A 57671-nucleotide genomic window follows, 5' to 3' on the forward strand; every position below is an offset into this window, starting at 1 on the left:
CACGCCGCGCTTCTCGTCCCCAGGCTTGTGGAAGCGTCGCATCAGCGGATGCCCATCGGCATTGAGGGTTGGCATAGTGAACGAGACGGCACCGTCCGGCCAGTTGCGCCACAGGCCGGCAATTGCAAACGGCTCGCCGCCGGGTAGTCCGATCTTCCACCGTACAGCTTTGCCCGCCTCCCAGTTCGGCTCATAGAAGCCCGTGGCTGGGATCAGGCAGAGTTGGCCGGCCTTCCAGTGCTTGGCGAACGAGCTGAGCTTCCCGATGGTCTCCATCCGCGCATTGGCGGTGGGGTAGTACCGGACGCCTGGCGCGATCTTCCCTTTGGGGACCATGCTGAACGTGCCTAGTACGGCCTCGCGGTCACCGTCGGCGTTCGCGCGGATGATAGGGGCTGCATAGTCCGGCCACGCTTCAGCCTTCCACTCACCTGGAGGTGGCTCGACTCCGAAAATGTCTCGCAGGACCTGGCGCTGGACGGGGGCGTAATTTACGCACATTGGGATGTCTCCTCTGCAATGTGCTCCATAGTAGTCCACGGGTTTGATGACATGGCTGGGTCCTGGCTTGTCTGTGATACTGTATGAATATACAGTATTGCTATGTCAACCGGATTCGAGCCGCCACCGCTTCCAGTGCCGCCATACGAGATCGGGGAGTCGATCTGTCGTTACTGCGCGCGGCTACGCTTTGGGGTGCGTTATGAGTACCCCCATCCGCGCATGTGGGCGGAGTGCGTGCACGCGGTGCCATACGCGCCAATGGTCTGGGCGAACTCCTGCGATCATTTCATGCGGGAGATGGGGGTGGACTGACATCGATTTGCCAGCTTTTTGCCAGCATTTGCCAGAAAGCCGCGTGGTTGAGCCAGATTGCTGGGGTTCGAGTCCCCTCCCTCGCACCAACCTACCTATAAGTTGCGTAATCGCAACTTATACACTCCAAGCCAGTCGGTGGCACTAGATGCCGCGAAGCCAAGCCCAGCAAGGGCTGACGGGTAATTCGTCCGTTTGACGCCGGGCGAAGTGTGCCCCTCCTCGGCACTATAAAATCACCGCTCCCCATTTTTCCTACGGATTTCCCGCGGAATCGGCTACGGCTCCATCCAAGGTGACCAAGGAAGGGTTGGCGAGCGATAGATCTCAGCCAAGGGCACGCGCGACACCGGACCATGGTGAAGTCGGAAGATTGAGGTTCAGTCCTTGGGGCTGAATGTCATCGTGAGTTTTTCCGGCGCCTTGCCATTTTCGCCACGCGGCAGCGGATCAGATCGCTCGATTGCACGCATCACGGCGCTATCCCAGGCCGCATCTCCACTTGACTTCGTTAGTCGCAGCAACAGCAGCTTGCCATCCTGTGCCAACAGCATCGTCACCTCTGCGGACGGACTGCCTTCGATAGCGGTGTCAAGCATGAGGTTGGCTGCAACCTTGCGACGCACGCGATCCGAGTATCCCAACGAGTCCGTGCCAGCAGTCCGATTCGGCGCACCGCGAACAGCAAGTGCCTGGAGGCGGGCAATTTCGGAGCGACGTTGCGCATCGGCGGTCGAGTTGCCATCAGGCCGTGGGCAAACCGCTTGCGCAATCTGGTCGCCGACGGTATCGGGATATATGGTCGCTTCGTTTTGAACATACCCCGGGATCTCCGCGCCATCGACCCACGTTCCCTTGTTGTCGAAATATGCGATTGACTTCAGGCGTATCGAAAATGACGTGCAACTTATCGTATGAGCGGTGACGATCCATGCGTAGCGCTTGCCCTTTGGCGATTTCCCGAACTTTGTCTCCCGTACGAAAACGGTGCGGCTGGTCCCCAGCGCTTGCACTCGCTCGGTGTTCCAGGAGCGGGTCTCATCAATGGCTTCCCAGCCGGCATGCGCAACGGAAGCAGAAGCCGCGCCGATACTTAGCGCGGCGAAAATCTTGGTGGCGAGCTTCATTTCCTTGCTCCAGCAAACTCACCTTTCAAGATAGGCGTTATGCAGACGGATGACTTTGCTCAGGCCGCCCCTGATTTTGCATCTCGCGCCATGTGAAGCAGGATGTCGCTCTCTGGGGGAGTCTGGTCCGGGCGGATAGTGTCGAAGGGCATTGAGATTTGCGGACGCAAGGGTAAACCCCTTTTTATGTTGCCCTGAGTGCGCGCGGGTGCGCTGGTAGAATTCGCGCCATATTTGCAGCTTTGATACGTTGATCAATGTTCTCCAAGCAAGAGTGGAAGTTATTTGGTTTTGCGGTTCTTTTGACGCTCATGTCAAGGGCTTCTGCGTTTGTCAGTCCAACCTTCAACGTCGATGACCTTTGGTTCTGGGCTGCCAACTTTGATTTCGTCACCTCCCAAACGGCTTTTCGGGAAGGGCGATTCACAGGTCCATTTTTATACGCCTTCCAGTTTGCCCTCGGCATCAACGGCCCCCGGGCGTTCGCGCTGTCGGCGACGCTAATGGCGATGAGCCTTGCGGTCAGCTCGATTCTCGTATGTCGTATCTGGAAAATCGACGGGAATCTGATTGCGTCGGGCTTGGTGGTAGCTGTCCTCAGTCAGCATCCATATCAGACCGATCTTTACACTTGGAAAATGGCCATGCTTACTGGCGGTTTTCCATTCGTCATGACGATGTCGGCTTTATTGATCGCGGCTGGCAGTGTGCGGAGGTTCCTCATTGCGGTTTTTATAATAGTATTGGCATTTGGTATTCATCAAATCCCGCTACAGTTGGCTGCCGCAACTTTGGTGCTTGCCGTTCCAATCCGACTTCTTCAGCGAAACTTTGTGCTTCGTGAGTGGCTGCTAATGGTGGCGGCATTGCTTGTCGGGACGATTTTGTATGTCGTCGTCGCAAAGCTTGCCATTCACTACGTGCCTCACTTTGAAAGTGTGGGGCGAGACAAGCTCATCATATTCTCGGATCCGCAGTTGGTCGTGGAGAGGATTTGCGAGCTGGCCGGTGTATTCACAATGAGCGATCCTCTGACTGGGTGGTTGTCTCGGCTGTTGCTCGCGTGCCTGCTGTTGGTCGGTTCGGTGGGGATTTTGCTGCAGGGTGGCGTCTCGATTGGCAAAAGAGCGGCTATCCTTGCGCTCCTGATGGCGGGCATTGCTATCGCTTTTGTATGTTCGGTCGCGCTGACCGTTGTCCCGGTGGCATGGATGCCAGCGTTTCGGAACCTGATGGCCATCAATCTGGTGTGGGCTGCCATCATTCTCGTTGCCTACCTTGTCGTGCACTGGCGCGGAAGAGGCGCGGTCGCGGGCGTCACGATTCTCATATTGCTGGGCTTCATGGGGGTGAGTGGCGAGATTCTCAGCGATCAACAGCGAGCAAATAGTCGAGATGTTTTGCTGATGAATCGAATCAGTGCGGACATAGAGAAGCTTCCAGACTTCAATCGGATAAAGCTGCTTGCTTTTGTGGGAACGACTACCGCGCCGTTGAGGAAGCTTAGAACCGCCTCGGATTTTTCTATCGGTTGGTATAACTACGGCACAACCCTGTCCGTATTCTCGGTCTGGTGGCCTGGATATCTCGTTGCGCTATACAACGAAGTCAATGGTGCGACCATGGCATGGGCCGATGAAGGCCCTGTGATGTTGCAGGCGCGCGATTACTGCAAGGGGAAGCCGAGTTGGCCCGCTCGTGAGGCAGTGAAGTCGATGGGGGATTGGGCAATCGTTTGCGTTGGCCCATATCAAAAACCCGCGCCCGGCCGACTGGAGAGATAATCGCGCTTCGGACAGAACGAGGTGCACCGCCTCATACAATCGCCCAGAATATTTCCCGAGATAGCAGACGTGAAACACGCCGCGCCCAAGCGCAACGACGAAATCCAGGCAGTCCGCGCCATTGCAATATTGATTGTCATCGTGGCGCACTCTCCAGTCTTGTTTCGCTGGGGAGGGCAGTGGTCCGCAATCGGCAAGGGGTTTTATGTCGGTGTTGACCTGTTTCTCTGCCTCTCGGGGTACGTCATCACCAAGAGCCTTTGCGGACGCTTGCTCGTCGCATCGGGAAACGACTTCTGGCGGGAGGTTGCGGCGTTCTGGGTGCGCCGGTTGTATCGCATCACCCCCTCGGCCTGCGTGTGGTTGGCCATTCCACTACTCGCTTATTCGTTGGCCAGTGGGCGAGTGGAAAGCGCAAATATTTCGGATGTCCTGTCGGCCGTATTTCATGTAGCCAACATTCGTAGCTGGCAATGCCAGTGGATTGTCCGGAGTGGATGTGGCGATTTTGGACACTACTGGAGCCTGTCGCTCGAGGAGCAGTTCTACCTCGTCCTGCCATTCTTGTTCCTGCTGTTCCGCAGGCGGATCCATCTTGTGCTGCTCGCGATCGTCCTGGCGCAGGTCTTTCTTCCGCGGCCCTTGGGTAGCGTCTTCGGTCCCATCAAAACGGATGCGCTGATGTTGGGTGTATTGCTGGCGCTTTGGTCAGAGCATTCCACCTACCGCATCTTCGATCCGCATCTTGCGTCGTCCCGCCTGAAGCTTGTTCTGCCTCCGCTGCTTGTCGCCGGCCTGGTCGGCTTTGCCCGTTATGAGCCGGTGCCGTTTTTCCTGGGGATGGTGGCCCTGGTATCAGGTCTGATTATCTGGCTTTGCTCGTACGACAAAGGTTATTTCATTGCTGACGGCCCCATTCGCCGTGGCTTGGCCTGGATTGGGGAGCGCTCCTTTGCCATTTACCTGATCCATCCCTTTGCATTCTGGATCACATGGCAAGTCATGCGCGCCGTCTATCCGGGTGTGGAGTTCAATGGCACCTTTACTGTCCGGTTCGCAATGGTCGCGGCAGTGATTGTCCTGGTGCTGTCGGAACTCAGCTATCGCCTGATAGAGCTGCCTTTTAGAAAGCGTGGAGTTGCTCGGTCCAACGCCATCGCCGCGCTGCGGGATGGTCGCGCCGGACCACAGGTCAACCTCTAAGGTAGCGGGCCTGCGAGTGGCCCGATAAAACAGCCCACGAAGCGGACAGGCATCGCGAGCGCGATGCCTGCCTAGCCTGCCAGCCCCGCTGCATTCCCCACCAGCAAGACCTTGTCATGCATGCTCGACAGCACGCGCTCGCGTGCCTCGTCGTTGCGGCGCAGGCCGGTGCCGGATTGATTCTGGGCGGCCTTGACCAGGGCCAGGACGTCGATCGTCCGGGATTTGGATGTCGGTGTGGTCGAATCTTCCTCGAGATGACCCATGACGTATTTCTGCGTATGGCGCGACTGGTCGACCGATTGCGTGATCGTGGCCTTCATCAGGTCGCCCTTGCGATAGGCGAATTCTGATTCGCTGCTGGCCTTGTCGTGGATCTGCTCGTAGTAGTAGTTTTGCGAATACGGGCTTTCGTTGAGGGATAGCGGCGTGTCAGCGGACAGGGCGCTGTGGTAGCTGGCATCCAGGCTCGACTGCTGTTGCTGCCTCGCGCCGCGGTCTGCCTGGCCGCGGCCCAGCAACTGCGTGGTCTGCGAGACCTGATAGTCGAAGGTGTCCGTCTCGTTCGAGCGCAGGGGATTGATGGACACGGGCGCTTGCGAGATCGAGGCCGAGAAGTCGGCAAGCCCGGTCAGCATGCCGTGGTCGCCGGCGCTGAAGGTGAAGCGCGACTGCTGGGTGCTGGCGGTGTTGTAGTGACTGTGCAGGGCGCTGAACGCGTCCTTGAACATGGCGATCAGCGCGGTGTCGCCCTGGCCGCGTACCTTGGCGTCGTCGAACTGCTTCAGGTACTGGCCGACGGCCTTGGCCTGTTGCGCCGGCGTGCCGAAAATCGTCGGGCCGGTGGTGTCGACGCTGAGCTTTACCGTGCCGGTCGGGCCGGTCGATGTTACCGAGCGCACCTTGTCATCGGCCTGGAAATCAAGGGTCTGAGTCTCATTGTTGCCCAGCGCAAGGTTTGCCTGCAGATGCACGGACGCAAGCTGGGTGGCGTCGTACTGCATCAGGCCGGCCAGGTCGAGGCGCGGAGGCACCTCGTTCAGGGCGTCGATCGATTTCTGGAACGAAGCTGAGAGTTTTCCCAGGGCCTCGCGCTCGCTGTCGGAGAGCTGGCCGTCGGTGACCGATGCCTGGACACGCAGCCGGTCGCCGTCGCTACCCAGCGTGAAGCCCACCGTGGCGCCGCCGCGCGTGGTGATGGTCAGCTGGATCTCGTTGCTCGAATGGGCTTGAAAGCTCGACGATGACACGGCATCGATCGGCTCGTCGGCCGACAACTGGATGACCGACTGCGAGAAGCTGGCGCCGCCGCCGGCGACCTGGTTCATCAACGCCTCGCCGAGGCCGCTGAAACGCGCGGATAGCTTGGACGCAGACACGTTGCCCGCCATGCGCATCGAGATCGGGTCACCGATTGCATGCTCCCAGACCGGGGTCGGGCCCATGCTCTTGGCGGAGTAGGTGGGCCAGTTGGCCGGCGCGGGCGCGGCTCGGCCCAGCGTGACGGTCGTTGCGGATGTTGCCTGGGCCTGCGACGGCGCGGCAGTGGCTGCCGGCGCGGAATTGGCACCGGCGGTGCCGACAAGACCTTGCGAGCCTACGGAAGAGATGGCGACCATATGATCCACGAAGCTTTACGCGATGTGGAGTATTAACGACATATTAAGCGTGGGCTTGAGGCCGATTTGCGTGGAGGGCGCGGTCGGTGCGATGCTCGGTTCGCCTTGTTCTGCTTGTTCTGCTTGTTCTGCTTGTTCTGCTTGTTCGGATCCAGGTCCAAATGAAAATCCAGCCCCGGGAGGCGCGATGTTTGACCATGTCAAATTCGGCGTTAGCGATTACGCGGCCAGCAAGGCGTTCTACCTGAAGGCGCTGGCGCCGCTTGGCGTCACGGCGATTTCCGAAGGCCCGCCGTCGTATGGCGTTGAACTGGCCGCTGGCGGCCCGGTGTCGTTGTGTCTGTTCCAGACCGACGAGACACCTGCGCATCTGCATCTGGCGTTCGCGGCGCAGACTCGCCAGCAGGTTGATGCGTTCTACCGCGCGGCGCTGGACGCCGGCGCCCGGGATAACGGTGCGCCCGGCCTGCGGCCGCTATATCATGCAAATTACTACGCCGCTTTCGTGATCGGCCCGGACGGGCACAACATCGAGGCGGTTTGCCAGGCAGCAGCCTGACGCCTGTATCGGACGCGGCTAGGGTTTGACCCGATCCCGCTGTCCGCACCTTGATTTCGTGACGGTTTTCGCGCGCAAGTCGATATATCACCACTTTTTGTCCGCGGTTCCATGCTTGCCATTCGCGTCGAACCGACCATAATGCAAACGTTTGCAAAACAAGGAGTGAACATGGAGACGCAACGTGTCCAGCCGGCGGCCAAGCCGGTCAGTACGCTGGCCCTGATCGAAGATGAAGCGTCGGTGACCGGGGTTGTCCTGCAGGCCATGGCAAAGACGGAAGACCCCCGCCTGCGCACCGTGATGGCGGCACTGGTATCGCATCTGCATGCGTTCCTGCGCGAGGTCCGGCCCTCCGACGAGGAGTTCGAGCGGGCGCTGGCGTTCATCGCCGGGCTGGGGCACGCGACGCACGCCACCAACAACGAGGTGGTGCTGGCCGCCGATGTCCTGGGGCTGTCGACGCTGGTGACGACGATCAACAACAGCACAAAGGGCGGTCGCACGCCTGGAGCGTTGCTGGGGCCGTTCTATCGTGCCAATGCGCCGCGATACCAGTGCGGCGACTGCGTGGTGCAGGACGACCCGCCCGGCGTGCCGCTGTTCGTCAGCGGCACGGTGCGGGCCACGGACGGTTCGGTGCTGCCGGGCGCCATGGTGGAAGTCTGGCAGGCATCGCCGGTGGGCCTGTACGACAACCAGGACCCGCGCCAGCCCGATCACAACCTGCGTGGCATGTTCCATACCGACGCCGACGGTCACTATCACTTCCGCACGGTGCGGCCTGCCGGTTATCCGGTTCCGACCGATGGTCCGGTCGGCGCGCTGCTGGCCGCGCAGCAACGGCACCCGTATCGGCCCGCGCACATCCACTTCATCGTGGCCGCGCCGGGGCATCGCACGCTGGTGACGCAGGTCTTTGCCGACGACTCCGACATCCTGGAAACCGATGTCACGTTTGGCGTGCATCGCCAACTCGTGGGCGCCTTCCAGTTGGTGGAAACGGGCTGGAGCCCGTGGGGAGAACTGCCGGCGCCGTTCTACACGCTGCAGTTCGACTTCACGCTGGAACCGGGCGAGCAGACGTTTCCAACGCCTCCGATCGACTGATGTCTTCCTGGCCTTCTTCCTGGCCGCTTCTTTCGTTTCTTTCTTTTCTTTCTCTTCTTTGCGCCACACCATGACCATTACCAGTCTTTCCGGCAAGGTTGCCGTCATCATCGGCGGAACCGGCGGCATCGGCTTTGCAGCCGGCCGCGCGCTGGCCAACGTGGGCGCCAGCGTCGTGCTGACCGGGCGCGATGCCGACCGCACGGCGAAAACGGTCGAAGACCTGCCCGCCGGCAACCATATGGCCGCGCGTGCCGAGGTGGCCGATAGCGCCTCGCTGCAGGCGCTGGCTGCCGATGTGCTGCACCACTATGGCCGCGTGGACATCCTCGTCAATACGTCGGGCTTCACGCGCGCCATTCCCCACGCCGATCTCGATGCGCTGGACGACGCCCTGATCGACGAACTGTTCGCCGTCAATTGGCGCGGCCAGTTCGCGGCAATACGGGCCTTTGCACCGGCATTGCGGGCCGGCGGCGAAGGGCTGGTCGTCAACGTTGGCTCGATTGCGGGGCGTACGGGGCAGGGCAGCAACGTTGCCTACTGCGCCGTCAAGGCCGGACTCGACGTGATGGCGATGTCGCTGGGTCGGGCGCTGGCCCCCGAGATCCGCGTTCTCAATGTGTCGCCTGGCGTGGTCGACACGGGCTTCGTACCGGGGCGCGACAGCACGTTCAACGAACGGGCCGCCAAGACCACACCGCTGCGCCGCATCGGGCATGCCGAAGACGTGGCGGACGCCATCGTCGCCTGCGCCACGTCGCTGCGGTTCGCCACGGGCACCACCATCGTGGTCGATGGCGGACGCCAGCTGGGCTGATCTTTTCCTCACGCGCTTTCTTTTTTCATTCTCCATGCACGCCAGAAAGACCATCATCACCTGCGCGGTGACCGGCAACATCGTGACGCCCGAACAGCATCCCGGGTTGCCGGTGACACCGGCGCAAATTGCCGAATCCGCACTCGAAGCGGCCGAAGCCGGCGCCGCAGCCGCGCACATCCACGTCCGCGACCCGCACACGGGCCGGCCGTCGATGGAACTCGACTACTACGCCGACGTCATCGACCGCATCCGCGCGCGCAATCGCCGCCTGATCATCAACCTCACGACGGGGCCGGGCGGACGTTTCGTGCCCGACGAGAACGAGCCGCGCGTGGCCGCGCCGGGCACGACGCTGCTGCATCCGCTCAAGCGCGTGGCGCACGTCGCCGCCTTGCGGCCCGACGTCTGCTCGCTGGACCTCAACACGATGAATTCCGGCGCCGACGTGGTGATCAACACCCCCACGAACGTGCGCAAGATGGCCGAGGTGATCCGCAGCGCGGGCGTCATGCCCGAACTGGAGATCTTCGACTCCGGCGACCTGAACATGGCGCTCGACTTCATGCGCGACGGCGTGCTGGACGGCCCCGGCCTCTGGACCTTCGTGCTGGGCGTGAAGTACGGCTTTGCCGCCACCCCGGAGACGATCTTCTACGCCCGCAACATGCTGCCGGCTGGCGCGCAATGGTCCGCGTTCGGCATCGGTCGCGCCGAGTTCCCGATCGTCGCCCAGGCCTGGCTGGCGGGCGGCCACGTGCGCGTTGGCCTGGAAGACAACATCTATCTGGAAAAGGGCGTGCTGGCACCGAGCAACGCCGCGCTGGTGGCCAAGGCGCGCGACATCGTCAAGTCGCTGGGCGGGGAGATCGCGTCCGCGTCCGATGCCCGCGCGCAGCTTGGCCTGCGTGAAGCCTGAGGCCTGACCTTCTCCGACACCCACGTTTCCTGTCACTCCATTCATCATGAATACCATTCAGGTTCACCAGAAAGCCCCGAGCATCGACGCGCTGGAACTGTCGTTCGTCGACATGCCACGCCCGGAGGCCGGCGCCGGCCAGTGCGTTGTCGAAGTGGCCAGCGCCGGGGTCAATCCCAGCGATGTGAAAGCCACGCTTGGCCTGATGCCGCATGCCGTCTGGCCGCGCACCCCGGGGCGCGACTATGCCGGTGTGGTCATCGACGGCCCCAGCCAGTGGGTCGGGCAGCAGGTATGGGGCAGCGGCGGCGAACTCGGCATCCGTCGGGATGGCACGCACGGAAAGTACCTGCGCATCGGCGTGGAGGCCGTTCGCGCCAAGCCGCAAGCGGTGTCGCTGATCGAGGCTGGCGCGGTGGGCGTGCCGTTCATCACGGCTTACGAAGGCCTGCGGCGTTCCGGCATGCCCAAGGCGGGCGATGTGGTGCTGGTCGGCGGCGGCAACGGCAAGGTAGGGCAGGCGACGATCCAGATTGCCACCGCGCTGGGCGCGCGCGTCTTCGCCGTGGAGCGCGGAGCGGACCCGTATCGCGGCCACGCCAGCGGTTCGGTGCGCATGATCGATGCCAGCCGCGAAACCATTTCCGAAGTGGTCCGCGACGAAACCGGCGGCCACGGTGCCGACATCGTCTACAACACGGTAGGCAGCCCGTATTTCGAGCAGGCCAACCTGGCCATGGCCATCGGCGCCACGCAGATATTCATCTCGACCATCGAGAAGCCGGTGCCGTTCGACATCTTCGCGTTCTACCGGGGGCAGCACACGTACGTGGGCGTCGACACCCTGGCGATGGACAGCCAGGCCTGTGCGTCGATCCTCGACGCGCTCGCGCCCATGTTCGCCGCCGGCCAGCTCAAGCCGTTCCCGGTGCTGCCGGACTATACGTACGCGCTGGCCGATGCCAAGGACGCCTATCGCGCCGTGCTGCAAGGCGCCACCGAGCGCGTGGTGCTGACGCCATGAACACGACCCGATTTGCCCAGGCGCCGGCCTACTACCCGGCCAACCACGAAGGCATGCACTGCCTGCGCCTGCAGGGGCACGAGGCGGGCCCATCCGACGCCCTGTGGATGGGCGTGTCCGTGATCCTGCCGGGCGGCCACACGTCGCTGGATGCGTCGCCTGTTGAGAAGCACTACGTCGTCCTGCAGGGCGAGGTGTGCATCCGGACGCCATCGGAAAGCGTCACCCTGGGGCGCTTCGATTCGGTACGACTGGCGCCGGGAGAGGCCCGGCAGGTCAGCAATCCATCCAATCTGCCGGCCATGCTGCTGCTGGCGATGCCGTACCCGCCGCGCGCATCACCCTGATTTTTTGTGCTGGTTTTGCAAACGTTTGCAACGCATCCATAACAACGAGGAGGAGACCCCCACGATGCGAAATAACTTCAGGCGACCCCGCATGGTCCCGCTGGTGGTATCGGCCGGCATTTCGGCCTGCATCTCCGCCGGCCTGGCGGCCCCGGCGCTGGCGGAGGAGGGCGTGACGATCTACGGCCGGCTCAACACGGCCATCGAGTATTCGCGCGCCAGTACGGCCACCGACGGCACCAGGCTTGGCGGCACGGCGCGGCTCACCAACAACCGGTCGGTGTTCGGCTTCCGAGGGGAAGAGGGGCTGGGCGGCTCGCTCAAGGCCGTCTGGCAGATCGAAAGCAATGTGTCGCTCGATACCGGCCAGGGGCAGATCGCCGGCCGCAATTCGCGCGTCGGCCTGCAGGGGGAATACGGGCTGGTGTTCATGGGGCACTGGCAGACGCCCTATACCGAATCGACGGCGGGCTACGACCCGTACTACCCGACCACTGCCGGCTACATGGCGCTGATCGGCAATGGCTCGACGTCGAGTTCCGACAACGTCCAGGACACCAGTTCCTTCGACCGGCGCCAGAAGAACATCCTGCAGTACCGGTCGCCCCAGCTGTGGGGCGCCAGCCTGTGGCTGGGCTGGGGGCTGCCCGAGGAAAAGACGACGGTGCCGCGCAACCCCGCGCTGTATTCGGCGGCGCTGGTCTACGACCGTGGGCCGCTCAGCGCCACGTTTGCCTACGAAATCCACCAGCACTACCAGGCCGCAGGGCGTAACGACGATGCGCTGAAGGTGGCGTTGGCGTACCAGTTGCTGCCGGGCACGCGGCTGGCGGCGGTCTACGAGCATCTGCACTACCGCACCGATACGGGCGACCTGCAGCGCAACGGCTACTACGCGTCGCTGGTGCAGAAGCTCGGGCCGGGCAGCGTGCGCGTGGGCGTTGCGTTCGCGCCCAACGGCACCGGATCGTCCACGGACACCATCGGCTTCTTCCGGAGCGGCCCGGAAACCGGCGCCACGCAGTTCACCGTGGGGTACGACTACCCGCTGTCCAAGCGCACGGCGCTCTACGCGTACTACAGCCGCATCAACAACAGGAAAAACGCGATCTACGACTTTGCCATCAACGAGCTTGGCGTCAGCGCCGGTGCCGATCCGCAGACCTTTGCGCTCGGCATGCGGCATTTTTTCTGACGCCGGGCCCGGCCATTGTTGCGAGGAGACCATCATGATTCGACAGTTTTTCAGCCCCGTTACCTTTCGCCCCGTTGCCGCACTGACGCTGGCCGTGGCCGCCGCCGTGCCGGTGCAGGCGAGCGCGCAGCCGCAGTATCCGGCCAAGCCGATCCGGCTGGTCGTGCCGTTTTCCGCTGGCAGCGCCACCGATATCCTGGCGCGCATCATCGGCGCCAGGATGGGCGAGTCCGGCCAATGGCAGGTCGTGGTCGACAACCGGCCCGGCGCGGGCGGCACGCTGGGTGCCACCACGGTGGCCAAGTCCGCGCCCGATGGCTACACGCTGGTCCTGGTGTCGGTGGGGCATGCCATCAATGCCACGCTGTACCCGAAGCTGGGCTATGACACGCTGAAGGACTTTGCCCCGGTATCGCTGGTGGCTTCGGTACCGAACGTGCTGGTGGTCAATGCCGCCAGCACGTACAAGTCGGTGCGCGACATCGTCGCGGCGGCAAAAGCCCGGCCAGGCGCCCTGAATTTCGATTCCGCCGGGTCGGGCAGTTCCACGCACCTGAGCGGCGAGATGTTCAAGATGCAGGCAAAGATCGATATCGTGCATATCCCATACAAGGGCACCGGCGAGGCCCTGACCGATGTGATGGCCGGGCGCGGCGACATGATGTTTGCGCCCAGCGTGTCGGCGATGCCGTTTGTCAGGCAGGGCAAGCTCCGCGCGCTGGCCGTGACCACGCCCAGGCGCGCCGGTGTGCTGCCCGATATCCCCACCGTGGCGGAATCGGGGCTGCCGGACTACGCCTTCGACTCGTGGTTCGGCGTGCTGGCGCCGGCGTCGACCCCGAAGGAGATCGTCAACGCGCTCAACGCCGAGATTGGCAAGGCGCTGGCCGCGCCCGACGTGCGCGAGCGCCTGGCCGCGCAGGGGGCGGAGCCCCGGTCCAGCACCCCGCAGGAATTTGCCAGCTATATCCAGGCCGAGATCGCCAGGCTGGCCCCGGTGGTCAGGCAATCCGGGGTGCGCGCGGGAGAGTGACGGAAGCCCGCCGGCAGACGCTAGAATGGCGCATCTCAATGATCCAGCCTGGCGTCCGCCGTCCCATGTCCGAGCGCAAACGCGTGACCATCAAAGACCTCGCCGCGGAGGTCGACGTGCATTACTCCACGGTGTCGCGCGTCATGAACCCCGCGACGCGCCACCTGGTGGCCGAAGAGGTGGCCGCGCGCATCCTCAAGCTGGCCGAGGCACGCGGTTTTCGTCCGAACCGCATTGCGGCCGGGCTGCGCACGCAGCGGTCGGGGATGGTCGGCGTGATCCTGCCCGATATCGCGAACCCGGTGTTTCCGCCCATCCTGGCGGGCATCGAGTCGGTGCTGGCCCGGATGGGCTATGTGCCGATCGTGGTGAATGCCGGCACCGAGCGCACGCGGCAGCGCTTTGTCGTCGACCAGATGCTGGCGCGCCAGGTGGAAGGGCTGATCCTGGCCACCGCCGAGCGCGATGACCCGTTGCTCGAATACTGCGTGAAGGTGGGCATCCCCGTGGTGATGGTGAATCGCGGCGAACACACGGGCCGGGCGTCGTGCGTGGTCAGCGACAGTGCGCTGGCCATGGCGTTGACGGTCGACCATCTGGTGTCGCTCGGCCATCGCTGCATCGGGCACATTGCCGGACCGGCCAGCACTTCCACCGGCGAGTCGCGCCGCGAAGGCTTTCTGGAGGCCGTAAAGCGCCATCGGCTGCGGCGCGGCGAATATGCCGTGGTGGAAGCGGAGAGCTATGCGCGCGACGCGGGCCGCCAGGCTTGCGCGCAGCTGTTCGAGGCTCTGCCGTGCCTGACCGCCATTGCCGCCGGGAACGACCTCGTGGCGATGGGTTGCTACGACCATCTGCGCGAGCGTGGCATCCGGTGTCCTGAGGACGTATCGATCGTCGGCCACAACGACATGCCTTTCGTCGATGCGCTGACGCCACCGCTGACCACCATCCGCATCCCCGTGCACGACATGGGCGAGCAGGCTGCCGAACTGCTGCTGCGCCGGATCTCCAAGCCCCTCACGGCCAGCGTCGTCATCGAACTGCGGCCGGAACTGGTGGTGCGCGGGTCTACGGCCGCTCCCCGGGCATCCAGCTAAAACACCCGCGCGCGGAAGCGGGCCCGCAGCCTTCCTGGCCCGTGCCCGCTGCCCCGACTCAGGTCATGCGGGGTGGTCGGCCTTCAAAGGCATCCTGCAGCAACTGGTGAATCCCTTCGCGTTCGAGCGGGCGTGGGTTGGGGTACTGGTTACGCAGCGCCAACGCGGTGATGGTGTCGATGTCGCCCACCGACATGCCCAGTTCGCGCAGCGAGGTTGGGGCGCCAAGACGGGCCGCCAGGTCGAACACCGCACGCGGACCATCGCCATGCCCGGCGCCCAGTGCATCGGCGATGGCGGTCATTGCGTCCGGCGCGGCAGGCGCGTTGTACGCCAGCGCATGGGGCAATACCACGGTGTGGACTTCGGCATGGGGCAGGTTCAGGGTGCCGCCCAGCGTATGGCACAGCTTGTGATGCAGCCCGACCGTCACGCTGCCGAGCACCGAGCCACACAGCCACGCGCCGTACAGGGCGTCGCTGCGCGCTTCGCGCAAGGCATCGGCGCCCGGCGCGGCATCGGCGATCACGGGCAGCGCACGGCCCAGCGCCGCGATACCGTCGCGCGCCATCCATTGGCTGACCGGGTTGCGATCGGCGGCATAGAGCCCTTCCGCCGCGTGGGCAATGGCGTTGATGCCGCTGGTCACACTGATGGCCGCCGGCAGCCCCAGCGAGAGATCGGGATCGTAGATGACGGTTCGCGGCAGCACGCGCGGATCGCGCCCGGTGCGCTTGAGGCCGGCATCGGTCAGGCCGTAGATGGGCGTCATCTCCGATCCCGAATAGGTGGTCGGCACGGCAATCACGGGCAGGCTCGATTCCAGCGCGATGGCCTTGCCCAGGCCGATGGTCGACCCGCCACCGATTGCCAGCGAGCAGTCGGCGCCGCACTGGTCGGCCATCTCGCGTGCCCGCCGCGCCTGTTCGATGGGCACGTGCATGACGGCGCCATCGAAAATGCCGGCGCAGCGCGCGCCCAGTGCGTCGGCCACCCCTTCGGCCAGCCTGCGCTGCCCGGGTGTGCAAAGCACGAGCACGCGGGTGGCACCCAGGGCGTCCACTTCGCTGGCAAGCCGTGCAAGGCTGCCCGATCCGAAGACGATGCGCTGGGGAAACGACTGATAGGCAAATGGATGCATGGCGGCACTCGCAGGATGGCAGCGGTGGGCCCGCCGCGTTGGTGACGCCGATACTATTTGAGGGGCGTGCACGCGGCAAGCCGCCACGTTTGCACAACACTGTTCCAGCGCAGGCCCCCTCGGCGTTGGCCGCTTACCGGGCGGCGGCAGGGTAGGTTGTCGATGCTCAGACCCGGATCGCGCGAAAACTGAACGCCAGGCCGATGGCGATGCCCAGTACGTCGGCCAGCAGGTCGGCCCAGGACGCATTGCGATAGGCCGTCAGCGACTGAAGGGCTTCGATGGCCGCGCCGTAGGCCGTCAAGGCCAGGGCCAGATGCCAGGCCCGCGCCGGCCAGGCACGGACGCCCAGCACGGCCAGCGTGCCGAACGCCAGCAGGTGATTGGTCTTGTCCCAGCCGGTGGTCGGTTCGGGAGCATCCGGCGGCAGCAGCGAGAGCACCAGCACGGCGAGCGCGCAGAGGGAGAAAAGAATGCGGTAGTGGGGCGGTGTCAGGCGGATCACGGCGATCTCGGCAGCTTGGGGGCTGCAGGCGGGGTGGGCATCTGCGGGAATGCCGCCACCATCGCGCGCCGGATCGTCGACGTCTGTGGGCTGCGGCACAGAAGTGCTGCAGCCGCCCGTTGCTCAGTTGTCGAGCGATTCGAGCGTGAAACTGGCGCCGCCATCCTGACCTAGCAATTCCACGAGTTTTGGCATCGCTTCCTGCAGCGCGGCCTTCAGCGTCCAGGGCGGGTTGACCACGAACATGCCACTGCCATGCAGGCCCAGGCCGCCTTCGACCGGATGCTTCACGGTCAGGGTCACGTGCAGCCAGCTATTGAGCGGCAACCGTTTCAGTTGCGCTGGCAACTGGACCGACTCGCGGCGCTGGACTTCGGGGTACCAGATCGCATAAACGCCAGTCGCAAACCGTTCCAGGCCAGCCTTGAGCGTATCGATGGTGCGCGCGTAGTCCTGCTTGTCTTCGTATGAGGGATCAATTAGCACCAGCGCGCGGCGCGGCGGCGGCGGCAGGATGGCCCTGATGCCGTTGAAGCCGTCGCCGTCATAGAGCATCACCTTGCGGCCGGCGCCGCGAAAGTTGTCGCGCAGGATCTGGATTTCGGTGCTATGAAGCTCGAACAGGCGCAAACGGTCGGCATCGCGCAGCATCTGCCAGGCCAGCCACGGCGAACCCGGGTAGTGCTTGAGGTTGCCATCCCGGTTCAGTTCGCGAACCTGCTCAAGATAGGCTTCGAGCAGTTCGGGCAGGGCCTGGCCGTCGGCCGCGGCGCGCCAGAGCGGCCCGATCCCGGTTTCAAATTCCGATTTCTTCTGCGCGTAGGCGTGATCCAGCGCGTAGAGGCCGGCCCCGGCATGCGTGTCGACGTACCAGAACGGCTTGTCCTTCTGCGTCAGATAGTCCAGCAACTGGACCACGACGGCGTGCTTGAGGACATCGGCATGGTTGCCGGCGTGAAAGGCGTGACGATAACTGAGCATGGCAAGGCGGGATGACGGGGCGCAAACTTCGCTCGGACAAGGGCTGGCAGGCGGTTTGCGCGAAGGGCGCTATGCTACCATCCGCCGCCATTTCCGGCCGTTTTCCCATTGCTTTTCCTCCATTTTCTTCCCTTTCATGCCGCGTACCCTTGAGTCCGCCGAGATCATCCTGTCCGACGACGGCATCGCGTATTCGCCGCGTTACGACGATGTCTATCGCAGCACTGCCGGTGGCCTGGCGCAGGCGCAGCACGTCTTCCTGGCCGGCAACGGATTGCCGGGCAACTGGGCCGGGCGCGACCAGTTTGTCATCGTCGAAACCGGCTTCGGGCAGGGTCTGAACTTCCTGGCCACGTGGCAGGCATGGCGCGATGCGCCGCAGCGCTGCGCGCGCCTGCACTTCGTGTCGATCGAAAAGCACCCGCTCACACGGGAAGGGCTGGCGCAACTGCATGCCGGCCTGGGTGACCTGTCGCCGCTGGCCGTGCAGATCCAGCAGCAGTGGCCCGACGCCCTGCCGGGCCTGCATCGCCTGACGTTCGAGGGTGGGTCGGTGACCCTGACGCTGGCATTCGGCGATGCGGAAGCCATGTTGCCGAAGCTGGTGGCTGGCGCCGACGCGCTTTACCTGGACGGCTTCTCGCCGTCGCGCAACCCCGAGATGTGGTCAGACACCGTGTTTCGCGGGCTGGCCCGGCTGGCGCGGCTGGGGGCGACGCTGGCCACCTGCACGACGGCCGAATTCGTGCAGCGCGGGCTGCAGGCCGCCGGTTTCGCGGTCAGCAAGGCGCAGGGGTGTGACGGCAAGCCTGAGATGACGGTCGCGCGCTTTGCGCCGCTCTGGAAGATTCGGCGCCATGCACCGCCCGACGCCGCCCACTGGGCCGAGCGCCACGCCATCGTCATTGGCGCGGGGCTGGCCGGGTGCGCGATCACCGAGCGGCTGGCCGCACGCGGCTGGCGCGTCACGCTGTTCGACGCCCACGACGGGCCGGCACGTCAGACCTCCGGGCATCGCGCGGCGGCCATGCACGCTCACGTTTCGCCCGACGACGGCCTGCTGTCCCGGTTGTCGCGCGCCGGTAACCTGCACGCGCTGCGCGCCTGGCAGGCGCTGGCCGACGCAGGACATCCGGTGAATTGGCACGGCTGCGGCGTATTGCAGACCGGCGAGGATGACACTGAAAACGCGGCGCAACGTGCGGCACTGGACGCGCTGGGCTTTCCCGAGTCGTTCGTGCGCTGGATGTCGCCCGACGAGGCTGCGGCGTCCCATGGCGCCACGGTCGACCGTGGCGGGCTCTGGTTTCCGCAGGGTGGGTGGGTCGCGCCGCCCGATATCTGCCAGGCCCAGCTGGCCGCCGCCGGCGACCGGCTGGATGCCCGCTTCCGGTGCCGCGTCGATAGCATCGAGCATGTCGACGGGCAGTGGCTTGCCCGCGATGCATCGGGTGCCGTGCTGGCCAGCGCGCCCGTGCTGGTGCTGGCCAATGCGCATGAGGCCGAACGCCTGGTATCGGGCCGGTTCCTGGCACTGCGTCGCGTGCGCGGGCAACTGACCGATCTGACCCCGGCCCAGGTCGATGTGCTGGGCGGCTGGCCCGATTGCGTGGTCACCGGCGGCGGCTATCTGCTGCCGCGTGGCGAGCAAGGTGGGGCACGCGTGGGCTCCAGCTACGAGCCCGATGCAGGTCCGCTGGCCGAGAGCGCCACGGTGCACGCCGACAATTTGGGGCGTCTGGCGTCGCTGTTGCCCGACCGGGCCGCCGCGCTGGCACGTATCGATCCCGAATCGCTGACCGGCTATGTCGGCGTGCGTACCGTCACGCACAACCGCCTGCCGCTGATCGGCCGCCTGGCCGACGAACCGCAGTCGCTGGCCCGTGCCGACGCGCTGCGCGGGGCGCACTTGCGCGACGTGCCTCGCATGCCGGGGCTGTACGCGGCCCTTGCATATGCGTCGCGTGGCCTCACATGGGCCGCACTCGGTGCCGAGTTGATCGCCTGCCATTTGGAAGGCGAACCGCTGCCGCTCGAGGCGGACCTGGCCGATGCCATCGACCCGGCCCGCCTGCTGCTGCGCGCACTGCGTCACGGACAGGCGGCAGACCCGGCGGGGCAGGATGTTGGGCCCATTCAGGACTGACTAGGGTAAAAACTGCCGGAAGCGAATGAAAACCGTGCGATAATCCGCGTTTTCCGTTTGCGCGGAGACCTCCGCTCGCGAGCACTGGCCGCGGCCAGGCGGCAAGGTGCGCAGACGGATGCGCCGACAACAACTATTTCTGGATTGGATTAACGACCATGTCGAACGTCATTGAAAACCTCGGCAAGCTGGACCGCAAGGTAACCCTGGCTATCCCCAAGGCCGAAGTGCAGAAGGAAACGCAGGAACGCCTGGTACGTCTGTCGAAGACCGTGAAGATGTCCGGCTTCCGTCCGGGCAAGGTGCCGATGAAGATGGTCGAGAAGCAATACGGCCAGCAGGTGGAATTTGAAGTTCGCTTCGACAAGGCTGCCCGCAAGTTCTTCGACATCACCCAGGCCCAGGACGTGAAGGTGGCCGGTCAGCCGAAGTTCGACATCAAGACCGAAGGCGTTGCCGAAGACGAACTGGCTTTTGAAGCCACGTTCGAGGTGTATCCGGAAGTCAAGATCGGCGAACTGGCCTCGGCCGAAGTGACCCGCACCAAGACCGAAATCGGCGACGCCGAGATCGACAAGACCGTCGACATCCTGCGCAAGCAGCGTGTTCACTACCACCACCGTGGTGAAGCCGGCGCCCATGGCGACGGCGGCGCCGAAGTGACCGCCCAGAACGGCGATCGCGTGACGATCGACTTCGTCGGCAAGATCGACGGCGTCGAATTCGCCGGCGGCAAGGCCGAGGACTTCGTGTACGTGCTGGGCGAAGGCCGCATGCTGCCCGAGTTCGAGCAAGCCACGCTGGGCCTGAAGGAAGGCGAGAGCAAGACGTTCCCGCTGACCTTCCCCGAGGACTACCACGGCAAGGAAGTGGCCGGCAAGACCGCCGAGTTCACCATCACGCTGAAGAAGGTCGAGTGGGCGCACCTGCCGGAAGTGGACGATGCGTTCGCCAAGTCGCTCGGCATCGCCGACGGCAGCGTGGAAAAGATGCGCGCCGACATCCGCGAAAACCTGGAGCGCGAAGTCAAGCGCCGCACGCATTCCATGCTGAAGGACGAAGTCATGGAAGCGCTGCTGAAGGTGAGCGAGCTGGACGTGCCGAAGGCCCTGATCGAACAGGACCAGGAACGCCTGGTGGAAATGGCCCGTCGTGACCTCGAGCAACGTGGCATGCCGAACGCGAAGGACATGCCGATTCCGGCCGAGATGTTCGCGCAACAGGCCGAGCGCCGCGTGAAGCTGGGCCTGATCCTGGCTGAAATCGTCAAGGCCAACGGCCTGGAAGCCAAGCCGGACCAGGTCAAGGCCGAGATCGAGGACTTCGCCAAGAGCTACGAAGACCCGAAGGAAGTCATGCGCTGGTACTACGGCGACCAGCAACGCCTGGCCGAGATGGAAGCCTACGTGCTCGAAAACAACGTGGTAAATTTCGTGTGCGACAAGGCCAAGGTTGCGGACAAGTCGGTGTCGTTCGAGGAACTCACCGCCGCGCCCGCACAAGCCTGAGGTCGGGCAAGGCCGGATGCCGCGCATTGACGCGGCGCCGGTCTGTGTCAGCCGGCCTCGCGCGCTGGCCGGTTGACACCATTCCTGAATATCTGGAGAACCTGCATGACCCGCAATGATTTGCTTGATCGTCTCGCCACCACGCAGGCTTCTGCCCTGGAGACCCAGGGTCTCGGACTGGTGCCGATGGTTGTCGAGCAGTCCGGCCGGGGCGAGCGCGCGTATGACATCTACTCGCGCCTGCTCAAGGAACGCGTCGTCTTCATGGTAGGCGAGGTCAATGACCAGACCGCCAACCTGGTGGTGGCCCAGTTGCTGTTCCTGGAAAGCGAAAACCCGGACAAGGACGTGTCGCTGTACATCAATTCGCCCGGCGGATCGGTTTCGGCTGGCCTGGCGATTTACGACACGATGCAGTTCATCAAGCCCGATGTGCAGACCCTGTGCATGGGCATGGCGGCGAGCATGGGTGCATTCCTGCTGGCTGCGGGTGCCAAGGGCAAGCGCAGTGCGCTGCCGAATTCGCGCATCATGATTCACCAGCCGCTGGGTGGTGCACGTGGTCAGGCCTCGGACATCGAAATCCAGGCACGCGAGATCCTGTACCTGCGCGAGCGCCTGAACAGCATCCTGTCGGAAGTTACCGGTCAACCGGTCGAGAAGATTGCCCGCGACACCGATCGCGACAACTTCATGAGCGGCGACCAGGCGGTGGACTACGGTCTGATCGACAAGGTGATCACCCGCCGCAGTTGAAATTTGACCGGTGTGCCGGCACATTGGCCTGGAGGCATCCCAACGGAAGCGTCCGGGCGGTGACCGGCAAAGCCGGGCACACCTGCCGCATTGGTCTGCGTCGTGCCAAATGACGAAGGCTACACCGGAACGAGGCTGTGCGCCTCGTTTTTGCGTTTTGCCCCACACGCAGGGGATGCCGCCGACTGCGCCAATTGTTTTGGCGTATGATGCGTTTAATGCGTTTCCCGCCGGGACGTTTCTGGTGGGATCCACACTGCTAATGTGACTGATTCCTATGGCGGACAAAAAAGGTTCATCCAGCGAGAAACTTCTCTATTGCTCGTTCTGCGGCAAGAGCCAGCACGAGGTAAAGAAGCTTATCGCGGGCCCGTCGGTGTTCATTTGCGACGAATGCATCGACCTGTGCAACGAGATTATCCGTGACGAGGCCGCCGCGACCGACAAGGACGCCGCCGCAGTCACGCGCTCGGATCTGCCCACGCCCCACGAAATCCGCGAAAGCCTCGACCAGTACGTGATTGGTCAGGAGCAGGCCAAGAAGATTCTGGCCGTGGCGGTCTACAACCATTACAAGCGTCTGAAGCACCTCGGCAAGAAGGACGATGTCGAGCTGTCGAAGAGCAACATCCTGCTGATCGGGCCCACCGGCTCCGGCAAGACGCTGCTCGCCCAGACGCTGGCGCGCCTGCTGAACGTGCCGTTCGTGATCGCCGATGCCACCACGCTGACCGAAGCCGGCTACGTGGGCGAGGACGTCGAGAACATCATCCAGAAGCTGCTGCAGAACTGCAATTACGAGGTCGAGAAGGCCCAGCGCGGCATCGTCTACATCGACGAAATCGACAAGATCTCGCGCAAGTCCGACAACCCGTCGATCACGCGCGATGTGTCGGGCGAGGGCGTGCAGCAGGCACTGCTGAAGCTGGTCGAGGGCACGATGGCCTCGGTGCCTCCGCAAGGCGGCCGCAAGCATCCGAACCAGGACTTCCTGCAGGTAGACACGACGAACATCCTGTTCATCTGCGGTGGTGCATTCGATGGCCTGGAAAAGGTCATCATGCAGCGTTCGGACAAGACCGGCATCGGTTTTGACGCGCAGGTGCAGAGCAAGGAAGAGCGCGAGGTCAGCGAGGTGCTCCCGCAGACCGAGCCGGAGGATCTGATCAAGTTTGGTCTGATTCCGGAACTCATCGGGCGTCTGCCGGTGGTGGCAACGCTGGCCAAGCTGGACGAGGCCGCGCTGATGCAGATCCTGGTCGAGCCGAAGAACGCGCTGGTCAAGCAGTATCAGAAGCTGCTGGCCATGGAAGGTGTCGAGCTGGAGATTCGCCCAGCCGCGCTGACCGCGATTGCGCGCAAGGCCATCCGCCGCAAGACGGGTGCCCGCGGCCTGCGTTCGATCCTCGAACAATCGCTCATGGACGTCATGTACGACCTCCCCAACTACAAGGGCGTGCAGAAGGTGGTGATCGACGAAAACACGATCACCGGCGATGCGCCGCCGCTGCTCATGTACGAAGAGCAGCAGCCCAAGGTGGCAGGCTCGAACTAAGCGAGGTCCAACTGACGCCGAACGTGCCGGACCCACGTGGTCCCAACCAGACTGGCGAATCTCTCAAGCTGCCGTTCGCTGGAAAGCGAGCGGCTTTTTTTGTTCAATTCCACAAACTAACGGGAGCAAACGCGGGTATGCTGTTTCAGAGTGGGTCGCGGGTGCAGTTTGCGGCACGTATTTTTAGTGCCAGGAATTGATGACGGGTATCTTGCAATCGAATCCCGAGACCCTATTTACGCCTTAAATGACTGACTGGGGAAAATGATGTCCGGAACACAACTCCTCCCGGCTGAGCCGATTCGCCTGCCACTGTTGCCACTGCGCGACGTGGTGGTGTTTCCGCACATGGTGATCCCACTGTTCGTGGGACGCCCGAAGTCCATCAAGGCGCTCGAGACTGCGATGGAGTCGGGCAAGAGCATCATGCTCGTGGCACAGAAGACGGCCGCCAAAGACGAACCGACAGCCGAAGACCTCTACGAGGTTGGCTGCATCGCCAATATCCTGCAAATGCTGAAGCTCCCCGACGGTACCGTTAAGGTACTGGTCGAGGGTACGCAACGTGCAAACATCACCGAGGTGACCGAGGACGATTCGCACTTCATGTGCGAAGCCGTGCCTGTGCCGCCCGCTTCGGCGGAATCGGCCGAGACCGAGGCCCTGCGCCGCGCGATCGTGTCGCAGTTTGACCAGTACGTAAAGCTCAACAAGAAGATCCCGCCGGAGATCCTGACGTCGCTGTCGGGCATCGACGAGGCCGGCCGCCTGGCCGACACCATTGCCGCGCATCTGCCGATCAAGCTCGAGCAGAAGCAGAAGATCCTGGAAATGGTGAAGGTGACCGAGCGTCTGGAGAGCCTGCTGTCGCAGCTCGAGGGCGAGATCGACATCCTGCAGGTGGAAAAGCGCATCCGTGGCCGCGTCAAGCGCCAGATGGAAAAGTCTCAGCGCGAGTACTACCTGAACGAGCAGGTCAAGGCCATTCAGAAGGAACTGGGCGAGGGCGAGGAAGGTGCCGACCTTGAAGAGCTGGACAAGCGCATCAAGGCCGCACGCATGCCCAAGGAGGCCAAGAAGAAGGCCGACGCCGAGTTCAAGAAGCTCAAGCTGATGTCGCCGATGTCGGCCGAGGCGACCGTCGTGCGCAACTACATCGACACGCTGGTCAACCTGCCGTGGCGCAAGAAGAGCAAGGTCAACAACGACCTGGCCAACGCCGAGCGCGTGCTGGATGAAGACCATTACGGTCTGGAGAAGGTCAAGGAACGCATCCTTGAGTATCTTGCCGTGCAACAGCGCGTGGACAAGGTGAAGGCGCCGATCCTGTGCCTGGTCGGGCCTCCCGGCGTGGGCAAGACGTCGCTGGGTCAGTCGGTGGCACGCGCTACGAACCGGAAGTTCGTGCGCATGGCACTGGGTGGCGTGCGTGACGAGGCCGAGATTCGCGGTCACCGCCGTACCTACATCGGGTCGATGCCGGGCAAGATCCTGCAGAGCCTGTCGAAGGTTGGCGTGCGCAATCCGCTCTTCCTGCTCGACGAGATCGACAAGATGGGCATGGACTTCCGTGGCGACCCGTCGTCGGCCCTGCTCGAAGTGCTGGACCCGGAACAGAACCACACGTTCCAGGACCACTACATCGAAGTGGACTTCGACCTGTCGGACGTGATGTTCGTGGCAACGTCGAACTCGCTGAACATTCCGCCGCCGCTGCTGGACCGGATGGAAGTGATCCGCCTGTCGGGTTACACCGAAGACGAGAAGGTGAACATCGCCACGCGCTACCTGCTGCCGAAACAGATCCGCAACAACGGTCTGAAGCAGGGCGAGATCGAAGTCACCGAAGCGGCCATCCGCGACATCATTCGCTACTACACGCGTGAAGCGGGCGTCCGCTCGCTGGAACGCGAGGTGTCGAAGATTGCCCGCAAGGTGGTCAAGCTGCTGCTGCTGAAGAAGGAGTCGAACTCGGTGAAGGTGGATTCCGAGAACCTCGACAAATTCCTGGGCGTGCGCAAGTACGACTTCGGTCTGGCCAACAAGGAAAACCAGGTGGGCCAGGTGACCGGTCTGGCGTGGACGGAAGTGGGTGGCGATCTGCTGACCATCGAAGCCGCGATCATGCCGGGCAAGGGCAACATCTCGCGTACCGGTTCGCTGGGCGACGTGATGAAGGAATCGGTCGAGGCCGCGCGGTCGGTGGTGCGTTCGCGGGCGCGTCGTCTGGGCATTACGGATGAGATGTTCGAGAAGCGCGACATCCACATCCACGTGCCCGAAGGCGCCACGCCCAAGGATGGACCGTCGGCAGGTATCGCGATGACCACGGTGCTGGTGTCGGTGCTGACGGGGATTCCCGTGCGTGCCGATGTGGCGATGACCGGCGAGATCACGCTGCGCGGTGAAGTGCTGCCGATCGGTGGACTCAAGGAAAAGCTGCTGGCTGCCCACCGTGGCGGTATCAAGCTGGCGCTGATCCCCGAGGAAAACGTGAAGGACCTGGCGGATATCCCCGACAACGTCAAGAACGCCATCGAGATCGTGCCCGTGCGCTGGATCGACAAGGTGCTGGAGCTGGCACTCGAGCGCAAGCCCGAGGCGCTGCCTGAGGAAGATGCCAAGCCTGCCGATGTGGCAGACAAGGGCGAGTCCAAGGTCGAGCGCATTCATCACTGATCGACGTCATCGTCGAAACGCCAGAAAAGCCGCGGGTTAGCGCCCGCGGCTTTTTTTGTTTGCTTGCCCGGCGTGATGCAAAAGAATCGTGAAATCAACGCTTGGCAAATCGAAAAGTCTCGTATTACAATCGCGGCCTCGCAACGCAAACAGCGGCAAGCAAGCAGTAACCGCCGAATCGTGCGCAGCGAGAATTACCTTGCAGGCAACTGGCTTGCGTGGTCCATGTGGGTGCTTAGCTCAGTTGGTAGAGCGGCGCCCTTACAAGGCGTAGGTCGGGGGTTCGAGCCCCTCAGCACCCACCACACTGGATCGCGACGAACAAACAGGCTTAGCAAGGGCACCGACGCAAGGAGTGGTAGTTCAGTCGGTTAGAATACCGGCCTGTCACGCCGGGGGTCGCGGGTTCGAGTCCCGTCCACTCCGCCAAGTAAAAATGCCCGCATCAGCGGGTTTTTTTATTTGTATCGTCCGAATGATCTGGGCAGCGGGCATTCCGGCTCGCTGGCATCGAAGCTCAGGCAGCATCGACGACTTCCCTGACACAACCTCATTCGACGCCACATATTCCGCAGGTCTGGCGGCCCGGTCCTGATAGAATCGCAAAGTTTGACCGTCGGCCCAAGGCCTCAACCCTTTCACCCGAAAAGCATGCTTGATTTCGTACGCAACAACCGGCGCCTGATGCTTTTGCTGCTGCTGGTGCTTGTCTTCCCGTCGTTCGTGTTCTTCGGTGTCGAGAGCTACTCGCGCTTCATGGACAGCTCGCACGACGCCGCCAAGGTCGATGGCCGTACCATCACCGTGCAGGAAGTCGACAACGTGGTGCGTGACCAGACCGAGCGCATGCGCCAGATGCTTGGCAGCAACTACGACCCGCGCATGTTCGAGGGCGCCGCGGCGCGCCAGTCCGTACTGGACCAGCTGATCCTGCAGCGCGTGGTGGCCGACGCCACGGCCAAGAAGAATCTGACCGTTTCCAATGAGCAACTGCGCCAGGCCATCGAGTCCATTCCGGCGATCGCCCAGCTGCGCGGCCCGGACGGCAAGTTCGACGAGAAAGCCTATATCCAGCTGCTGGCCCAGCAGGGCATGACGCCCGAACAGCTCGACGCCCGCATGCGTTTCGAGCTGGCGACGCAGCAACTGGGTGGCGCCGTGGGCACCACCGCGTTCGTGCCGAAGTCGCTGCTCGATCGTCTGATCGCCATCCGCGACCAGCAGCGCGACGTACAGGCCATGCTCATCAAGCCGGCTGATTTCACGTCGAAGGTGACGGCCGATGCCGCCGCGCTGAAGGCTTATTACGAGTCGCATCAATCGGCTTACACCACGCCCGAGCAGGCCAAGGTGGAGTACGTGGTGCTGTCGGGCGATGCCATGGCAGCCAGCCAGACCGTGACGCCGGAAGAGTTGAAGTCCTTCTACGACAGCAATGCCCAGCGTTTCCGCACGGAAGAGCAGCGACGCGCCAGCCATATCCTGATCACGGTTCCGAAGGACGCCAAGGACGCGGATCGCAAGGCCGCCAAGGACAAGGCTGAAAAGCTGCTGGAAGACGTGCGCAAGCATCCGGAGACGTTTGCGGATGTGGCGAAGAAGAACTCGCAGGATCCGGGTTCGGCGGAGAAGGGCGGCGACCTCGGTTTCATGGGTCGCGGCGCGCTGGTCAAGCCGTTCGAGGACGCCATGTACGCGCTCAAGGACGGCCAGATCAGCGATCTCGTGGAAACCGACTACGGCTACCACATCATCAAGCTGACCGGTATCAAGCCTGCCGCAACGCAGCCGCTGGACGAAGTGCGTCCGGAGCTCGAAGCCGAGCTGAAGAAGCAGCTGGCCAGCAAGGCGTACACGGAACAGGCTGATGCCTTTGGCAACACCGTCTACGAACAGTCCGACAGCCTGAAGCCGGCTGCCGACAAGTTCAAGCTGACGATCCAGACCGCTGACAACGTCACGCGCCAGCCGAATCCGGCCCTGGGCAAGGACAATCCGCTCAACAACGACAAGGTTCTGAAGGCCCTGTTCAGCGACGACACGATCAAGAACAAGCGCAATACCGAGGCTATCCAGGTGGGCCCGACGACGCTGGTGGCAGCGCGTATCGTGGATTACCGCCCGGCGACCGCGCGCAAGTTCGAGGACGTGGAAGCCCAGGTGCGCCAGGCATATGTCGCGCAGCAGGCCGCCGAACTGGCCCGCAAGGATGGCGAGGCCAAGCTGGAAGCGCTGAAGAAGGCCGACAGCGCCAACGGATTCGGTTCGACGCTGACGGTGTCGCGCGCCAAGGCCGACAACCTGTCGCCGAAGGCCGTGGACGCGATCATGCGCGCCGATGCCACCAAGCTGCCGTCGGTGGTGGGTGTGGACCTGGGCGCGGATGGCTATGCGATCTATCGCATCACCAAGGTCAGCACGCCGGCGGAAGCCAATGCCGGGCAGCGCCAGGCCGATGCGCAACAGCTGAGCCAGCTGGCCGGCCAGACCGAACTGGCGGCCTACTATGAATCGCTCAAGGCCCAGGCAAAGGTCAAGATCCTGCACCCCGCGAAGGCGGAGGATCTGGCGCCCGCCAGCGAAGCCGCCGCGCACTGATACGGCGTCGCAACGCCGAACGGCAAAAAGCCCCTGCAGGTGCATACCGCAGGGGCTTTTTCTTTTCCTTTTCGATTTGTCGGCCGGTGTCCGCACAGCCGGACAGGCACGGTGGCGGCGGTTCAGCGGCGCTTGACCGGGGCCTTCAACAGGGGCTTCAGCGCTGGCCAGACCGTGTCGAGCAGCGTTGCCTGGGCTGCCGAGGTCGGATGAATCCGATCCTCCTGGAACCACTCGGGCCGTGTTACCACCTTGTCCAGCAGGAACGGCACCAACTGCGTTCGATATTCCCCGGCGAGCTTCGGAAACAGGCCGAAGAACCGCTCGGCGTAGTCGGCACCGTAGTTCGGTGGGATGCGCATGCCGATCAGCACCACCTGCGCGCCTGCCTTCTGGGCGTCGCCGATGATGCTGCGCAGGTTGGCTTCGGTCGACGGCAGCGACAGGCCGCGCAGCGCGTCGTTGGCGCCCAGTTCCACGATCACGATGGCCGGCTTGTGCCGCTTGAGCAGGTCCGGCAGCCGGGTCTTGCCGCCGACCGTGGTTTCGCCGCTGATGCTGGCATTCACGACGCTATAATCGAACCGCTCGTGGCGCAGGCGTTCCTGAAGCAGGCTTGCCCAGCCAGTACCGCGGGCGATGCCGTATTCGGCCGACAGGCTGTCTCCCAGCACCAGCACCGCGGGCCCGGCCGATGCAGCCGCCGCGCCCTGCGCCATGGCGGGCGGTATCAGCAGTGAACCGAACAGGGCGACCGCTGTCGCACCACAAGCTGCCAGCATCCGCCGGCGACCAACGTTTGCAATCCTCTCGCGCATGTCCTCTTCCATTCTTGCTGTCGAATCACTCGGAAAGACCGTAGCCGACACGACGGGTTCGCTGACGATTCTGCACGACGTCTCGTTTTCCGTCACGGCGGGCGAAACGCTGGCCATCGTCGGCGCTTCGGGGTCGGGCAAATCCACGCTGCTGGGCCTGCTGGCCGGGCTCGACCTGCCCAGCACCGGTTCGGTTCGGTTGCACGGCCAGGACATCTTCCAGCTCGATGAAGACCAGCGCGCCGCGCTGCGCGGGCGCCATGTGGGTTTCGTATTCCAGTCGTTCCAGCTCGTCGGTCACCTCACCGCGCTGGAAAACGTGATGCTGCCGCTGGAGCTACGTGGCGAAACCGTGCGCGTACGCGAGCGTGCCACGGAAATGCTCGAGCGTGTGGGATTGGGCAAGCGCCTGACGCACTATCCGCGCACGCTGTCGGGGGGTGAACAGCAGCGGGTGGCACTGGCCCGTGCCTTCGTGGCGCGGCCGGACATCCTGTTTGCCGACGAGCCGACAGGCAGCCTGGACACCACCACCGGCGAAGCCGTGATCGCGCTGATGTTTGAACTCAATCGCGATGCCGGCTCCACGCTGGTGCTGGTGACCCACGACCGCTCGGTAGCCGCGCGTTGCGGCCGCATCCTGACGATCGAAGCCGGACGCGTGGCCAGTGACGAGTTGATGGGTACCGAAATCTAGCCGACGGCCAGCCGATCCAGCCGGCGGGGGCGGCAAGGGCGGCAAGGGCCGCCGCCTGCCTCAGCCGCGCGCCAGCACGCCGCGGGCGCGGGCAATCAGCGCTGCCGTCGACGCATCATGCGTGGATGTCCCCTGGCCCGTCAGTTCCTGTTCGATCGGGCGCGCCAGGATCTTGCCCAGTTCCACGCCCCACTGGTCGAACGAATTGATGTTCCACACCACGCCCTGCACGAAGGTGCGGTGCTCGTAGAGGGCGATCAGCGCGCCCAGCACGTGTGGCGTCAGGTCCTCCATCAGCAGCGTATTGCTGGGGCGGTTGCCCTCGAAGACCATATGCGGGATGCGTGCCTCGTCCGTGACGCCGGCGGCGCGCAATTCATCGGCGCCACGGCCGCGCATCAGCGCCTCGGCCTGGGCAAAGCAATTGGCCAGCAGCTTGGCGTGATGGCCAGGCACATCGCGGGGCGGCACCAGCGGTGCCACGAAATCCACGGGCACGATCTGCGATCCCTGGTGGATCATCTGGAAGTAGGCGTGCTGGCCGTTGGTGCCCGCCGTGCCCCAGACCACCGGCGAGGTTTGCACATGCGCCGGGTCGCCGTTCAGCTGCACCGACTTGCCGTTGCTTTCCATCTCCAGCTGCTGGAGGAAGGCCGGAAACAGTTCGAGCGACGTCGAATACGGCGCCATGCAACTGGTCGGCATTCCAAAGAAATTGCGATACCAGATGCCCAGCATGCCCATCACGACGGGCATGTTGCGCGCCAGCGGGGCCGTGCGGAAATGGTCGTCCATGGCTCGCCCGCCCAGCAGCAGGTCTTCAAAGGCGTCGAAGCCCACAGCCAGTGCAATCGACAGGCCGACTGACGACCAGAGCGAAAAACGGCCGCCGATCCAGTCCCAGAACTCGAACATGTTGGCCGGATCGATGCCGAACTTGACCACGGCTTCGCGGTTGGTCGACACGGCAACGAAATGGCGCGCCAACTGGTTCTCGGCCACGCCATGGTGCAGGAACCAGTCGCGCATGCTGCATGCGTTGGCCATGGTCTCCAGCGTGGTGAACGTCTTCGAGCACACGATGACCAGTGTGCGCGCAGGGTCCAGCCGTACTAGCGTTTCGGCCAGTTCGGTGCCGTCGACATTGGACACGAAATGCATGCGGGGCCCTTGCGGGTCCGCCAGGTGGGCCAGGGCACGGCACACCATGCGGGGGCCCAGATCCGAACCGCCGATGCCAATGTTGACGATGTCGGTGATGGTCTGGCCGTTGAACCCGGTCCAGGTGCCGGTGCGCACGCGGGCGGCAAAATCGCGCATGCGGCGCAGCACGTCGTTCACGCCGGGCATGACCGATGACCCATCCACCTTGAACGGAGCGTCGGGCAGGGCCCGCAAGGCGACGTGCAGGGCGGCACGGTCCTCGGTCGTATTGATGTGTTCGCCCGCGAACATGGCGTCGCGGCGCTGGGCCACGCCCGCTTCCTCGGCCAGCTTCATGAGCAGGGCAAAGGTCTCGAACGTGATGCGGTTCTTCGAGAAGTCGAGGTACAGGCCGGCGGCTTCCAGCGAAAAGTCCTCGACCCGGCGGGCGGCTTCGGCCTCGGCAAACCACTGCTGCATCGGCGTATGGCGGATGGCATCGTAGTGGTTGCGAAGGGCGGTCCAGGCGTGGAGTTCAGTCGGCATGGGGTGTTCTGAAATTCTCGGGGCATGGCCCGCCGTGACGGGCCTGAGCGCAAGTATATCGCTCCGATGTGATGTCAAAAGCCGAAAGTAGCAGCAAAACGTAACGGCACTTGCGGCATCGGCAAAACCTTAACAGCCCATCCGCCCGGCCCGTATCGGGCGTTGTCCGACGTGCGGGCCGGCATTGTGCGCGGATGTGCCCAGTGTTTGTGAGCCGGAAGCGGTGCCCGGGTATGTGCGCCAGCGCGCCTTCGCGGCAATCGGCGGTGGGCGCCGGCGGTCGGTGGCAATCAGCGGCAATCAGCGGCGCAGTCGTGTGGCCACCCGGCGCAGCAAGGGTTCGCCGCCTGCCACGCACAAGCCACCGACGCAGATCACGGCGATGCCCAGGGCGGTGGTCCAGTCCGGCAGGTGGCCGAACGCGAAGTATCCGACCACGGTAGCGGAAAAGATCTGCAGGTACAGGAACGGGCTCAGGAACGATGCGTCGGCATACTGGAACGCGCGGATCACAAAGTAGTGTCCGAGCGACCCGGTGAGCCCTGCCGACAGCAGCAGCGCGCCTTGTGCCAGTGTCGGCACGGACTCGAACCAGAAAAACGGCACCAGCAGCGTGGTCAGCGCGGCACCAGTCACGCCGCTCTGGATCAGGGTGGTCATGGGCGCATCATGCGCGGCGATGCGTCGCGTCAGCATCTGCAGCAGGGCAAACAGCAGCGCCGACAGCAGACCCAGCCCCACGCCCAGTGCATCTAGCTCGCCGCCAGGGCGGACCACGACCAGCATGCCGGCGAAGCCGATACCGACGCCGATCCAGCGGGTCCAGCGCGCATGCAGGCTGGGGCGCTCGCCCAGCAGCCAGGGCGACAGCGCCACGACGATCAGCGGTGCGCAGAAGTTCAGGGCGGTAGCCGTGGCCAGCGGCATCAGCTTCAACACGCTGAAGAACACCAGGGTCGAGGCCAGCATCAGCGCGCCGCGCAGCCACTGCAGGCGTGGCGCGGTCGGGCGCGACTGGCGTTGCCAGCGTGCCGGGCCGATCAGCAGGAAAATGGCCACCACGTGGCCCAGATACCGGACCCAGGCCACGGCCACCACGGGCAGGCCCTGCTGGGTCAGCGTCTTGCCCGTGGCATCGAGCAGACTCAGGATCCATTGCCCGATGACCAGCAGCGCGATGCCAGTCAGCAGCCGGCGCCGCGCGCCATCGCCATTTTCGTCACCGGTCAGTGTCGCAACCTGGGTCATGCCGCGCCGCCTTGCAGCAACGCATTGAAGATGGCCCGTGCAGGCAGGTAGAGTTCGCTCGCGGTCAGGCCCGCGGGGCCGGTGCCGGCGTCCACCAGGCGATCGGCGGCGCGCCCGTGGATCCACACCCCGGCACGTGCGGCGGCCAGCAGCGGCACGCCTTGCGCCAGCAGTGCGCCGATCATGCCGGCCAGCACGTCTCCGGTGCCGGCCGTGGACAGCCCGGCATTCCCGGTGGGATTGATGGTGGCGGGCGCGTTCTCCGCCGTTGCGATCACCGTGCCCGATCCCTTCAGTACGACCGTGGCTTGCCAGCGGGTGGCCAGTGCGTGCGCTGCAGCCAGGCGGTCGCGCTGCACGTCGGCCACATTGCTGCCCAGCAGGCGCGCCGCTTCCAGCGGATGCGGCGTCATCACGTAGTCCAGGCCGCTGTCGATCAGCGACTGGTTGAGGGTCTCGTCCGCAGCCAGCAGGTTCAACGCATCGGCGTCGAGCACCAATGGCAACGGCGGCTCTGCATTGGCGCAGACGTCGATCAGATGGACGAGCAGCTTGCGCGCGGCCGTGCCGCTGCCCATGCCGGGCCCGGCCACGAATGCCGACATCGTATCGAGCGACAGTTCGGCCACCGGATGCAGCATCAGTTCCGGGTGAACCGGATCGATGGCCGGCGCCGGCTGGGCCAGGAAGCCCACATGCACACGGCCCGCCCCCAGATGCAGCGCGGCGCGTGCGCCCAGCAGCGGCGCGCCGGTCATGCCGTGGTTGCCGCCGATCACGGCCAGGCTGCCAAAGCGGCCCTTGTTGGACGCGTGCTCGCGGCGCGGCAAGGCATGCAGGAAGGCGCCAGGCTGGTTGACGATGGCCACCGGCCGCTCGGCCGGCGGATAGTCCAGGCCTAGCGGGGCGATGTCGATGGCGCCCGCGCAGTCGCGGCCATCCAGCGTCAGCAGCCCCGGCTTGGCGGCCAGGAACGTCAGCGTGCGATGCGCCCGCACGGCCGGCTGGCCAGCGCCCGTATCGGCAAACAGGCCACTGGGGATATCGAGCGCATAGACCGGCAGATGCGACCCATTGAGATGGGCGATCCAGCGTGCCACATCGCCATCGGCGGCGCGGTTCAGGCCGATGCCAAGCAGGCCGTCGACGACGGCGACGCAGCCATTGGGCCAGGGCGGCAGGGCGGCATCGGGGTCCGGATGCATCGCCAGCAGCGGCACGCCGGCGGTGCGGGCCTCGAACCAGGCACGCGCGGCATCGGCAGGCAATTGGTCCGCTTCGGCGATCAGCCAGGCTTCCACCAGTCGCCCGGCCTGGTGCAGGCGCGTGGCCGCCACCAGGGCATCGCCCCCATTATTGCCACGGCCGGCCAGGAACAGGATGCGGCCACTGGGTACGTGCTGGTGGATCCAGCCAGCCGCGGCGGCGCCGGCGCGTGACATCAGCGTGAAGGGTGGCGTGGCATCCAGGCTCGCCTGTTCGACCCGGCGGATCGTCGCCACGTCATAGAGCGGGGTGGGATCGTCACCGACGGCATCGAGCGGGATCCAGGCGGGCGCGGCGTCGGCATTGCCGGTCTGACCGGCCGAAGGGCCTGATGAGGGGGTAGCGGAAGGGCTGGCGGAAGAAAGGACGTCGGTATTCATGTCGTGCTCACGCGGGCGCCAGCCGGTAGCGCGCCGGGGTCAGTCCCTCCATGTCGATGGCAGGCCCCGTGCCCTGGCCGGCGCTGGCGGCAATCTGGTCTGCGGCAATTTTGCCCGAACCGCAGCTCATCGCCCAGCCCGTGGAACCATGCCCCAGATTCAGGAACAGGCCCGGCACGCGCGTGGCACCGATCAGCGGCGGGCCGTCGGGCAGCATGGGCCGGGCGCCTGCCCAAAGCGTGGCCTCCTGATAGTGGCCTGCTACCGGAAACCAGTCGCGTGCCACCTTGATCAGCGTGTTCAGTGCGGCGGGGCGCAAGTCCAGCCGCCGCGAGCCCAGTTCGGCGGTGCCGGCCACACGCAGCCGGTTGCCCATGCGCGTGATGGCCACCTTGAACGATTCGTCCATCAACGCGCCGAGCGGCGCCTGTAGTTCATCGCGCACCATGACCGTGGCCGAATAGCCCTTGACCGGATAAATCGGCACGCGGAGCCCCAGCGGGCGTAGCAGGCGGGCACTGCCCACGCCGGCCGCCACCAGCACGCGATCGGCATGGAGGACTTCCGGCGTGGCACCCCGTTGCGTGGGCGCCAGCTCAACGGACAGCGCGCCGGACGGGTCGGCGCGCAGCCGTGCCACATCGGTCTGGAAGCGGAACTGCACCCCGGCAGCGTCGGCGTGCTGGTGCAGCCGGCGCACGAACATGGGGCAGTTGCCCGATTCGTCCTCGGGCAGGTGCAGGCCGCCCGCCAGCGGGGTATCGTCGGTCAGCCCAGGTTCGATCTGGCGGCAGCCCGCCGCGTCCACCAGGCGGTGCGGCACGTTGTTCTCGCGCAGCAGCGCCAGGGCCGGCGCGGCCAGATCGAAGTCCTTCTGGGTACGGAACAGCTGCAGATAGCCACGCGACTGCTCGTAGTCGATTTCAAGTTCGTCGCGCAGCTGGTGCAGGCATTCGCGGCTGTAGAACGCCACGCGCTGCATGCGCAGCTTGTTGGTGCGATAGCGCGCGCCATCGCATTCGCGCAGCCATCGGCCGATCCAGCGCCACATCGCCGGATCCACGCCGGGCCGGAACAGCACAGGCGATTCGCGCCGGAACATCGCGCGCAGCACCTTGCCCGGCATGCCCGGCGCGGCCCACGGCGTGACGTAGCCGGGTGCGATCACGCCGGCGTTGCCGAAGCTGGCTTCCTGGGCGGCAGCGCCGCGTCGGTCCAGCACGGTGACGGTAAAGCCGGCCTGGCGCAGATACCAGGCCGAGCAGACGCCGATGGCGCCGGCGCCGATGACGATAACGTGCATCCGGGCGGGTTTCCTGTGGATGACTGCGGGTTACTTGAGCTCCTTCGCCATCACCACGTCGGGCAGCCAGGTGACCACGGTGGGCCAGACCGTGATGATGCCGATGGCAACGACCATCATCATGAAGAACGGCAGAGACACGCGCGCAATATAGTTGCTGTCCTTGCCGGTCATGCTCTGGAGCACGAAGAGATTGAAGCCCACGGGTGGCGTCACCTCGGCGATTTCCACCAGCAGCACGATGAAGATGCCAAACCATACCAGATCGAAGCCGGCCGCCTGCACCATGGGCAGCACCGTGGCCGTGGTCAGCGCGATCATCGAGATGCCGTCCAGCGCCGTGCCCAGCAGGATGTAGATCACGGTCAGTACCGCGATCAGCGCCCAGGGCGACAGGTGCAGCGCCGCCACCCATTCGGCCAGCGCACGGGGAATGCCCGTGAAGCTCATGGTGACCGACAGGAACGACGTGGCGCCCAGCACGAACATGATCATCGCGGTGAGCCGGGTGGCCGACATCAGGCTTTCCCAGAACGCCTTGCGCGTCAGCGATCCGCCGGCCCAGGCCAGGCCCAGCGACGCCACCACGCCATAGGCGGCGGCCTCGGTGGCGGTGGAATAGCCGGCCATCATGATCCAGGTGATGAACGCGATCAGGATGATGCAGGGCATCAGCTGCCGGATCGACGCCAGGCGCGCGCCCCAGCCGAAGGTCTCGGCCGGCGGGGTCCGGCTCGGGTTCATCAGCGCCCAGACCACGATGTAGCCCGAAAACAGCAGCATCAGCAGCAGCCCAGGCAGGAATCCGGCCAGGAACACGCGGATGATCGACACGTCGGCCGACACCGCGTACACCACCATCGTGATCGACGGCGGAATCAGGATGCCCAGCGTGCCCGCGCACGACAGCGAACCCAGCGTGACGCGTTCGTCGTAGCCGCGCCGGGTCAGTTCGGGCAGGGCGGACTTGGCGATCGTGGCGCAGGTGGCGGCCGAAGAGCCCGAGACGGAGCCGAAGATGCCGCAGCCCAGGATGTTGACGTGCATGAGGCGTCCGGGCAGCCAGTTCAGCCACGGCGACAGGCCGTTGAACATCTGCTCTGACAGCTTGGTGCGGAACAGGATCTCGCCCATCCACACGAACAGCGGCAGCGACGCCAGCGTGTACGACGCGCTGGACGACCACCATGCGTTGGCCAGGTTCACCAGCGCGTCGTGGTCGGAGAAGATCACCAGGCCCACCCACGACGTGACGGCGATGGCCACGGGAATCCAGGCGCCGATCGCCAGGAAGACGATCATCACCACCAGCAGGACCAGTGCAACGAGTACGGTGCTCATCAGACGGTCTCCCCGAAATCGCCGGCGGCCAGCTTGGCTTCCTGCGCCAGCTGGTAGCGCGGCTTCTGCCGGCGCACCACGCGCAGCCATTCGTCGGCCACTGCCAGCAGGAAGCCGATGGCGCCGAGCACGGCAAAGCTTTGCGGCATCCAGAGCGGAATCACGATCTGGCCTTGCGAGACATCGTTGATTTCCCAGCTCTGCCAAGCGAACGTGCCAAGCGCCCAGGCGGCATAGCCGGCAAAGATCAGGCAGATCGTGAGCGATACCACTTCCAGCGGCCAGCGGCGCCGGGGGCCAACCGCATCGAGCACCATTTCCACGCGCACGATGCCGCCGTGCTGGAAGGTCTGGCCAAGGATCAGAAAGGCTGACGCCGCGCACAGCCAGGCGACGATATCGTCGCCGCCCTTGAGCACGAACAGGGTCTCGCGCGAGATCGACATCGCGATCATGACGATGCAGACCGCCAGGATGCAGAGGGCGCCGAGGGCGGCAAACACGTCAAGCAGATGGTCGAGCCATCGCTTCTTGATGAGGGGGGCTTCCATGAGATAACAGGCTACCGGTAGTACTGCGGACAGCATGGAACAAGCCCGGCGCGATGCCCTGGGCATGCACGCCGGGCCGGTGGAGCGAAACGCGGGGTGGCTTCAGGCCTTGGTGCCTGACGTGGCCTATTTCCGATAGGCGTCGAGAATGGCCTTGCCGTCGTCGCCGGCGCTCTTGGCCCATTCGCCTACCATGGCCTCGCCCACCTTCTGCATGTCGCCCTTCAACTGGGGCGACGGCGGGGCCACCGTCATGCCGTTCTTCGACAGCGTGCCCAGGTATTCCTTGGTCTTTTGTTCGGATACCTGCCAGCCGCGCTTTTCGGCGTCGGCCACGGCCTTGAGCAGGGCGTCCTGGGTGGGCTTGTCCAGCGCGTTGAACGCCTTCTTGCTGACCACCAGCATGTTCTTGGGCAGCCAGGCGTCGACGGTGTAGAAGTACTTCACCGATTCCCAGACCTTGGTGTCCACGCCGGTGGCGCCCGACGACATGAACGAGTTGACCGTGCCCGTGGCCAGGGCCTGGGCCAGGTCGGCCGCCTGGATCGTCACCGGCTGGGCGCTGACCAATTCGGCGATCTTGGATGTGGCCGGGTTATAGGCGCGCCATTTCAGCCCCTTCATGTCGGCGGCGCTGTTGATCGGCTTGTTCGCGTAGATGCCCTGCGGGGGCCAGGCCACCGCGTAGAGCAGCTTCATGCCCTGGCGGTCGAGCACCTTGTCGGTGACTGGCTTCGAGGCTTGCCAGAGCCGGTACGAATCGGCGTAGCTGGTGGCCAGGAAGGGCACCGCATCGACCCCGAACACGGGGTTTTCGTTGGCCAGCAGCGACATCAGGATCTCGCCCATCTGCACCTGGCCGGTCTGCACGCCGCGCTTGATCTCGTTGGCCTTGAGCAGCGAGCCGTTCGGATGGATGACGATCTTGAGCTTGCCGCCGGTGGCCTTTTCCACGTCGCTGGCCATCTGCTGCAGGTTTTCGGTGTGCAGGTTGGTAGCCGGGTATCCGGTTGGCAGGTCCCACTTGGTATCCGCCCGTGCCGCCGTGGCGGCCAGCAGCAGTGCCGCCGCCGCGACTGCCATTGCCTTGACTCGCATCTCGATCTCTCCTGGTGTTGCGCGCGGGCGCCTGCCCGGCTGCGCGGGTTTGGAACTACCTGGAACTGCGCCGCGCCAGGTCTCAATGTCTGAGACATGGCGCGGTACTGCGGTCACGGCGCGGGCCTGGCTCAGCCTGCGTGCTGTGACGGTTGAACGATCGATTCCAATGCAAGGGCCGTGCCCAGCAGGTGCGCGTCGCGCATCGGGCCGTGCGACAGCATCAGCCCGACCGGCAATTCGTCCGGCGCCTGGCACGGCAGCGAGACCGAGCAGCCGTCCAGGAAGTTGAAGGCCGACGTATTGCGCAGCAGCAGGCCGTTGGTACGGAAGAACAGGGCGTCGTCGGTCACCAGCGGGGCGATTGGCGGGGCCACCATCGGCACGGTCGGGCAGACCACGGCGTCGAACGGGGCCAGGCGGGCTTCCATGCGGGCGATCCAGTCCAGCCGGGCGCGGTGCAGCGCGATGTAGTCGGCCGCGCTCATCGCGGCGCCGCGCTCGATTCGGCTCAGCACGCGCGGGTCATAGCGGTCGCGATGGGTGGCCAGCAGGGCGCGGTGATGCGAAAAGGCCTCGGGCGCGGAGAAACCGCCGGCGGCGTTGAGGCCGGCCAGTTCGGCCAGCTCGGGCATGTCCACGTGCTCCACGCGTACCCCGGCCGCCGACAACCGGCCAATGGCCCGCTCGAAGGCGCGCGCCACCACGTCGTCCATGTCATCGAGCACAAGCTGGCGCGGAATGGCGAGCCGCAGGGCCGTGGGTGCGGCAACAACCGGGATGACCGGTGCGTCGGCGATGATGCCGTCCACGGCAATGCAGTCGGACAGCGTGCGCGCCATGGCGCAGGCCGTGTCGAGCGTGTAGGAGAGCGGATACGCGCCGGTCAGCGGCACGCGGCGCGCCGTGGGCTTGTAGCCGGTGATGCCGCACAGGGCGGCCGGAATCCGGATCGATCCGCCGGTGTCGCTGCCCAGTGCGGCCACCGCCGTACCCAGCGCGACGGAAACCGCCGCCCCCGACGACGACCCGCCCGGAATGCGCGCCGTCGTGCCATCGCACGGATTGACCGGCGTACCGAAATGGGGATTGATGCCGACGCCCGAAAACGCGAATTCGGTCATGTTGGTGCGGCCGACCAGGGCTGCCCCGGCGGTGCGCAGCCGCGCTACCACGGCGGCATCGGCCGTGGCGGGTGCCGCGTCCTGGCGGGCCGCCGATGCGGCGCGCGTGACCTCGCCGGCCACGTCGTACAGGTCTTTGACCGATACAGGCAGGCCAGCCAGCGGATGCAGGGGCTTGCCAGTATGCGCGGCGGCGTCGGCGGCACGCGCCACCTGGCTGGCGGCATCGAAGGTGGTGTGAAGGTAGACGGCCTTGCCGGCGGGGCTGGCCGCGCGGGCGGCGGCGTCGGCTATCAGGTCCGTGCGGGACGTTTTGCCGGCGCGCAGGCTGGCGTGGAGGGATTCGAGCGATTCAGGCAGGTCTGGACGAGACAGCATGCGGCGGCTTGACGATGAAGGGCGCCGCGGAACCAGACCGCATTCACGCATTGCCTCTGTGAATTAAGGTATTCATGCTGAGAATTCGCCGATAAACTGTCAAGCCGAAATTGCCGGAACCGGCTTCGGGCTTTCACCTATCGCCACCGGCGCCACAACCCTGCCGCACCTGCCAACTTCACTCGGAGACCCATCCATGGCCCGCAAGCCCGCCCCGGAACGCCTCGCCGATGCCGCCGAGGGCGCGAACCTGGACCCCGCCGCGCGGACCGCGCCGCTGACCCGTGCCGCAGGCGTCAACATTGTGTCGTCGGCGCACCTGGTGTCGGTGCGCAGCCCGGAACTGTCCGAGTTCGAGTTTGGCCTGAATACGGCGTACAACGCCTATAGCCGGTGGGTGGTGCGCTGCATGGGCGCGGCCGGCGTGCGCGACCTGACCTTCCTGGATGTGCTGGTGCTGCACCACGTGAACCATCGCGGCCGGGCCAAGCGGCTGGCCGACATCTGCTTCGTCCTCAACGTTGAGGACACCCACCTGGTCACGTATTCGCTGAAGAAGCTCGTTGGGCTGGGTCTGGTGGCCGGCGAGCGGGTGGGCAAGGAGGCGACCTACGCCACCACCCAGGCCGGCACCGAGGCCTGCGCCCGGTATCGGGAAATCCGCGAGCAGTGCCTGACCAGCAATTTCACGGAAGGCAGTGACGAGAACGTCGAGATCGGCGAACTTGCGCGGCTGCTGCGTGTGCTGACTGGGCTCTACGAGCAGGCAGCGCGCTCGGCTACCTCGCTCTGACGCCACTTCGGGCTCGACTCCGGGGCGAAACTGGGGCCGAACGCGGGGCCCAACCCAGGAACCAACTCAGGCTCCACTTCCGGGCCTGGCCAGGGACGGTCTGGCCGGGGATGCGAGGCGCCGGATGCGCCACCGGGTGGGTCGATTGGCCGTCCAGTGGCCGATTTTCCAGGGACTGTCCGCCGGCGCCACATTGCGCAATGCAAAAAGCGGCCGCCAACAAGGTACAATAGCGGTTTCCCGCCAGCCGGCATTCCATTCAGCAGTGCCAGCCGCCGTTTAGCCCCACCTTCCCACGCCTCCTGACCGTACCGATCATGGCGCATTTCTCGTGCTTCCCTGGCGCTTTGGCGCTTTCCGCTTTCCGTCAGCAACGCCTGCTTGCCGCTCTGCAACAAGTCGACGCCGATATTGAGTCCGTGCATGGCCAGTTCGTGCATTTCGTCGATTCGGACGCCCCGCTGTCCGCCGAGGACCAGACGCGCATCGGCGCGATGCTGACCTATGGCGCACCGTTCACGGCCCAGCCCGAGGGCGACCGTTTCGTGGTGATTCCGCGTTTCGGCACCATTTCGCCGTGGGCCAGCAAGGCCACCGATATCGCCCACAACTGCGGCCTGACTCACGTGCATCGCATCGAGCGCGGCATCGAGATCACCGTGGTCTGCAAGAAGGGACTGCTGCGCGGCCGCAAGTCGCTGGACGCCGGCACCCGTGCCGCCGTGGCCGCGCACCTGTTCGACCGCATGACCGAGACCGTGATCGCCACGCGCGAGGAAGCGGCCGGCCTGTTCCAGGAACTGCCCGCCAAGCCGCTGCAGTTCATCGACATTTCGGCAGGCCGCAGCGCCCTGGCAGACGCCAACACGGCCATGGGCCTGGCGTTGTCGGACGACGAAATCGACTATCTGCTGGAAAACTACGCCAAGCTCGGTCGCAATCCGACCGACGTCGAGCTGATGATGTTCGCGCAGGCCAACAGCGAGCATTGCCGTCACAAGATCTTCAACGCCACCTGGACCATCGATGGCGTGGCGCAGGACAAGTCGCTGTTCGCGATGATCCGCAACACGCACCAGCTGAATCCGCAGGGCTCGATCGTTGCCTATTCGGACAACTCGGCCGTGATGGAAGGCGATGTGGCCGAACGCTGGTTCCCGCGTGGCGCGGACCAGAAATATGGCCGCCACGAGGCGCTGACCCACACGCTGATGAAGGTGGAAACGCACAACCATCCGACCGCGATCTCGCCGTTCGCGGGGGCCTCGACCGGCGCCGGCGGTGAAATCCGCGACGAAGGCGCCACGGGCCGTGGTGCCAAGCCCAAGGCCGGCCTGACCGGTTTCACGGTGTCGAACCTGATGCTGCCGGACGCCATCGAGGGCTGGGAAAATGCGCGCGACGCGGCCCAGCCGTTGGCGCATCGCAACCCCGACGACAAGCCCGGCGTGACCGGCAAGCCGGACCGCATCGCATCGCCGCTGCAGATCATGATCGACGGCCCGCTCGGCGGCGCCGCGTTCAACAACGAATTCGGTCGCGCCAACCTGGGCGGCTACTTCCGCGTCTACGAGCAGAACGTGGGCGGCACGGTGCGCGGCTATCACAAGCCGATCATGATTGCCGGCGGTATCGGCAGCATCGACGCCGGCCACACGCACAAGAACGCGCTGCCGGCCGGCACGCTGCTGATCCAGCTGGGCGGCCCGGGCATGCGCATCGGCATGGGCGGCGGTGCCGCCAGCTCGATGGCCACAGGTACCAATACGGCCGATCTCGACTTCGATTCGGTGCAGCGTGGCAACCCCGAAATGGAGCGCCGTGCCCAGGAAGTGATCAATGCCTGCTGGCAACTGGGCGACGACAACCCGATCCAGTCGATCCATGACGTTGGCGCGGGTGGTATCTCGAATGCATTCCCCGAGCTGGTCGACGGCGCCGATCGTGGCGCGCGCTTCGAGCTGCGCCAGGTGCATCTGGAAGAGTCGGGCCTGTCCCCGGCCGAAATCTGGTGCAACGAGTCGCAGGAACGCTATGTGCTGGCGATCGCTCCGAACGACCTGCCGCGCTTCCAGGCCATGTGCGAACGCGAACGTTCGCCGTTTGCCGTGGTGGGTATCGCCACCGAGGAAAAGCAGCTGCAGTTGGTGGACGCCGATGTGGACGCCGCGCTGAAAGAGCACTTCACCGTCAACATGCCGATGGATGTGCTGCTGGGCAAGCCGCCGCGCATGCATCGCGACGTGCAGCGCGTGGCGCGCGAACTGCCGCCGGTGGACGTGACCGGCATCTCGCTGGAACAGGCCGTGAGCGACGTGCTGCGCCACCCGACCGTGGCCAGCAAGTCGTTCCTGATCACCATCGGCGACCGTACCGTGGGCGGCATGAACGCGCGCGACCAGATGGTCGGCCCGTGGCAGGTGCCGGTGGCGGATGTGGCCGTGACCACGCTCGACTACAAGGGCCGGGCCGGCGAGGCGATGACGATGGGCGAGCGCACGCCGCTGGCCGTGATCGACGCCGCGGCTTCGGGCCGCATGGCAATCGGCGAGGCGCTGACTAACCTGGCGGCCGCCCCGGTCAAGGACCTGAACAAGGTCAAGCTGTCGGCCAACTGGATGGCCGCGTGCGGCGTGGCCGGCGAAGACGCGAAGCTCTACGACACCGTGCATGCCGTGGGCATGGAACTGTGCCCGGCGCTGGGCATCAGCATCCCGGTGGGCAAGGATTCGCTGTCGATGCGCACGAAGTGGTCCGATGCCGACGGCGACAAGGAAGTGGTGGCCCCGGTTTCGCTGATCATCTCGGCGTTCGCGGCGGTGGATGACACCAACAAGACGCTGACGCCGCAACTGCGTACCGACCTTGGCGACACCACGCTGATCGCGATCGACCTCGGCCGTGCGAAGAACCGCATGGGTGGCAGCATCCTGGCGCAGGTGACGCAGCAGGTGGGCGACCGCGCGCCGGACGTGGACAGCGCGGAAGACCTGAAGAACTTCTTCAACGTGATCCAGCGCCTGAATCGCGAAGGTAAGCTGCTGGCCTATCACGACCGCTCCGATGGCGGCTTCATGGCATCCGTCGCGGAAATGGCGTTTGCGGGCCGTACGGGCGTGTCGCTCAACGTGGACATGCTGACGCTGGACCCGACCCAGGAGCAAGACTACGGCGACGCCAAGAACTGGGTGCAGCAGGTTGCCGAACGCCGCAACGACCAGACGCTGCGTGCACTGTTCTCTGAAGAGCTGGGTGCCGTGATCCAGGTGCGCGCGGAAGAGCGCGATGCCGTGTTCGCGGTACTGCGCGAAGCCGGTCTGTCGGCGTGCAGCCACGTGATCGGCAAGCCGAACACGAATGACCAGATCGAGATCTATCGCGACGCGAAGAAGGTTTTCGGCGCAGCGCGTGCCGATCTGCAGCGTACCTGGACCGAGGTGAGCTGGCGCATAGCGCGCCTGCGCGACAACCCGGCTTGCGCGGACAGCGAATACGACCGCGTGCTGGACGCCGCCGATCCTGGCATCAGCCCCGTGCTGACCTTCGATCCGGCGCAAGACATCGCTGCACCGTTCATCGCCACGGGCAACCGTCCGCGCGTGGCAATCCTGCGCGAGCAGGGCGTCAATTCGCAGATCGAGATGGCCTATAGCATGGACCTGGCCGGTTTCGATACGGTGGACGTGCATATGAGCGATCTGATCGCTGGCCGCGCCAGCTTGGCGGATTTCAAGGGTTTCGTGGCCTGCGGCGGCTTCAGCTATGGCGACGTGCTGGGCGCTGGCGAGGGCTGGGCCAAGACCATCCTGTTCAACGGCCAGATGGCGGAGCAGTTTGCGGCGTTCTTCAACCGCCAGGACACTTTCGCGCTTGGCGTGTGCAATGGCTGCCAGATGCTTAGCAACCTGGCCCCGATCATCCCGGGCGCCGGTGCATGGCCGAAGTTCACGCGTAACCAGTCGGAACAGTACGAAGCGCGCTTCGTGACCGTGGAAGTCCAGCCGTCGCCGTCGATCTTCTTCGCCGGCATGGAAGGCAGCCGCATCCCCATCGCGGTGGCGCACGGCGAAGGCTTTGCCGATTTCTCGCAGCAAGGCGATATCGCGAAGGTAGGCGTAGCGCTGCGTTTCGTCGACAACCGCGGTGCCGTGACGCAGACCTATCCGCTGAACCCGAACGGCTCGCCGCAAGGCATCACATCGGTGACGACTGTGGACGGCCGCTTCACCGCGCTGATGCCGCACCCGGAGCGCGTGTTCCGTGCTGCGACGATGAGCTGGGCGCCCGACGCATGGAAGGACATCGCCGACGGCGGGAGCCCGTGGATGCGCATGTTCCGCAATGCGCGCAAGTGGGTCGGTTGATCGAGCCCACTGCTTCGAGAGAAACGCCCGCGCAAGCGGGCGTTTTTTCTTTGTGCCGGAGCTTCATGCCAGGGTGAGGCGGGACCACTCGCAAGCGAGAATGGTTAGCGCAGCATAAGCAACCACCCCCCCATCCGATACGCCGTGCCACTTTCATTTGAAATGCGTCATCCTCGAACAAGCGTGTCAGGAATTTTTCCATGGGGTTCTCCTGTTTGAGTCTCAATAGAACAGTTGGAATCGAAATCCGTTTGCGGTGAATGTCACGTGGCCATAGGCAAACATCACGGCGGTAGTGCAACTGAGGAAAATGGAAAGGAACAGCATCAGCTTTGGCTGTGTATTGTTCCGGCGACGTCTGGAATAACCATCCAACGTACCGAGCAGCACCAGGATCGAGCCCGAAACGATCATCGCGACGTGAAGGCAGAGCAGAAACCAGTCGTCTAGCCTAGGCCCGTCCGTTTGGTCAATCCACGATGCCAGCCCATGGCACGCGCTGGCATTCAGCGGAATCGCCGCCCACAACAGCTGCCCGTCCAGAATTGCCCGCCGCACGATTCCCTGGCTGCGCGAACGCGAGAACACAGGCACCTTGGCAAACGGGAGGAGGGCGAACGGCGCCAGCAACGGAATCGCCACGATGAAAACCAGCCAGCCGAACTGTTCGGATATACCTGCCATACCGCTCCCCCGGTAGCCATTGGACAAGGCTGTGCGTGACCGGCGTTGTATGCCTTCATGTTCACAACGCAGCGATCCTAGGTTTCGAGGCAGGGCGCGCCAAGAGGGGTTTTGTGAACTTGTGTGTCCAAAAACTAGGCGCTTGTGTCAGGTCATGAGACGGATCTCAGATTGCAACAGGAGTGGGGAGATCAGCGGGTTTTTCGCCAGTTTCCGGCGCTTGGGCTTGCTGCGTGCGCAGCCGTTCGCTCCAGGGCAGGTAGCGGGAATAGAGCAGGCGCATGCGATCCGTGCCGGGCGGCACGGGGATCTCGCCACGGACTTCCATGAACGCAATGGTCGCTTGCAGCAGCTTCGACTGCGCGTATCGGTCGCGCGCCGGCAAGTGGGGGTGGAGTTCGCGCCAGCGGCCGCCGGTGCATTCGATATGTGGCATTCCCAGCGCACAGTAGACCATTCCGCTGGAATAGAGATGCCACATGTACCAGTAGCCGCTCGTCACGCTCATTGCCCTGTGCCTTCGCTCTTGCGCTCGATACCTTGCCGAGACGGGTGTCCGAGCTCGTCGAGCCTTCAAATATTACTGAGGGCGGAGAGTCGATGGAACCCACAAACTGCACCAGAGTGTTACCGAGCGTGCCAAAGCGCACGTCCAAAAACAAAAACCGGCGCACAGGCGCCGGTTTTCTTGCAGCAAGGCAACGGAATTACTGGATCTTTGCCTTGTCCTTGAGCGACTTCATCATTGCCTGGAACTGTTCGCGCTGCCATGCCTGGTCGCCCATCATCATTTGCTGGAGCTGGGGCTTCACTTCCTCGAACGAGGGGATCTTCTGGTCGCGCACGTCCACGAGTTCGATGATGTGCCAGCCGAACTGGGTCTTGACCGGCGTATCGGTCATCTGACCCTTCTTCAGGACCGACATGGCCGCCGAAAACTCGGGCACGTAGCTGCCGCTGTTGGCCCAATCCAGATCGCCACCGTTGGCTGCCGAGCCAGTGTCCTTCGACGATGCCTTGGCCACGTCTTCAAACTTGGCGCCGGCCTTGATCTTGGCGATCAGTGCCTTGGCGTCCGCTTCCTTCTCCACGAGGATGTGGCGGGCGTGATATTCCTTGCCATTGCCGAACTGGCCCTTGATCTTCTCGTACTGCTTGCGCAGTTCGTCGTCGCTGGCGCCATGGGTGCGGACGTAGTCCTCGAATACCGCACCAGCCAGCACGTTCAGGCGAGCCTGTTCCAGCTGGTCCTGAATGTCGTCGCGTTGCAGGATGCCGCGCTTGGAGGCTTCCTGGACCAGCAGCTCACGGTCAATCAGCATGGTGCGGGCACGGTCGCGCAGTTCGGGCGAGGCGGGCTGGCCTGTGCCGGCGATCAGCTTGTCCACCTTGGCCGAGGGGATGGGCTTGCCATTCACAACGGCGGCGTTCTGGGCGAACACGGGCAGGCTGCCTGCAGCGAGCACAGCCGCCAGGCTGAACGAGAGGACGGTGGTCTTCATGGAGTCAGGTCTGAGAGTAGCGAGAGCGCGTCGCGTCATGCTTCGCGGGATTGATATTCTTGGTCGGTGTACGCGCTGACGGCCAGCGCATGAATTTGCGAGGGGAATAGTTCGCGCAGCGCATCATACACCATACGGTGACGGGTCACGCGGGATTGGCCGGCAAACCGGTTGCTGACGATCAGAACGTTGTAATGGCCCCCACCCGACGCCGCGCCGGCGTGGCCCGCATGGGCGGCGCTGTCATCGTGAACGTGCAGGTGGGTGGGTTCGAGCGCTGCACGCAGCAGCGCGTCGATGGTGGCGGGATCGGCTGCCATCGGTATTCCTTCCGGAGTGTGATCGGGGGGCGGCTAGTTATTCGGAGCGGCCTTCCTGCGAGGGGTTTTCCTCGATGTGGCGCGACAGCCAGATGCTCTGCGCGACGATGAAGACGACCATCAGGCCCATGCTGCCGAACAGCTTGAAATTGACCCAGGTGTCGGTAGAGAACTGATAAGCCACGTAGAGGTTCAGCACGCCCATCGCGGCGAAGAACGCGGCCCAGGCGACGTTGAGCCGGCCCCACATCGCGTCCGGCATCGTGACCTGCTTTTCCATCATGGCGCGGATCAGGTTCTTGCGCCAGCCGATGACCGAGCCGATCAGCGTGACCGCGAACAGCCAGTAGAGCACCGTGGGCTTCCACTTGATGAACGTTTCGTTGTGCAGCACGATCGTCGCGCCGCCGAATACGCCGATGATCAGCAGGCTGACCCATTGCATCGGTTCCACCTTGCCGTGGCGGATGCGCACCCAGGCAATCTGCAGCACGGTCGCCACAATGGCCGCCGCGGTGGCCGGATAGATGCCGAACAGCTTGAAGGCGACAAAAAACAGGATGACCGGGAACAGGTCGAACAGGAATTTCATGCGAACCAAATCAGGTGGGCGAACCCGGCATGGGGCCGGGTCGCTGGCAATCCGGCTGGCGGACTGGGCGTAGCGTCTGGTGTGCGGGTGCCGTCACCCGCGATCAGCCGGATCGCGATCGTCGAATTTTAGCGCAGCCGAGTTGATGCAATAGCGGAGACCGGTCGGGGCCGGGCCGTCCTCGAAGACATGGCCCAGATGGCTGCCGCATTCCTTGCAGCGGACTTCCACGCGCGTCATGCCGTGGGTGTGGTCCACATGCTCGGCAATCACCTCGCCGTTGATGGGCCGGAAATAGCTGGGCCAGCCGCAACCCGCGTCGAATTTGGTGGCCGACTCGAACAGCGGGGTGCCGCAGCCCACGCAGTGGTAGATGCCCTGGTCCCAGTGGTCCCAGTAGCGGCCCGTGAACGGGCGCTCGGTGGCCGCCTCGCGCGCCACGCGGTACTCGATGTCGGACAGTTGGTCACGCCATTCGGCGTCGGTCTTGGTGGTGGTCATCTCGTTTCCTTGGTGCGATCTCAGGCAGGCTGCCAGGCTTACGACGAACAGCTGACTTCGAGCCCCGATGCCCAGTCGGGCGGCAGGGCGGCGTAGTGTTCCGCTTCGGGCTGCTCGTCGAACGGTTTGGACAGCACGGCCAGCAGGCGGTCCACTTCCGAGAAGTCCTTGTCGCGCGCGGCACGGATCGCGGTTTCGGCCAAATGATTCCGGAGCACGTATTTCGGGTTGACTTGCCGCATTGCAACCCCACGGGTTGCGTCGTCGGGCTGTTCCGCCTGCAGACGGGCACGGTATTCGGCGGCCCAGGCGTCCCAGGCCGCACGGTCCAGGAACAGGTCGCGCACGGGCGCGTCGCGCGAGCCGTCCTGCGATCCCACCTGGGCCAGGTTGCGCCAGAACAGTGTGTAGTCCACGCGATTGGCGTGCATCACGCGGAACAGGTTTGTCATCAGCGTCTCGTCCTGGTCGTGCGCGGTGCGCAGGCCAAGCTTGGCGCGATAGTGGCGGAAGAACGCTTCGGCATACCGGTCGCGGAACGGGTCGAGCGCCTCGCGTGCGGCCTCCACGGCGGCGTCCTTGGCGGCCTCGGCGTCGGTGGCGTTCGCGTCGCGCCACAACGGTAGCAGGGCCTGCGCCAGGCAATGCAGGTTCCAGAACGCGATTTGCGGCTGCTGGCTGTACGCGTAACGGCCCTGCTGGTCGGAATGGTTGCAGATGTGATTGGCGTCGAATGCGTCCAGGAAGCCGAACGGACCATAGTCGATGGTCAGGCCCAGGATCGACATGTTGTCGGTGTTCATCACGCCGTGGCAGAAGCCCACGGCCTGCCAGTGGGCCACCATGTCCGCCGTGCGCAGCGACACCTCGCGCAGCAGCGCCTGGTATGGGCTGGCGGTGTCGCGGCAGGCCGGGTAGAAGCGGTCGATCACGAAATCGGCCAGCTGCTTCAGCGAGGCGTGGTCCTCGCGGGCGGCGAAATGCTCGAAATGGCCAAAGCGGATAAAGCTCGGCGCCAACCGCGTGACCACGGCCGATGTCTCGATGGTTTCGCGTCGCACCGGGGCGTCGGACCCAATGATCGCCAGCGCCCGCGTGGTGGGCACGCCCAGCGCATACATGGCTTCGGAGCACAGATACTCGCGGACCGACGAGCGCAACACCGCGCGGCCATCGGCCATGCGCGAGTAGGGGGTCAGGCCGGCGCCCTTGAGCTGGATTTCCCAGGGGCCGTCGGTCATCGTGGCCTCCGCCAGGCGGATGGCGCGGCCATCGCCAAGCTGCCCGGCCCAGACGCCGAACTGATGGCCCGAATAGACCGTGGCCAGCGGGTCTGCCCAGTCCGGCACGGCATTGCCCACGAAGGTATCGACGAACTTTGGATCCTGCGTGGCGGCACGCAAGCCGGCTTCATCCCATCCGAGCAGGGCTGCAGCCGCGGGGGCTACGCTGACTACATAAGGCGAAGGCAGGGCGGTCGGCGCCAGCCGCGTAAAAAACCGTTCGCCCAGTGCCGCCATGCCCGGCGCGGTCTTGAACGGCACGGGGAATGAAATACGCGGGAGGGCGTCGTTGGATTCAGTAGGCATAGACGGCGTGCATGACGCTAGGGGAAAACGACATATTGAGACACATCAGGGCTCGCAGTATTGTACTTGCACCGGTTTTCCCCTGCCGGCCAAGGGTTGTCCGCTGCGCGTAGACCAGTCAAAAAGCGACGCAAATATTGGACATCAATCCCGTGCATGGCAGGGTCTGCGTGTGGGCGCGAAGCGCTCGACCCACTACGCGTCAGTCCACCAACAACACCAACAAGTTTCTTCATTTTTTGTCGATGCTTTTGCAGGGTGCGGGATAGTCGGCCAAAAATAAGAACGGTTGTTCGTTTTTATCGAACCAAGGAGACCGTTTCATGGCATTGATGGGTCAAATGATGAGCGCGCCGCTGCTCATTTCCTCCATCATCAAGCACGCTGCGCGCTACTACGGCAGCACCGAAATCGTCTCGCGGCGAACGGAAGGCGACCTTCATCGATATACCTATCGCGACTGCGAACTGCGCGCCCGCAAGGTGGCCCAGGCGCTGGAGGCGTTGGGCGTGGCACAGGGCGAGCGCGTGGGCACGCTGGCCTGGAACGGCTACCGGCACCTGGAGATCTACTACGGGGTGTCGGGCATGGGTGCCGTCTGCCACACGATCAATCCGCGCCTGTTTCCGGAGCAGATCGCCTACATCGTCAATCACGCCGAAGACCAGTTCATCTTCTTCGATGCCACGTTCCTGCCGCTGGTGGAAGGCGTGGCGCCGCACTGCCCGAACGTGAAGGGCTGGGTCATGATGACCGACCGCGCGCATATGCCGGCGGAATCGAAGGTCGACCTGCTTTGCTACGAAGACCTGATCGACGCCCACGACGGCGCCTACGAATGGCCGGAATTCGACGAGAACCAGGCATCGAGCCTGTGCTACACGTCGGGCACCACCGGCAATCCGAAGGGCGCGCTGTACTCGCATCGCTCCACCGTGCTGCATTCGTATGCGTCGGCGCTGCCCGACGCGCTGGGCTGCTCGGCCAAGGACGTGATCCTGCCGGTGGTGCCGATGTTCCACGTCAATGCCTGGGGCCTGCCGTACTCGGTGCCGCTGGTAGGCGCCAAGCTGGTGTTCCCCGGCGCCAAGCTCGACGGGGCGTCGCTGTACGAACTGTTCGAGCAGGAAGGCGTGACGTTCTCCGCGGGGGTGCCCACCGTATGGCTGGGCCTGCTGCAATTCGTGCAGGCGAACAAGCTGACGTTCTCCACCTTCCGCCGCACGGTGATTGGCGGCTCGGCGGCGCCGCCGGCGATGATCCGCACGCTCGAGGCATTCGACGTGGAAGTCATTCACGCCTGGGGCATGACCGAGATGTCGCCGCTGGGCACGTCCTGCAAGCTGCTGGCGCGCCACAAGGACCTGTCCGAGGACGACCGGCACAAGATCCTGGAAAAGCAGGGCCGCGTGATCTACGGCGTGGACATGAAGATCGTGGATGGCGAGGGCCAGGAGCTGCCGTGGGACGGCAAGGCCTTTGGCGACCTGCTGGTGCGTGGCCCGTGGGTGATCGACCATTACTACCGCAACGACAACAACCCGCTGGTGGATGGCTGGTTTCCCACCGGTGACGTGGCCACGATTGACGAAGAGGGCTACATGCAGATCACGGACCGCAGCAAGGACGTGATCAAGTCTGGTGGCGAGTGGATTTCGTCGATCGACGTCGAGAACGTGGCGGCGGCCCATCCGGCCGTGCATATGGCTGCGTGCATCTCGGCGTACCACCCCAAGTGGGACGAGCGGCCGCTGCTGGTGGTGGTCAAGCGCCCCGGCATGGACGTCACGCGCGAGGATCTGCTGGGCTTCTTCGAGGGCAAGGTTGCCAAATGGTGGATTCCCGATGACGTGGCGTTCGTGACCGAGATTCCGCTGACGGCCACCGGCAAGATGCAGAAGCTCCGGCTGCGCGAGCAATTCAAGGACTACAAGCTGCCTGGCGCCTGAGGTCCGCACCGCGGCATCTCTGGGCAAACAAGGCAGCAGCAGGCATTTGCGGTGTCCCGCCATGGCGGTCACAGCGCAGACGCGGCGGCCCGGCGCGAGGAGGGCGCGGGCCGCCGGCCATCGCCAATGACAACAAGTGAAGGAGACAGGTATGACAAGGTTGCGTCCGCTGGTACGAGGTGTGGCTGCAGTTGTTGCTCTGGGTTCTGCGCTGGCATCGGGCGCCGCGGCGGCCGATACGGTGAAGATCGCCTTCATCGATCCGTTGTCGGGGCTGATGGCCCCGGTGGGGCAGAACCAGCTCAAGAGCTGGCAGTACGTGGCCGACGTGGCCAACCAGAAGGGCTGGGGCGGAGCGCACAAGTTCGAGGTGGTGGGCTTCGACAACAAGCTGAGCCCGCAGGAAAGCCTGACCATCCTCAAGCAGGTGGTGGACCAGAATATCCGCTACATCGTGCAGGGCAACGGCTCGTCGGTGGGCCTGGCGCTGGAAGACGCGGTGGCCAAGCACAACGAGCGCAACCCGGGCAAGGAAATCGTCTACCTGAACTACGCCGCGGTAGACCCGGACATGACCAACAGCAAATGCAGCTACTGGCATTTCCGGCTTGACGCCAATTCCGACATGAAGATGGAGGCCCTGACCACCTACCTGGCCAAGGACCCCAACGTCAAGAAGGTCTACCTGATCAACCAGAACTATTCGTTCGGCCACCAGGTGGCACGGGCGGCCAAGGACTACCTGAAGCGCAAGCGGCCTGACGTCCAGATTGTTGGCGAAGACCTGCACCCGCTGGCGCAGGTCAAGGATTTCGCGCCGTACGCGGCCAAGATCAAGGCATCGGGCGCCGATACGGTGATCACCGGCAACTGGGGCAGCGACCTAGCCCTGCTGATCAAGGCGGGCAAGGACGCTGGCCTGCCGGTCAACTACTACACCTACTACGCCGCCACGACGGGCGTGCCTACCGCCATGGGCGCGGCCGGTGCCGAGCACGTCAAGTACGTGGGCTACTACAACCCGAACAACGCCACCTTCCGGGGTGGAGACATCGTCGAGGGCTACAAGAAGAAGTACAACGACGACTTCTACGTGATGGCGTCGTACACGGGCGTGGCCATGCTGGCCAAGGCCATCAAGGACTCGGGCTCCACCGATCCGGTCAAGGTGGCCAAGGCCATGGAAGGCCTGAAGGTGGAGAGCATGAACGGCACGGTGGAGATGCGTGCCAGCGACCACCAGGCCCAGCAGCCGCTGGTGGTAGCCACCTGGACCAAGGTCAACGGCAAGGACATCAAGTTCGACCAGGAAAACACCGGCTATGGCTGGAAGACCAATGCGACGCTTGACCAGTTCGTGGCGGCGCAGCCCACTTCGTGCCAGATGAAGCGGCCGGGCAGCGGAAGCTGACGCTGCGGCAAGTGGGAAGGGGTTCCCCGCCACGCGGGAACCCCTGACAATATGGCTTTTGTCGGGTCAGGCTCCGGCTCCGGGAGCAGGCCCTGAGGACTTGCCGTGGAATTCTTCATCATCTCGCTACTGAACGGCGTCAGCTACGGCTTGCTGCTGTTCATGCTGTCATCGGGGCTTACGCTGATCTTCAGCATGATGGGCGTGCTCAACTTCGCCCATGCCAGCTTCTACATGCTGGGCGCCTACTTTGCGTACACCATCGCCACCAAGTTCGGCTTCTGGCCGGCGCTGATCCTGGCGCCCCTGCTGGTGGCCGGTGCCGGCGCACTGGTGGAGCGCTTCGGGCTGCGTACCGTTCACAAGTACGGCCATGTGGCCGAACTGCTATTTACTTTCGGCCTGGCCTACCTGATCGAGGAAGGCGTCAAGCTGGTCTGGGGCCTGGCTGCCGTGCCGTACCGTATTCCGGCCGAGCTGGATGGGCCGCTGTTCACGGTCTTTACCTCGTCGTTCCCGAAATATCGCGCGTTCATGATGCTGGTGTCGCTGGGCATGCTGGTAGCGATCTACCTGGTGCTGACGCGTACCCGCATTGGCCTGGTCATCCAGGCAGCGCTGACCCATCCGGAGATGGTCGAGGCGCTGGGCCACAACGTGCCGCGCGTGTTCATGATGGTGTTCGGCGGCGGGGCGGCGCTGGCCGGCCTGGCCGGCGTGATCGGCGGCAACGCCTTTGTCACCGAGCCGTCGATGGCGGCGGCCGTCGGGTCGATCGTCTTTGTCGTGGCGGTGGTGGGCGGCATGGGCTCGCTGGTCGGGGCGTTCATCGCATCGATCCTGATCGGGGTGCTGCAGACGTTCGCGGTCACCATTGATGCGTCGCTGGCCGGCCTGTTCGACAGCTTCGGCATGGCCATCACCGATGCCACGCCATTCAGTTCGGTCTGGAAGCTCACCGTCGCCCAGGTGGCGCCCGTGCTGCCGTACCTGCTGCTGGTGGTCATGCTGATATTCCGCCCGCGCGGGCTGATGGGCACCCGGGAGAGCTGAGCGATGGAGTCGACGACGATGGAACAAAGCTCCCAGCCGGTCGTGACGGGCCGCACTCTGCGCTACCGCCCGCTGAACCTGGCACGCTGGATCATCTGGACCACCACGGCACTGCTGATGCTGGTGATGCCGCTGGCCTTCACTGGCGGGTTTGCGGTGACGCTGATGTCCCAGATGGGCATCATGATCATCTTTGCGCTGTCATACAACATGCTGCTGGGGCAGACCGGCATGCTGTCGTTCGGCCACGCCGTGTACTCGGGCCTGGGCGCGTTTATCGCGGTGCACGTGCTGAACATGATTGGCGCCGGCAAGGTCTGGCTGCCGGTATCGATGCTGCCCCTGGTGGGCGGGCTGGCCGGCGCGTTCTTCGGCGTGCTGTTCGGCTACGTGACGACCAAGAAGTCCGGCACCACATTCGCCATGATCACGATGGGCATCGGCGAGATGGTGTTTGCCAGTTCGCTGATGTTCCCCGATTTCTTTGGCGGCGAAGGCGGCATCTCCACCAATCGCGTGGTCGGCGATCCGATCCTGGGCATTACGTACGGCCCGGGCCGGCAGGTGTACTACCTGATCGCGATCTGGTGCTTCCTGTCGATGGTGGCCATGTACGCCTGGACCCAGACGCCGCTGGGCCGTATCGCCAACGCGGTACGGGACAATCCCGAGCGCGTGGAATTCATCGGCTACAACACCCAGCGCGTGCGCTACCTGGTGCTGATCCTGTCGGCGTTCTTCGCCGGCATTGCCGGGGCGCTGTCGGCCGTCAACTTCGAGATCGTGTCGGCGGAAAACGTCAGCGCGGTGCGATCGGGCGGGGTGCTGCTGGCGGCGTTCATCGGCGGCGCGGGCGTGTTCTTCGGCCCGGTCATCGGGGCCATCGTCTTCACCCTGTTCGCGGTGGCGCTGTCAGACCTGACCAAGGCCTGGCTGCTGTACCTGGGGCTGTTCTTCGTGGGCATGGTGATGTTCGTGCCGGGCGGCATCGCCAGCCTGCTGTTGATGCAGCTGCCGCTGGTGGCAAAGAAACAGTTCGGCCGCATGCTGCCGTCGTATGCGCGGGCCGGCGTGGCCGGTCTGGTGCTGCTGGCGGCCATGATCCTGACGGTGGAGATGGTCTACAAGGTCCAGGTCGACAGTGCCAATGGCACGGCGATGTCGCTGCTGGGTATCGGTTTCGACGCCGGCACGCTGGTGCCATGGATCGTGGCGGCGGCGTTGTGGGCGCTGGGCTATGCAGCATGGCGCTGGGCGACGGCGAAGGTGCGCGCGGAACTGGACGCCATCCAGGCGGAAACGGGAGGTCTGGCATGAACGCCGCACTCGAACTTTCGGACGTCCGCAAGCGGTTCGGGCAGACCGAGATCATCCGGGGGGTCACGCTGACCATCGGCAAGGGCGAGCGGCATGCGCTGATCGGCCCGAACGGGGCGGGGAAGTCGACCACTTTCAATCTCATCTCGGGCCGGTTCGCGCCCACCTCCGGGGCCGTGAAGCTGAACGGCCAGAGCATTGCCGGGCTGCGGCCGTTCGAGATCAACCGCATGGGGTTGTCGCGCAGCTTCCAGATCACGAACATCTTCCACCGGCTGTCGGTCTTCGAGAACCTGCGCTGCGCGGTGCTGTGGTCGCTGGGCTACAAGTATTCGTTCTGGCACCGCCTGTCGGCGTTGCGCGACGCGAAGGCGCGTGCCGACGAAGTGCTTGAGCTGATCGGCATGCAGCACCGCCGTAATACCCAGGCCGGACTGCTGACCTATGCCGAGCAGCGCGCGTTGGAAATCGGCATCACCATCGCGGGCGGCGCCGAGGTCATCCTGCTGGACGAGCCGACGGCCGGCATGAGCCGCTCGGAATCGGACCATGCCGTGGAGTTGATCCGCAAGGTAACCGTGGGCAAGACCCTGATCATGGTGGAGCACGACATGAGCGTGGTGTTCGGGCTGGCCGATCGCATATCCGTGCTGGTCTACGGCGAGGTCATCGCCACCGATACGCCCGAGGCCATCCGCAACAACCGCCGCGTCAAGGAAGCCTATCTGGGCACCACGCTCGACGAACCCGCGCTGGCAGGAGCCCACGAATGAGCAAGCCCATGCTGGAAGTCACCGGCCTGCACGCCTACTACGGCAAGAGCCATATCCTGCATGGCGTGGACGCGCACGTCGACGAAGGCGAGATCGTGGCGCTGCTGGGCCGCAACGGCGTGGGACGCTCGACCATGGCCAAGGCCATCCTGGGCATGGTCAAGGCTGAAGGATCGGTACGTTTTCGTGGCGACGAAATCCTGGGCCGCCGCACGTTCGAGATTGCCCATGCCGGCATCGGCTATGTGCCGGAAAACCGAGACATCTTCCCGACCCTGACCGTGCGGCAGAACCTGCTGCTGGGCGAGAAGCGCAATCCGCGCCAGCAGAAGCCGCGCTGGAGCGTGGAGGACATGTATCGCATGTTCCCACGGCTCAAGGAGCGCGAGAACACGTCGGCCGGCG

The 57671-nt window shown here is 64.5% G+C and carries 48 protein-coding genes and 2 tRNA genes (2 of these 50 running past the window's edge); 28 read left to right on the plus strand and 22 right to left on the minus strand.

All coding sequences use genetic code 11. The features are described from left to right. Both CYJ10_RS29545 and CYJ10_RS29550 read right to left on the minus strand, forming a co-directional pair. Window positions 1-501, minus strand: partial view of an SOS response-associated peptidase gene (locus CYJ10_RS29545; protein WP_101684998.1) — the 5' portion only. Its footprint begins 162 nt before the window's first position; only the first 501 of its 663 coding nucleotides appear in the window; it begins with the start codon at window positions 499-501; its stop codon lies off the left edge, out of view. 695 nt (window positions 502-1196) lie between these two features. Continuing rightward, entirely contained in the window at window positions 1197-1943 is a 747-nt protein-coding gene (locus CYJ10_RS29550) for an energy transducer TonB (RefSeq protein ID WP_101684999.1), read from the minus strand. A gap of 257 nt (window positions 1944-2200) precedes the next feature. On the opposite strand from CYJ10_RS29550, the gene CYJ10_RS29555 reads away from it, so the two are divergent. Both CYJ10_RS29555 and CYJ10_RS29560 read left to right on the plus strand, forming a co-directional pair. Beyond that, a complete protein-coding gene (locus CYJ10_RS29555) occupies window positions 2201-3727 on the plus strand; it encodes a glucosyltransferase domain-containing protein (RefSeq protein WP_101685000.1) in 1527 nt (508 codons plus the stop codon). Window positions 3728-3796: 69 nt separating this feature from the next. Beyond that, window positions 3797-4930: an acyltransferase family protein gene (locus CYJ10_RS29560; RefSeq protein ID WP_180863109.1), complete on the plus strand. Its 1134-nt coding sequence runs from the start codon at window positions 3797-3799 to the stop codon at window positions 4928-4930. 71 nt (window positions 4931-5001) lie between these two features. Here the strand turns inward: CYJ10_RS29560 and CYJ10_RS29565 are convergent, their stop codons facing one another. Then, window positions 5002-6549 (minus strand): hypothetical protein, encoded by a 1548-nt coding sequence (locus CYJ10_RS29565; protein WP_101685002.1) that lies wholly within the window; start codon window positions 6547-6549, stop codon window positions 5002-5004. A 187-nt stretch (window positions 6550-6736) separates the two neighbouring features. Here CYJ10_RS29565 and CYJ10_RS29570 point away from each other — a divergent pair, with 187 nt between their 5' ends. The 9 genes from CYJ10_RS29570 to CYJ10_RS29610 all read left to right on the plus strand — a co-directional run bounded on the left by CYJ10_RS29570 (window position 6737) and on the right by CYJ10_RS29610 (window position 14656). After that, the gene (locus CYJ10_RS29570) at window positions 6737-7108 is read left to right on the plus strand and encodes a VOC family protein (RefSeq protein WP_101685003.1); all 372 of its coding nucleotides are present in this window, start codon (window positions 6737-6739) and stop codon (window positions 7106-7108) included. A gap of 171 nt (window positions 7109-7279) precedes the next feature. Further along, complete coding sequence (locus tag CYJ10_RS29575) at window positions 7280-8218, plus strand: dioxygenase family protein (RefSeq protein WP_101685004.1); 939 nt, start codon at window positions 7280-7282, stop codon at window positions 8216-8218. Between the two features lie 70 nt (window positions 8219-8288). Further along, complete coding sequence (locus tag CYJ10_RS29580; RefSeq protein WP_101685005.1) at window positions 8289-9038, plus strand: SDR family NAD(P)-dependent oxidoreductase; 750 nt, start codon at window positions 8289-8291, stop codon at window positions 9036-9038. A gap of 34 nt (window positions 9039-9072) precedes the next feature. Beyond that, window positions 9073-9957 carry a BKACE family enzyme gene (locus tag CYJ10_RS29585; RefSeq protein WP_101685052.1) on the plus strand — a complete coding sequence of 295 codons (885 nt, stop codon included), beginning with the start codon at window positions 9073-9075 and terminating at the stop codon, window positions 9955-9957. Between the two features lie 46 nt (window positions 9958-10003). Then, window positions 10004-10981, plus strand: a complete 978-nt coding sequence (locus tag CYJ10_RS29590) for a quinone oxidoreductase family protein (protein WP_101685006.1) — start codon at window positions 10004-10006, stop codon at window positions 10979-10981. Then, the gene (locus CYJ10_RS29595) at window positions 10978-11328 is read left to right on the plus strand and encodes a cupin domain-containing protein (RefSeq protein ID WP_101685007.1); all 351 of its coding nucleotides are present in this window, start codon (window positions 10978-10980) and stop codon (window positions 11326-11328) included. The genes CYJ10_RS29590 and CYJ10_RS29595 overlap by 4 nt, the downstream gene beginning before the upstream one ends. A 91-nt stretch (window positions 11329-11419) precedes the next feature. After that, entirely contained in the window at window positions 11420-12523 is a 1104-nt protein-coding gene (locus CYJ10_RS29600; protein ID WP_257993595.1) for a porin, read from the plus strand. Window positions 12524-12557: 34 nt separating this feature from the next. Beyond that, the gene (locus tag CYJ10_RS29605) at window positions 12558-13556 is read left to right on the plus strand and encodes a tripartite tricarboxylate transporter substrate binding protein (protein WP_101685009.1); all 999 of its coding nucleotides are present in this window, start codon (window positions 12558-12560) and stop codon (window positions 13554-13556) included. A gap of 65 nt (window positions 13557-13621) precedes the next feature. Beyond that, the gene (locus CYJ10_RS29610; protein WP_101685053.1) at window positions 13622-14656 is read left to right on the plus strand and encodes a LacI family DNA-binding transcriptional regulator; all 1035 of its coding nucleotides are present in this window, start codon (window positions 13622-13624) and stop codon (window positions 14654-14656) included. Between the two features lie 58 nt (window positions 14657-14714). Here the strand turns inward: CYJ10_RS29610 and CYJ10_RS29615 are convergent, their stop codons facing one another. The 3 genes from CYJ10_RS29615 to CYJ10_RS29625 form a co-directional block, all read right to left on the minus strand. Further along, window positions 14715-15797, minus strand: a complete 1083-nt coding sequence (locus CYJ10_RS29615) for a maleylacetate reductase (protein WP_101685010.1) — start codon at window positions 15795-15797, stop codon at window positions 14715-14717. A gap of 166 nt (window positions 15798-15963) precedes the next feature. Further along, a complete protein-coding gene (locus CYJ10_RS35010; RefSeq protein ID WP_257993596.1) occupies window positions 15964-16401 on the minus strand; it encodes a VanZ family protein in 438 nt (145 codons plus the stop codon). A 24-nt stretch (window positions 16402-16425) separates the two neighbouring features. Next, window positions 16426-17283 carry a 23S rRNA (adenine(2030)-N(6))-methyltransferase RlmJ gene (locus CYJ10_RS29625; RefSeq protein WP_101685011.1) on the minus strand — a complete coding sequence of 286 codons (858 nt, stop codon included), beginning with the start codon at window positions 17281-17283 and terminating at the stop codon, window positions 16426-16428. Window positions 17284-17419: 136 nt separating this feature from the next. On the opposite strand from CYJ10_RS29625, the gene mnmC reads away from it, so the two are divergent. The 8 genes from mnmC (at window position 17420) to CYJ10_RS29665 (ending at window position 28525) form a co-directional block, all read left to right on the plus strand. Next, window positions 17420-19429 carry a bifunctional tRNA (5-methylaminomethyl-2-thiouridine)(34)-methyltransferase MnmD/FAD-dependent 5-carboxymethylaminomethyl-2-thiouridine(34) oxidoreductase MnmC gene (mnmC, locus tag CYJ10_RS29630; protein WP_101685055.1) on the plus strand — a complete coding sequence of 670 codons (2010 nt, stop codon included), beginning with the start codon at window positions 17420-17422 and terminating at the stop codon, window positions 19427-19429. Window positions 19430-19587: 158 nt separating this feature from the next. Continuing rightward, window positions 19588-20937: a trigger factor gene (gene tig / locus CYJ10_RS29635; protein WP_101685012.1), complete on the plus strand. Its 1350-nt coding sequence runs from the start codon at window positions 19588-19590 to the stop codon at window positions 20935-20937. Between the two features lie 105 nt (window positions 20938-21042). Beyond that, entirely contained in the window at window positions 21043-21693 is a 651-nt protein-coding gene (gene clpP / locus CYJ10_RS29640) for an ATP-dependent Clp endopeptidase proteolytic subunit ClpP (protein WP_008651661.1), read from the plus strand. 277 nt (window positions 21694-21970) lie between these two features. Then, window positions 21971-23248 carry an ATP-dependent Clp protease ATP-binding subunit ClpX gene (clpX, locus tag CYJ10_RS29645; RefSeq protein WP_101685013.1) on the plus strand — a complete coding sequence of 426 codons (1278 nt, stop codon included), beginning with the start codon at window positions 21971-21973 and terminating at the stop codon, window positions 23246-23248. 267 nt (window positions 23249-23515) lie between these two features. Next, window positions 23516-25927, plus strand: coding sequence for an endopeptidase La (gene lon / locus CYJ10_RS29650; RefSeq protein ID WP_101685056.1), 2412 nt, complete (start codon window positions 23516-23518; stop codon window positions 25925-25927). 229 nt (window positions 25928-26156) lie between these two features. After that, window positions 26157-26232, plus strand: a tRNA-Val gene (locus tag CYJ10_RS29655). A gap of 47 nt (window positions 26233-26279) precedes the next feature. Next, window positions 26280-26356, plus strand: a tRNA-Asp gene (locus tag CYJ10_RS29660). 222 nt (window positions 26357-26578) lie between these two features. Then, window positions 26579-28525, plus strand: a complete 1947-nt coding sequence (locus tag CYJ10_RS29665) for a SurA N-terminal domain-containing protein (protein ID WP_101685014.1) — start codon at window positions 26579-26581, stop codon at window positions 28523-28525. 122 nt (window positions 28526-28647) lie between these two features. Here CYJ10_RS29665 and CYJ10_RS29670 read toward each other — a convergent pair whose 3' ends face one another. Then, on the minus strand, window positions 28648-29343 hold the full coding sequence (locus tag CYJ10_RS29670) for an arylesterase (protein ID WP_374703322.1): 696 nt from the start codon (window positions 29341-29343) through the stop codon (window positions 28648-28650). Here CYJ10_RS29670 and CYJ10_RS29675 point away from each other — a divergent pair. After that, window positions 29342-30040, plus strand: a complete 699-nt coding sequence (locus CYJ10_RS29675; protein WP_101685015.1) for an ABC transporter ATP-binding protein — start codon at window positions 29342-29344, stop codon at window positions 30038-30040. The genes CYJ10_RS29670 and CYJ10_RS29675 overlap by 2 nt on opposite strands. A gap of 60 nt (window positions 30041-30100) precedes the next feature. Here CYJ10_RS29675 and pgi read toward each other — a convergent pair whose 3' ends face one another. The 8 genes from pgi to CYJ10_RS29715 form a co-directional block, all read right to left on the minus strand. Further along, window positions 30101-31729: a glucose-6-phosphate isomerase gene (gene pgi, locus CYJ10_RS29680; protein ID WP_101685016.1), complete on the minus strand. Its 1629-nt coding sequence runs from the start codon at window positions 31727-31729 to the stop codon at window positions 30101-30103. A 300-nt stretch (window positions 31730-32029) separates the two neighbouring features. After that, window positions 32030-32977: a DMT family transporter gene (locus tag CYJ10_RS29685; RefSeq protein WP_101685017.1), complete on the minus strand. Its 948-nt coding sequence runs from the start codon at window positions 32975-32977 to the stop codon at window positions 32030-32032. Further along, window positions 32974-34623, minus strand: a complete 1650-nt coding sequence (locus CYJ10_RS29690; protein ID WP_101685018.1) for an NAD(P)H-hydrate dehydratase — start codon at window positions 34621-34623, stop codon at window positions 32974-32976. Before CYJ10_RS29690 ends, CYJ10_RS29685 begins: the two co-directional genes overlap by 4 nt. 7 nt (window positions 34624-34630) lie before the next feature. Next, window positions 34631-35926 carry a D-amino acid dehydrogenase gene (locus CYJ10_RS29695; RefSeq protein ID WP_101685019.1) on the minus strand — a complete coding sequence of 432 codons (1296 nt, stop codon included), beginning with the start codon at window positions 35924-35926 and terminating at the stop codon, window positions 34631-34633. A gap of 30 nt (window positions 35927-35956) precedes the next feature. Beyond that, window positions 35957-37267 carry a TRAP transporter large permease gene (locus CYJ10_RS29700; protein ID WP_101685020.1) on the minus strand — a complete coding sequence of 437 codons (1311 nt, stop codon included), beginning with the start codon at window positions 37265-37267 and terminating at the stop codon, window positions 35957-35959. Then, a complete protein-coding gene (locus CYJ10_RS29705; protein WP_101685021.1) occupies window positions 37267-37818 on the minus strand; it encodes a TRAP transporter small permease subunit in 552 nt (183 codons plus the stop codon). Before CYJ10_RS29705 ends, CYJ10_RS29700 begins: the two co-directional genes overlap by 1 nt. A 126-nt stretch (window positions 37819-37944) precedes the next feature. After that, entirely contained in the window at window positions 37945-38916 is a 972-nt protein-coding gene (locus CYJ10_RS29710; RefSeq protein ID WP_101685022.1) for a TRAP transporter substrate-binding protein, read from the minus strand. Window positions 38917-39047: 131 nt separating this feature from the next. Further along, window positions 39048-40418 carry an amidase gene (locus tag CYJ10_RS29715; RefSeq protein WP_101685023.1) on the minus strand — a complete coding sequence of 457 codons (1371 nt, stop codon included), beginning with the start codon at window positions 40416-40418 and terminating at the stop codon, window positions 39048-39050. 196 nt (window positions 40419-40614) lie between these two features. Between CYJ10_RS29715 and CYJ10_RS29720 the strand changes: the two genes are divergently transcribed. Both CYJ10_RS29720 and purL read left to right on the plus strand, forming a co-directional pair. Continuing rightward, complete coding sequence (locus tag CYJ10_RS29720) at window positions 40615-41211, plus strand: winged helix DNA-binding protein (protein ID WP_101685024.1); 597 nt, start codon at window positions 40615-40617, stop codon at window positions 41209-41211. Between the two features lie 317 nt (window positions 41212-41528). Beyond that, a complete protein-coding gene (gene purL / locus CYJ10_RS29725; RefSeq protein WP_101685025.1) occupies window positions 41529-45575 on the plus strand; it encodes a phosphoribosylformylglycinamidine synthase in 4047 nt (1348 codons plus the stop codon). Between the two features lie 222 nt (window positions 45576-45797). Here the strand turns inward: purL and CYJ10_RS29730 are convergent, their stop codons facing one another. From CYJ10_RS29730 to CYJ10_RS29760, 7 genes are all read right to left on the minus strand, one after another. Next, complete coding sequence (locus tag CYJ10_RS29730; RefSeq protein ID WP_180863110.1) at window positions 45798-46259, minus strand: hypothetical protein; 462 nt, start codon at window positions 46257-46259, stop codon at window positions 45798-45800. Between the two features lie 166 nt (window positions 46260-46425). Beyond that, window positions 46426-46767: a hypothetical protein gene (locus CYJ10_RS29735; protein ID WP_101685026.1), complete on the minus strand. Its 342-nt coding sequence runs from the start codon at window positions 46765-46767 to the stop codon at window positions 46426-46428. A 199-nt stretch (window positions 46768-46966) separates the two neighbouring features. Next, window positions 46967-47761, minus strand: coding sequence for a peptidylprolyl isomerase (locus CYJ10_RS29740; protein WP_101685027.1), 795 nt, complete (start codon window positions 47759-47761; stop codon window positions 46967-46969). Between the two features lie 35 nt (window positions 47762-47796). Continuing rightward, window positions 47797-48081: a BolA family protein gene (locus CYJ10_RS29745; RefSeq protein ID WP_101685028.1), complete on the minus strand. Its 285-nt coding sequence runs from the start codon at window positions 48079-48081 to the stop codon at window positions 47797-47799. A gap of 37 nt (window positions 48082-48118) precedes the next feature. Next, entirely contained in the window at window positions 48119-48673 is a 555-nt protein-coding gene (locus CYJ10_RS29750; RefSeq protein WP_101685029.1) for a septation protein A, read from the minus strand. 93 nt (window positions 48674-48766) lie between these two features. After that, entirely contained in the window at window positions 48767-49174 is a 408-nt protein-coding gene (gene msrB, locus CYJ10_RS29755; RefSeq protein WP_101685030.1) for a peptide-methionine (R)-S-oxide reductase MsrB, read from the minus strand. 38 nt (window positions 49175-49212) lie between these two features. Continuing rightward, window positions 49213-50763, minus strand: a complete 1551-nt coding sequence (locus tag CYJ10_RS29760; RefSeq protein WP_101685031.1) for a protein adenylyltransferase SelO — start codon at window positions 50761-50763, stop codon at window positions 49213-49215. A gap of 323 nt (window positions 50764-51086) precedes the next feature. On the opposite strand from CYJ10_RS29760, the gene CYJ10_RS29765 reads away from it, so the two are divergent. From CYJ10_RS29765 to CYJ10_RS29790, 6 genes are all read left to right on the plus strand, one after another. Next, entirely contained in the window at window positions 51087-52712 is a 1626-nt protein-coding gene (locus tag CYJ10_RS29765; protein ID WP_101685032.1) for a 3-(methylthio)propionyl-CoA ligase, read from the plus strand. A 151-nt stretch (window positions 52713-52863) separates the two neighbouring features. Continuing rightward, window positions 52864-54123: a branched-chain amino acid ABC transporter substrate-binding protein gene (locus CYJ10_RS29770; protein ID WP_101685033.1), complete on the plus strand. Its 1260-nt coding sequence runs from the start codon at window positions 52864-52866 to the stop codon at window positions 54121-54123. A 105-nt stretch (window positions 54124-54228) separates the two neighbouring features. Then, complete coding sequence (locus tag CYJ10_RS29775) at window positions 54229-55176, plus strand: branched-chain amino acid ABC transporter permease (protein ID WP_101685034.1); 948 nt, start codon at window positions 54229-54231, stop codon at window positions 55174-55176. Between the two features lie 3 nt (window positions 55177-55179). Continuing rightward, window positions 55180-56493, plus strand: a complete 1314-nt coding sequence (locus tag CYJ10_RS29780; RefSeq protein ID WP_101685035.1) for a branched-chain amino acid ABC transporter permease — start codon at window positions 55180-55182, stop codon at window positions 56491-56493. Next, the gene (locus tag CYJ10_RS29785; RefSeq protein WP_101685036.1) at window positions 56490-57266 is read left to right on the plus strand and encodes an ABC transporter ATP-binding protein; all 777 of its coding nucleotides are present in this window, start codon (window positions 56490-56492) and stop codon (window positions 57264-57266) included. The genes CYJ10_RS29780 and CYJ10_RS29785 overlap by 4 nt, the downstream gene beginning before the upstream one ends. After that, a protein-coding gene (locus tag CYJ10_RS29790) for an ABC transporter ATP-binding protein (RefSeq protein WP_101685037.1) crosses the window boundary here: on the plus strand, window positions 57263-57671 show its 5' portion. The gene runs 305 nt beyond the window's last position; the window shows 409 of its 714 coding nt (coding positions 1-409); it begins with the start codon at window positions 57263-57265; its stop codon lies off the right edge, out of view. The genes CYJ10_RS29785 and CYJ10_RS29790 overlap by 4 nt, the downstream gene beginning before the upstream one ends.

The organism is Cupriavidus pauculus (genome assembly GCF_002858765.1).
Taxonomy (GTDB): domain Bacteria; phylum Pseudomonadota; class Gammaproteobacteria; order Burkholderiales; family Burkholderiaceae; genus Cupriavidus; species Cupriavidus pauculus_B.

Excerpts from the sequence above, each read along its gene's own strand:
- CYJ10_RS29675 (WP_101685015.1), top strand. The coding sequence starts at position 29,342 with ATGTCCTCTTCCATTCTTGCTGTCGAATCACTCGGAAAGACCGTAGCC.
- CYJ10_RS29605 (WP_101685009.1), top strand. The coding sequence starts at position 12,558 with ATGATTCGACAGTTTTTCAGCCCCGTTACCTTTCGCCCCGTTGCCGCA.
- CYJ10_RS29750 (WP_101685029.1), bottom strand. The coding sequence starts at position 48,673 with ATGAAATTCCTGTTCGACCTGTTCCCGGTCATCCTGTTTTTTGTCGCC.
- tig (WP_101685012.1), top strand. The coding sequence starts at position 19,588 with ATGTCGAACGTCATTGAAAACCTCGGCAAGCTGGACCGCAAGGTAACC.
- CYJ10_RS29585 (WP_101685052.1), top strand. The coding sequence starts at position 9,073 with ATGCACGCCAGAAAGACCATCATCACCTGCGCGGTGACCGGCAACATC.
- CYJ10_RS29670 (WP_374703322.1), bottom strand. The coding sequence starts at position 29,343 with ATGCGCGAGAGGATTGCAAACGTTGGTCGCCGGCGGATGCTGGCAGCT.
- CYJ10_RS29600 (WP_257993595.1), top strand. The coding sequence starts at position 11,420 with ATGGTCCCGCTGGTGGTATCGGCCGGCATTTCGGCCTGCATCTCCGCC.
- CYJ10_RS29735 (WP_101685026.1), bottom strand. The coding sequence starts at position 46,767 with ATGAGCGTGACGAGCGGCTACTGGTACATGTGGCATCTCTATTCCAGC.
- CYJ10_RS29785 (WP_101685036.1), top strand. The coding sequence starts at position 56,490 with ATGAACGCCGCACTCGAACTTTCGGACGTCCGCAAGCGGTTCGGGCAG.
- CYJ10_RS29595 (WP_101685007.1), top strand. The coding sequence starts at position 10,978 with ATGAACACGACCCGATTTGCCCAGGCGCCGGCCTACTACCCGGCCAAC.
- CYJ10_RS29705 (WP_101685021.1), bottom strand. The coding sequence starts at position 37,818 with ATGGAAGCCCCCCTCATCAAGAAGCGATGGCTCGACCATCTGCTTGAC.
- msrB (WP_101685030.1), bottom strand. The coding sequence starts at position 49,174 with ATGACCACCACCAAGACCGACGCCGAATGGCGTGACCAACTGTCCGAC.
- pgi (WP_101685016.1), bottom strand. The coding sequence starts at position 31,729 with ATGCCGACTGAACTCCACGCCTGGACCGCCCTTCGCAACCACTACGAT.
- CYJ10_RS29570 (WP_101685003.1), top strand. The coding sequence starts at position 6,737 with ATGTTTGACCATGTCAAATTCGGCGTTAGCGATTACGCGGCCAGCAAG.
- CYJ10_RS29625 (WP_101685011.1), bottom strand. The coding sequence starts at position 17,283 with ATGCTCAGTTATCGTCACGCCTTTCACGCCGGCAACCATGCCGATGTC.
- CYJ10_RS29780 (WP_101685035.1), top strand. The coding sequence starts at position 55,180 with ATGGAGTCGACGACGATGGAACAAAGCTCCCAGCCGGTCGTGACGGGC.
- CYJ10_RS29615 (WP_101685010.1), bottom strand. The coding sequence starts at position 15,797 with ATGCATCCATTTGCCTATCAGTCGTTTCCCCAGCGCATCGTCTTCGGA.
- CYJ10_RS29575 (WP_101685004.1), top strand. The coding sequence starts at position 7,280 with ATGGAGACGCAACGTGTCCAGCCGGCGGCCAAGCCGGTCAGTACGCTG.
- CYJ10_RS29700 (WP_101685020.1), bottom strand. The coding sequence starts at position 37,267 with ATGAGCACCGTACTCGTTGCACTGGTCCTGCTGGTGGTGATGATCGTC.
- CYJ10_RS29695 (WP_101685019.1), bottom strand. The coding sequence starts at position 35,926 with ATGCACGTTATCGTCATCGGCGCCGGCGCCATCGGCGTCTGCTCGGCC.
- CYJ10_RS29565 (WP_101685002.1), bottom strand. The coding sequence starts at position 6,549 with ATGGTCGCCATCTCTTCCGTAGGCTCGCAAGGTCTTGTCGGCACCGCC.
- CYJ10_RS29665 (WP_101685014.1), top strand. The coding sequence starts at position 26,579 with ATGCTTGATTTCGTACGCAACAACCGGCGCCTGATGCTTTTGCTGCTG.
- CYJ10_RS29760 (WP_101685031.1), bottom strand. The coding sequence starts at position 50,763 with ATGCCTACTGAATCCAACGACGCCCTCCCGCGTATTTCATTCCCCGTG.
- CYJ10_RS29580 (WP_101685005.1), top strand. The coding sequence starts at position 8,289 with ATGACCATTACCAGTCTTTCCGGCAAGGTTGCCGTCATCATCGGCGGA.
- CYJ10_RS29770 (WP_101685033.1), top strand. The coding sequence starts at position 52,864 with ATGACAAGGTTGCGTCCGCTGGTACGAGGTGTGGCTGCAGTTGTTGCT.
- CYJ10_RS29710 (WP_101685022.1), bottom strand. The coding sequence starts at position 38,916 with ATGCGAGTCAAGGCAATGGCAGTCGCGGCGGCGGCACTGCTGCTGGCC.
- mnmC (WP_101685055.1), top strand. The coding sequence starts at position 17,420 with ATGCCGCGTACCCTTGAGTCCGCCGAGATCATCCTGTCCGACGACGGC.
- CYJ10_RS29550 (WP_101684999.1), bottom strand. The coding sequence starts at position 1,943 with ATGAAGCTCGCCACCAAGATTTTCGCCGCGCTAAGTATCGGCGCGGCT.
- clpX (WP_101685013.1), top strand. The coding sequence starts at position 21,971 with ATGGCGGACAAAAAAGGTTCATCCAGCGAGAAACTTCTCTATTGCTCG.
- CYJ10_RS29740 (WP_101685027.1), bottom strand. The coding sequence starts at position 47,761 with ATGAAGACCACCGTCCTCTCGTTCAGCCTGGCGGCTGTGCTCGCTGCA.
- CYJ10_RS29590 (WP_101685006.1), top strand. The coding sequence starts at position 10,004 with ATGAATACCATTCAGGTTCACCAGAAAGCCCCGAGCATCGACGCGCTG.
- CYJ10_RS29690 (WP_101685018.1), bottom strand. The coding sequence starts at position 34,623 with ATGAATACCGACGTCCTTTCTTCCGCCAGCCCTTCCGCTACCCCCTCA.
- CYJ10_RS29765 (WP_101685032.1), top strand. The coding sequence starts at position 51,087 with ATGGCATTGATGGGTCAAATGATGAGCGCGCCGCTGCTCATTTCCTCC.
- CYJ10_RS29745 (WP_101685028.1), bottom strand. The coding sequence starts at position 48,081 with ATGGCAGCCGATCCCGCCACCATCGACGCGCTGCTGCGTGCAGCGCTC.
- CYJ10_RS29555 (WP_101685000.1), top strand. The coding sequence starts at position 2,201 with ATGTTCTCCAAGCAAGAGTGGAAGTTATTTGGTTTTGCGGTTCTTTTG.
- CYJ10_RS29685 (WP_101685017.1), bottom strand. The coding sequence starts at position 32,977 with ATGACCCAGGTTGCGACACTGACCGGTGACGAAAATGGCGATGGCGCG.
- CYJ10_RS29715 (WP_101685023.1), bottom strand. The coding sequence starts at position 40,418 with ATGCTGTCTCGTCCAGACCTGCCTGAATCGCTCGAATCCCTCCACGCC.
- lon (WP_101685056.1), top strand. The coding sequence starts at position 23,516 with ATGTCCGGAACACAACTCCTCCCGGCTGAGCCGATTCGCCTGCCACTG.
- purL (WP_101685025.1), top strand. The coding sequence starts at position 41,529 with ATGGCGCATTTCTCGTGCTTCCCTGGCGCTTTGGCGCTTTCCGCTTTC.
- clpP (WP_008651661.1), top strand. The coding sequence starts at position 21,043 with ATGACCCGCAATGATTTGCTTGATCGTCTCGCCACCACGCAGGCTTCT.
- CYJ10_RS29720 (WP_101685024.1), top strand. The coding sequence starts at position 40,615 with ATGGCCCGCAAGCCCGCCCCGGAACGCCTCGCCGATGCCGCCGAGGGC.
- CYJ10_RS29730 (WP_180863110.1), bottom strand. The coding sequence starts at position 46,259 with ATGGCAGGTATATCCGAACAGTTCGGCTGGCTGGTTTTCATCGTGGCG.
- CYJ10_RS29610 (WP_101685053.1), top strand. The coding sequence starts at position 13,622 with ATGTCCGAGCGCAAACGCGTGACCATCAAAGACCTCGCCGCGGAGGTC.